This is a genomic window from Exiguobacterium sp. BMC-KP (genome assembly GCF_001275385.1).
In the GTDB taxonomy this organism is placed as follows: domain Bacteria; phylum Bacillota; class Bacilli; order Exiguobacteriales; family Exiguobacteriaceae; genus Exiguobacterium_A.
Genome location: NZ_LGIW01000015.1, coordinates 114,169 through 171,839 on the forward strand (window position 1 = coordinate 114,169; position 57,671 = coordinate 171,839).

Genomic DNA, 57,671 nt, shown 5'->3' on the forward strand with positions numbered 1-57,671 from the left:
AATGACAAAAGAAAAACGACTGGATGCCGTTCTTATCTTACTGCCGATTTATGGATGGTTGACGGAGTGGAGTCCTCCGGTCACGCGAGCCGTTCTTGTTGCGATGATTCTGCTACTCGGCCGTCGCTTCCACAAACCGTTAGATCCGGTGGAGGTCATTGCGAGAGTCGCGGCTTTTCAATTAGCGATTCAACCGACTGTGATCTATGATATCGGGTTTCAATTGACAGTTGGATTGACGCTGTTTCTTGTGCTATCGAGACGACTAATGGGTTCGGTTCGTCGTCCTTGGAACTGGTTACTTATCAGTGCTTGGGCACAGTTTGGGACACTATTATTTTTACAGGGCATCGAGCAAACGACGGTTTCAATCTGGTCCCCGTTGTTGAACTTGTTGATTGGTGGCTGGATTGAATGGGTGATTCTACCGGGATCGTTCATTCTTGCGATGATTCCGTTTTTACCAATTAGCTCGACGTTTCAAACAGTGCATCAACATGCGATTCAGTGGATGGATCAAGCGTTACGACTGGCTGAACACTTACCGTTGGCGGTAGTTGCAGTTCCGGCACTTTCTCCTATCATCTTGACGTGTATCGTTGCTGGAACTGGTCTTGCTTGGTTCATCGCTGAGCGAAGATGGTGGGGACATGTCATTCCGCTCACCCTTTTGCTGTCGGCATGGGGCTATACAGAATGGCGCGCCCCTGAACAAATTACGTTTTTAGATGTCGGTCAAGGTGACAGTGTCGTACTTGAAAAAGCAGGAGAGACGTTCGTAGTGGATACTGGTGGTGTTTATCAGCAGACGACACATCCGCTGCTTCGTCCGTTCGATCCAGGTAGTCATATCGTCGCTCCGTTTTTGTTCACACGAGGCGAAGCCGAAATCGATGGACTCGTCGTGACGCATGCTGATCATGATCATGTGGGTGGACTACTAGGTTTACTTCGTCAAGTTCGTGTAAAAACAGTGTATTTAGGTGCATATGATAATACGGATGACAAACGGCGTACGTTAATTCACTCAATCGAAGCGACAGGAACAAACGTCCAATTCATCAAAAGTGGGGACATGATTCGCCCTTGGTTACAAGTACTTGCACCGACTGGGCGAGAGGAAGAAGAAAACGACCGCTCCGTCGTGTTATTGGCGAAGATTGCAGAGCAACGTGTCTTATTGACAGGTGATGCCGGAGTGGCACTAGAGGACGAGTTGAGAGTTGGTCCAATCGATATTCTAAAAGCGGGTCATCATGGTTCAAACACGTCAACCGGCGAAGAACTCTTGCGAAAGTCGAATCCGAAGACCGTCATTTTGTCGGTCGGACGAAAAAATCGGTATGGTCATCCACATCCGGACGTACTCGAGCGCATCGGAACAGAACGAATCGTCTTTCGGACGGATCAAGACGGGAGTATAACTTGTTCTTCAGCGGGCTGTGAACCTATGATAAAATAAAAAAACAGCAACCCCCCAAGGTTGCTGTTTTACTGATTATAGACTTAAGAACTTGATTGCGACACCGATGATGAACAAGACTGCGAAGAAGCCGAATGATGCACCAAAACCAACGGCAGAGTCGAGCGCATCGTTGCGTTTTGATTGAATATCGTTCTCGAACGCGTTTTCACTTGGTGGGCGTACTGAATGTGCCATGCTGCATTCCCCCTTAATAGATTCCGCTTCTAGTATAGCGGAATAAAAGAGGATTATCTATGATGAAGTTAAGAACAAACTGTGAAATGTGGTGGGAATGATGAAAACTCCTTGGCTCGTCAACGGAAAATTAGCGAATTTATACTTATTATATGGAACCGAACGACATTTGTTAGAAGAATGGGAACGTGAAATCGTAAAAGCGGCTCTACCGGACGGAGAGCGGTTTGACTATATGAAAATTGATTTGAACGACCAACCGCTCGATGCAGTACTTGATGAAGCGGAGACCGTGCCATTTTTGAGTGACTACCGTGTCGTCGTTGCAAAACCAGCAACGTTTCTGACCGGTGCAAAAGATAAAAAGCAACATAATCTCGAACGCCTAGCGGACTATGTCATGCAACCAGCAGATTATGCGGTCGTTGTCTTGATCGTCGAAGCAGAAAAGCTCGATGAACGAAAAACCGTCGTTAAACGATTGAAGGAGCGCGCGACGGTGCTTGAGGCGAAAAAGCCGACGACCGAAGAGCTGTTCCGCTTTGTCCTAGATGCGGTCAATGATAAAGGGTACCGGATGGAACGTCCGGCGATTGAGCGGCTCATTTTCCTGACTGCTGAGATGTGGGGTACATTAGCGCATGAACTGGAGAAGTTAATGTTATTTGCGGGGGATCGACCAACGATTGAAATCGAGGATGTCGATTTGCTTGTTCCACGGACGTTAGAGGACAATGTCTTTCAATTAACGGACTACTTGATGAAGCGTCAACTCGAACCGGCAATCCGTTTGATTCGTGACCTTGAAAAACAAGGACAGGAAGTGTTGGCACTTCTTGGGCTGATGGCACGTCAATACCGTATGATGCTGTTGTCGAAACGATTAGCGGAACAAGGGTACGGGGAACGGCAAATCGCATCGAAAGTCGGTGCTCATCCGTATGCGATCAAATTGGCATTGCAGTCTGCAAAGCGGTTTACATTTGCACAGCTCGAGCAAGCCCTCGTTGCCATTACGACGACGGATGAAGGCATGAAAACAGGACGCGGTGATAAGAAGATTTTATTTGATGCGTTGATTGTTCGTTTAGCGACGTTATAAGAGGAGGAAATCGATCATGAAAGTTCAAATCATTACGGCGAAAGAGGTCATCCCTCTACGGCATGAAGTGTTGCGTCCCCATCAACCGCGTGAAGCGTGTATTTACCCAGACGATACGCTTGCCTCAACATTTCATCTTGGTGGAATAAAAGAGCATCAAGTTGTCGCGATTGGTAGCTTTTCTGAACAATCACATGAGCAAGCACCAGGAGCGACGTATCAACTCCGTGGAATGGCGTCGAGTGAACAAGTGCGTGGTGAAGGGTACGGGCGGGCATTGATTGAAGAAGCCCGTCGGGTATTACAGGAGAGACGAGTCACTGCGTGGTGGTGCAACGCTCGTGTCACAGCACTTCCTTTTTATGAGCGTCTTGGACTTGTGCGCGTTGGTGAACCTTTCATGATCGAAGGGATTGGTCTTCATTATGTAATGATTGATCGCCTGAATGACAACTAATATGACAAATGGCGGAAGAGAGAATCGTATCGAACGATTCCTTCTTCCGCCATTTCAGATCATATAAAAAATCGCCACCGGAGATACCTCCTAGTGGCGATCCATCACCGTATTCTTCGGAAAGAATTAAAGTGCGTTTACGAGTTTAGCGAGACGTGATTTGTCACGACCAGCTTTGTTGCTGTGGATGAGACCTTTAGCAGCAGCTTTGTCGATTTTTTTAGAAGCTGTAGCGAAAGCAAGGACCGCTTGGTCTTTGTTACCTTCAGCTGCGAAAGTTTCGACTGCTTTAATCGCTGAACGCATTGCCGATTTACGTTGTACGTTAGCGACGCGGCGTTTTTCAGCTGTTTTAACGCGTTTGATTGCTGATTTAATGTTAGCCATGGATGATTCACCTCCAATAAAACTCATTCGAGATTTATATTCGCATATCTGCAGTTATCGTTCAACAGAACAAACACAATTGTAGCAAACGTTTTTCTTAAAAGCAATACGACGTCTAGGGAATCTTCACATTTTGTTTTTCGGGTAAAACAAAACGAGATAGTACAGTGAAGCGCTTTTTGTTATAATGAACCGTATGTACGTTTGAAAATAAGGTAAGGTGACTCTAAACATGACGAATGAAGACCGTTTAAAGCGGCAGAAGAGTATTCGTAACTTCTCGATCATTGCCCATATCGATCACGGGAAGTCGACACTCGCTGACCGAATTTTAGAAAAAACTGGCGCGTTGACTTCGCGCGAAATGAAAGACCAGACACTTGATGCCATGGATCTCGAACGTGAGCGTGGAATCACGATTAAACTGAATGCTGTTCAATTGAAGTATACAGCAAAAGATGGGGAAGACTACATTCTTCATCTCATTGATACACCGGGACACGTCGACTTCACATACGAAGTTTCGCGTTCACTTGCAGCTTGTGAAGGGGCTGTCCTCGTCGTCGATGCGGCGCAAGGGATCGAAGCGCAGACGCTTGCGAACGTTTACTTAGCACTCGACAACGATCTCGAAATCCTTCCAATCATCAACAAAATCGATTTGCCTTCTGCAGACGTTGAACGCGTCCGTCAAGAAATCGAAGATGTCATCGGGCTCGATGCGTCTGAAGCCGTTCCGACATCCGCGAAAGCCGGAATCGGAATCGAAGAAATTTTGGAACAAATTGTTGAGAAAGTGCCAGCTCCGACGGGTGATCCGTCTGCACCGCTTGAAGCATTGATCTTCGACTCTTACTACGATGCTTACCGTGGTGTCGTTGCCTCGATTCGAGTCGTCAACGGAACAGTTAAGGTTGGCGATAAGATCCGGATGATGTCGACAGGTAAGGATTTTGAAGTCCTTGAACTCGCTGTCGCAACACCAAAACCGTTACGTCAGAAAGAATTGACGGTCGGTGATGTTGGAACGTTGTCGGCTTCGATCAAAACGGTTGGCGATGTACGTGTCGGGGATACGATCACGCTTGCGAAACAGCCGGCTACTGAAGCATTGCCGGGTTACCGGAAAATGAATCCGATGGTGTACTGTGGACTCTACCCAATCGATGCTGCGAAGTACAACGATTTACGAGAAGCGCTTGAAAAACTACAACTCAGTGACGCTGCGCTTGAATTCGAACCAGAGACATCACAAGCACTCGGATTCGGATTCCGTTGTGGATTCCTCGGGATGCTCCACATGGAGATTATCCAAGAACGGATCGAACGTGAGTTCAACATCGATATGATCACGACGGCACCGTCTGTTATCTATCACGTGACAACGACAGCAGGTGAAGTCTTGCACGTCGATAACCCATCGAAGATGCCGGATCAGCAAAAAGTTGAATTCATCGAAGAGCCGTTCGTTAAGGCTGCTGTCATGACACCGAATGATTACGTTGGTGCGATCATGGAGTTGTGCCAGAAGAAACGCGGAACATTCGTCGATATGCAATACATCGATACGACGCGTGTCAAAATCACGTATGAGTTACCGTTATCTGAGATCGTCTACGACTTCTTCGATCAGTTGAAATCGAGTACGAAAGGGTATGCGTCACTTGACTATGAATTGATTGGCTATCAACAGTCGCGTCTCGTCAAGATGGACATCCTCCTCAACAACGAGAACGTCGATGCGCTCAGCTTCATCGTTCACCGTGACTTTGCATACGAACGTGGGAAAGTCATCGTTGATAAGTTGAAGGAATTAATTCCACGAATGCAGTTCGAAGTGCCGATCCAAGCAGCGGTCGGAACGAAAATCGTCGCGCGTTCGACGATTAAAGCATTACGGAAGAACGTTCTTGCGAAATGTTACGGGGGAGATATCTCTCGGAAACGTAAGTTGCTCGAGAAGCAAAAAGAAGGTAAGAAACGCATGAAGATGGTAGGCTCAGTAGAGGTACCGCAAGAAGCCTTCATGTCCGTTCTATCCATGGACGAAGATTAAACAGGTGGGGGGCGCTTGCGTCCCCTTTTTGGTTTTTATAGAGAAAGGATGAGGCGAAATGGGAATACGCGCCGCATATGTCCACATCCCTTTTTGTGAACATATTTGTTATTACTGTGATTTCAATAAAGTCTTTTTAAAGAATCAGCCCGTCGATGAATACCTCGATGCACTCGAACGCGAAATCGAACTGACGCTGAAACAATATCCGACAAATCATCTCGAGACGATTTTCATCGGTGGCGGCACACCGACCGCTTTGAATGAACCGCAGATGCAACGGCTGATGGAAATCATCCAGAAGCATTTGTTGCCCCTAACAGGTGATGATTTAGAGTACACGGTCGAGTCGAATCCGGATGGTGTATCAGAAGAGAAACTCGATATCATGAAGGCGGGTGGTGTCAACCGCGTCAGTTTTGGTGTCCAGTCGTTTGATGACGGGTTGCTCGAACGCATCGGTCGGACGCACCGGGAAGCAAAAGTCGCGCAGACGCTCGACGCAGCAGCGAAACGGTTTGATAACATCTCCGTCGACTTGATGTTCGGGTTACCGAATCAGACGCTCGATCAGGTCCGCTACGACGTCACGCGGGCACTTCAATTGCCGATTACGCATATCTCATCGTATTCATTGATCTTAGAACCGCATACGGTCTTTGCGATTCAAGAGCGAAAAGGAAAATTACCACTGCCGACGCAAGATCTCGAGGCGGAGATGTATCAAGTGATGATTGAAACGATCGAAGCAGGCGGATATGCGCAGTATGAGATCTCGAACTTCGCGGAAGTTGGAAAAGAAAGTCGCCATAATCGCGTCTACTGGGAAAACGATGAGTACTATGGATTTGGTGCAGGCTCACACAGCTATATTAACCAGACGCGTCGTGCGAACATCGCGCCGATTCCGCACTATATCAAAGCGGAAGGTTTACCTGTTCGAAAAGAGACGCCGTTGACGAACGTCGAGCGGATGGAAGAAGAGATGTTCCTCGGTCTTCGAATGAAGGACGGCGTATCGCTCGAACGTTTCCAGGAGAAGTATGGAGTAGCGTTTAAAGATGTTTTTGGTGACGTCATGAAACGGTTGTTGCCAAACGGTCTTGTTGAACAAACGGAGACACATATCCGTTTGACGCCTGCTGGCATTCCGTTAGCGAACGAGGTCTTTGCGGAGTTTATTGGTGAAGCGCAAGTACAATGATTTAAAAATATCTGAAATCAACGAAAATGAGAGAAGCGGTGTTTCCCAAATGTGGAACACCGCTTTTCTCATTTTTTCGACTTCCTTAAAAAATAAGCAGTCGTTCCGATGACCGCGATGAACAGCCAGACAAAGACTCCTGCCATTGCCAATAATTCAATCATCCGATTCATCCTTTCTGTTCTTTGTTTCACTGTATCGTAGAATGGGAAACTGTTCAAAGGGTCATGCAATTCGGTTGACATCGGACGGACAATTCCTTATAGTAAAAGATGTAATTAGCACTCGTTAAAAGTGAGTGCTAACAAAATAAGGTGGTGAAGAAGGTGCTGACGGATCGTCAATTGTTGATTTTACGTGCAATCGTCGATGATTACATCAAGACTGCTCAACCCGTCGGCTCACGGACGCTCTCGAAACGAGACGACGTGACGTTCAGTTCCGCGACCATTCGTAACGAGATGGCGGACCTCGAAGAGATGGGTCTGATTGAAAAGCCACACACTTCCGCAGGTCGGATTCCTTCCGAACTCGGATACCGTTTTTATGTCGACCATCTGATTCGTCCGGAAAGCATCACACCAAAAGAAGCGCAGGCATTGAAATCACTCTTTGCCCATTCCGTGAATGAGAATGATCGGTTGATTCGGCACACAGCAGACCTGTTGAGCGATTTAACCCATTACACGACGCTTGTACTTGGTCCAAAAGAAGAAGGGCAACGTCTGCATCATCTGGAATTGATTCCTCTTGCAGAAGGTCGTGTCGTCATCGTTCTCGTCACCGAGACGGGACATGTCGAGCACAAGACGTTGCAATTGAATCAAGCATTGTCTCAAGAAGCAGCGAGCCGGTTGATGGAACGTCTGAATCAGACGTTACGCGGTACGCCGCTCTCAGCCTTACGTAGTCGATTGCTTGAGGAAATCCGCCGATTCCGTTCAGAGCACTCTGAACAGACGGTCTTGCTCTCAAAAGCACTTGATCTCGTCTTGACGGATCAAGAGGAGCGACCGTTCATCTATCTCGGTGGAAAAGCCAACATGTTCGATCAGCCCGAATTTCAGGACGTTGCAAAACTACGACCGGTGCTCGAGTTGATCGAACAGCAAGAAGCCGTTCTCGATTTCCTACGACCAAATCTTGATAATCAAATCTTGATTACAATCGGTAGCGAGAACAACGTCGATGCATTAAAAGATTGTAGCGTCATCCGAGCTCACTATTCGGTTGATGGTGTCTCAATCGGAACACTTGCATTGATTGGACCAAAACGGATGGATTACAATCGGGGAATCAACTCGATTATCCATTTACTCCAAGCATTCCAAGCCGAATTGCATAAGAACAATTTGGATTGAATATAGAAAGGGGCTCGATTCAGAGTGGAAGAAAAAGAACAGAATCAAAACCTCCAACAAGATGAAAACGTGACAGAGCCGACTGACACAGTCGAAGTCACAGAAGAAGAAGTCATTCAGGCGGATCTCGTCGAAGACGAGAAGCCAAACTTCGAAGCACAACTCGCAGAAGCAAAAGCTTCAGAGTTACGCCTCCGTGCAGATTTTGAGAACTTCAAACGTCGCAACCGCGTCGAAGCGGAGAACCGTGCGAAGTATTCCTCACAAGCGATCGTCGAAAAGCTATTGCCGCTCGTCGATAACTTAGACCGCGCACTTCAAATCGAGACAGAAAACGATGAGACGAAATCCGTCTTAGCTGGCGTTGAAATGGTAAAACGTCAACTCGTTGAAACACTTCAAAACGAAGGTGTCGTTGAGATTCCTGCCGTCGGAGAAGCGTTTGATCCGAACCTGCACCAAGCAGTCGTTCAAGAAGCAAGTGAAGAACACGAATCAGGTATCGTCACTGCTGAATTCCAAAAAGGGTACAAATTGCACGATCGTGTAATTCGTCCAAGTATGGTTAAAGTAGCTGAGTAATCAGCAAGTATGCACTTAAATATTCCAATCATTGAAAGCGAGGAAATAAATCATGGCAAAAATCATTGGTATTGACTTAGGTACAACGAACTCATGTGTTGCAGTAATGGAAGGTGGCGAACCTGTCGTCATCGCTAACGCAGAAGGAAACCGTACGACACCATCTGTCGTCGCGTTCAAAAATGGCGAGCGTCAAGTAGGGGAAGTTGCAAAACGTCAAGCAATCACAAACCCGAACACGATCATGTCGATCAAACGTCATATGGGTACAGACTATAAAGTAGAAGTCGAAGGCAAAGACTACACGCCACAAGAAGTCTCTGCGATCATCCTTCAAAAATTAAAAGCACAAGCGGAAGACTACCTCGGTGAAAAAGTCACAGAAGCTGTCATCACAGTACCAGCTTACTTCAACGATGCAGAACGCCAAGCGACTAAAGACGCTGGTACGATTGCTGGTCTTGATGTAAAACGGATCATCAACGAGCCTACAGCGGCAGCACTTGCATACGGTCTCGAAAAAGGCGAAGATCACACAATCCTCATCTATGACCTTGGTGGCGGTACGTTCGACGTATCGATCCTCGAACTTGGTGACGGAGTCTTTGAAGTTGTTTCAACTGCTGGTGACAGCCGTCTTGGTGGAGATGATTTCGACCAAAAAATCATCGATCATCTCGTTGCAGAATTCAAAAAAGAAAACGGCATCGATCTTGCTCAAGACAAAATGGCGCTTCAACGTTTGAAAGATGCAGCTGAAAAAGCGAAAAAAGACCTTTCAGGTGTTTCTTCAACACAAATCAGCCTTCCGTTCATCACAGCTGGTGCATCAGGTCCACTTCACTTGGAAATGACACTTTCACGTGCGAAATTCGATGATCTCACAGCAGATCTCGTTGAACGTACGATGGAACCAACACGCCGTGCTATGAACGATGCAGGTCTGACACCAGACAAAATCGATAAAATCATCCTCGTTGGTGGTTCAACTCGTATTCCTGCAGTTCAAAAAGCAATCCAAGACTTCACTGGCAAAGAATCGTTCAAAGGGGTTAACCCGGATGAAGTCGTTGCCCTCGGTGCAGCGGTTCAAGGTGGCGTATTGACAGGGGATGTTAAAGACGTCGTTCTTCTCGACGTAACTCCACTTTCACTCGGTATCGAGACAATGGGTGGCGTGATGACGAAATTGATCGACCGTAACACGACGATCCCAACTTCAAAATCACAAGTCTTCTCAACTGCAGCAGACAGCCAACCAGCTGTTGATATCCACGTCCTCCAAGGGGAACGTCCGATGGCAGCAGATAACAAAACGCTCGGTCGCTTCCAATTGACGGACATTCCACCAGCACCACGTGGCGTGCCACAAATCGAAGTTAAATTCGACATCGATGCGAACGGTATCGTTAACGTTTCTGCAAAAGATCTCGGAACAAACAAAGAACAGTCAATCACGATCCAATCATCAAGCGGTTTGACTGAAGCGGACATCGAGCAAATGGTCAAAGATGCAGAAGCTAACGCAGATGCAGACAACAAGCGTAAAGAAGAAGTTGAATTACGCAACGAAGCAGACCAACTCGTCTTCGCAACAGACAAAGCGATCAAAGATCTTGGTGAGCAAGTCGCTGATGCTGATAAAGAAAAAGCAGAAGCAGCAAAAGAAAAAGTAACAAAAGCTCTCGAAGGAACAGACATCGAAGCAATCCGTGCTGCAAAAGACGAATTGTCGACAGTCGTTCAAGAGTTGACACAAAAAGTCTACGAGAACATGGCACAGCAACAAGCTGGCGCTGAAGGCGCACAAGCTGGTGGACAAGACGACAACGTCATGGACGCAGAGTTCGAAGAAGTCGACGAAAAAGACAACAAGTAATTCATCCGACCGATTTTTCGGGCGCTAGAGAGAGCCAAAGCGTATCCGCGCTTTGGCTCTTTCCATGTCGCACGAAGTTCGGTAAAATCAAACAGTATGAAATGAATCGGAATAGAGAGAGGAAGACTGCACGTGGAAAAACGCGATTATTATGAAGTACTAGGCGTCGCGCGCGATGCCTCATCAGCGGAAATCAAACGCGCGTACCGTAAGCTTGCTCGGACGTACCACCCGGACGTCAATAAGGAAGCAGATGCGGATGCGAAATTTAAGGAACTATCGGAAGCGTATGAAGTGTTATCCGATGACAATAAACGAGCACGTTACGACCAATTCGGTCACCAAGATCCATCACAAGGTGGCGGTGGATTCAGTGGAGCTGAAGGATTCGGAGACATCTTCGACATGTTCTTCGGTGGCGGACGTCGTCAAGATCCAAATGCCCCACGTAAAGGGCAGGATTTACAATATGTCGAAGAAATCGACTTCATGGAATCGGTCACAGGTGTCGAGAAGACAATCACGATCCCAGTCGAAGAAGATTGCGGCACATGTCACGGTTCGGGTGCTAAACCAGGAACACATCCGGAAACATGTAAACGATGCGGTGGTTCGGGGCATATCAACGTCGAACAAAACACAATGTTCGGTCGTGTTGTCAACCAAACAACGTGTTCGACATGTCATGGCCGTGGACAAATCGTCAAGGAGCCATGTGAAACATGTCGTGGAGCCGGTCGCGTCCGTAAAAACAAAGATGTCCGTGTCAAAATTCCAGCAGGGATCGACAATGGGCAACAAATCCGCTTAGCAGGTAAAGGGGAAGCCGGCGTCAACGGTGGACCAGCAGGTGACCTGTATGTCGTCGTCCGTGTCGCAGCACACGAACTGTTCGAACGCGTCGACGATCATATCGTCATGGATATGCCACTTACATTCGCGCAAGCAACACTCGGTGATGAGATTGAAGTGCCGACCGTTCACGGTAAGGTCAGCTTGAAGATTCCAGCCGGAACACAGACAGGTTCACGATTCCGTCTCCGCGGAAAAGGGATGCCGAATGTCCGGTCCGGTCATCATGGCGATCAATACGTCAACGTCGTTGTCATCACGCCGAAGAACCTGACGGAACGTCAAAAAGAACTACTACGCGAATTCAATGAAATTAGCGATGAAAAAGGTGTCGAAGAGCAACACGAAGGTGTCTTCAGCCGAATCAAGACATTCTTCACAGGGTGATCACTACAGAGGAGCGTGACAAGAAATGAAATGGTCAGAGATCTGTGTCCATACGACACAAGAAGCCATCGAAGCAGTTTCGAACATCTTACATGAAGCGGGAGCAAGCGGAGTCGTCATCGAGGACGTCGAAGATTTCGAGATGATGTCCCACCGCGAGGATAACTTCGGTGAAATTTGGGATGAGACGAAACGAGACGAGTATCCGACACAAGGTGTACTCGTGAAGGCGTATCTTGCAGAAAGCAGCGATTTGACGGACACAATCAAAGGCATCGAACATGATATCCAACAGTTGACGAACTTCGGTCTGTCGATTGGCACGGGTGCTGTCACGCTGACTCAAGTAGATGAAGAAGACTGGGCACACTCGTGGAAACAATTTTATAAGCCAGTCAAGATCAGCCGCCATTTGACGGTCGTTCCGATGTGGGAAGACTACACACCACAACCGGATGAAAAGATCATCGAACTCGATCCAGGCATGGCGTTCGGAACAGGAACACACCCGACGACGGTGCTCTGTATTCAAGCGATTGAAAACTACTTGCAAGAGCAAGACCGTGTCGTCGATGTCGGAACGGGATCAGGTGTCTTAGCAATCGCTGCAGCGAAGCTAGGCGCAAAAGATGTCTTTGCACTCGATTTAGACGAAGTCGCTGTCAAATCAGCGACGGAAAACGTCGCCTTGAATAAAGTCAGTGAGCAAATCACGGTCCGTCAAGGAGACTTGATGAAGGAATTGAGTGAACCCGTCGAGTTGATCGTCGCAAACATCTTAGCGGAAGTCATTCTCCTCTTCGTTAAGGATGCCTATACATTGACGTTACCAGGTGGACATTTCATCGCTTCCGGTATCATCAGTCAGAAGAAAGATATGGTCGTCCAAGCAATGCAAGAAGCAGGCTTTACGATCGTCGAGACGACGAAGCTTGAAGACTGGGTCGCGATCATCGCAAAACGGGAGGCGTAAACGCATGCAACGGTATTTCGTCGAGCCCTCGGTGCGTCAGGGAGATGTCTTTCATCTCCCAAAAGACGACGCACATCATATGAAAAACGTCATGCGGATGGAAGTCGGCGGAGAGATTCTCGTGCTTGATGGAACAGGTCTTTACCGGTGCCGCCTTGAAGCACTCGATAAACAGGCGGCTTCTGCCCGGATCGAAGAGACTCTACCGATCGAGACGGAGCTACCGATTCGTGTGACGATTGCCCATGGATTACCAAAAGGCGATAAAATCGAACTCGTTGCGCAAAAAGCAACGGAACTCGGAATCCATCATTTGCGGATTTTCGAAGCTGATCGTTCCGTCTCGAAATGGGATCAGAAGAAGGTTCCGAAAAAGATTGAACGACTCGAAAAAATCGTCAAGGAAGCAGCGGAACAATCGTACCGTGCCCACTTGCCGACGGTCGACTTCGTGACGTATGATGAAGTCTTACAGGATGCATCGAACTACACGGCTTGTCTGGTTGCCTATGAAGAATCAGCGAAACAAGGGGAGGCTTCTGTTCTCGCTACGACGCTTGCTAGGCTACAAGAAGGAGATTCTCTTCTTGTTGTCATCGGACCTGAAGGTGGGTTCGCGGAAGCAGAAATCGCACGTTTAGCGGAAGCTGGTTTTAAACAAGCCGCTCTAGGGCGCCGCATCTTACGGACGGAAACGGCACCATTTTATGTCCTTTCCGCCGTCTCGTATCATTTTGAATTGAAAGGGTGAACGAAATGGCAACTGTTGCCTTTCAAACGCTTGGCTGTAAAGTCAACCACTACGAAACAGAAGCTGTCTGGCAACTGTTCAAGGACGCTGGCTACGCACGCGTTGATTTTGCTGATCATGCGGACGTTTATGTCGTCAATACATGTACGGTTACGAATACCGGAGATAAGAAAAGTCGTCAAGTCATCCGACGGGCGATTCGCCAAAATCCGGATAGTGTCATCTGCGTAACGGGCTGTTATGCCCAAACATCTCCTGCTGAAATCATGGCGATTCCTGGCGTCGATGTCGTCGTCGGAACTCAAGATCGGCATAAAATGATTGGATACATCGAACAATTCCGTGAAGAACGCATGCCAATCAATGCGGTCGGAAACATCATGAAAGCAAAAGTCTATGAAGAATTGGATGTACCGGCCTTTACGGACCGGACACGAGCTTCTCTGAAAATTCAAGAAGGTTGTAACAATTTCTGTACATTCTGTATCATTCCATGGGCGCGTGGTCTCATGCGCTCTCGTCAACCAGAAGATGTCTTGAAGCAAGCACAACAGCTCGTTGATGCGGGTTATAAAGAAATCGTCTTAACGGGAATCCATACAGGTGGATACGGAGAGGACTTGAAAGACTACAACTTAGCGAAATTACTGAAAGCACTTGAATCTGTCAATGGACTCGAACGTTTGCGGATTTCGTCGATCGAAGCGAGTCAAATCACGGATGAGGTCCTCGATGTCTTGAAGGATTCACCGATTGTCGTTCGTCACTTGCACGTTCCGATTCAGTCCGCATCTGATACGGTCCTGCGCCGGATGCGCCGGAAGTATACGATGGCGGAGTTCGGAGAACGGATTACGCGTCTGAAAGAAGTCCTACCTGACTGTGCGATCACGTCAGATGTCATCGTCGGTTTCCCAGGTGAAACGGAAGAAGAGTTCATGGAAACGTTCAACTTCATCAACGATCATAAGTTCAGTGAGTTGCATGTTTTCCCGTACTCGAAACGAACAGGGACACCAGCTGCGATGATGGACGATCAAGTCGAGGAATCAATCAAGGAAGAGCGCGTCGCGCGTTTGATTGCCTTATCGGATCAACTCGCGAAGGAATATGCCTCGAAATACGAAGGGGAACTGCTTGAAATCATTCCGGAAGAATTTTCGGAAGAAGCAGGCGGTCGTCTTGTCGGTTACACAGATAACTATCTGCGTGTCGCAATCGAAGGCGATGAGTCGATGATTGGGCAACTCGTTCGTGTTAAAATCACGAAAGCGGGCTATCCGATGAACGATGGTCAATTCGTTCGAATCATGCAGACATTAAAAGACGCTGCAGTCTAATCGAAAGGGCAAAGGGAACCTCTGGTTTTCTTTGCCACTTTTTTTGTTTTCATTTCAGGAATGCGCTACACTGAATACAGTTCAATTAAGGAAAGAGGATATCATTCATGCGAATCAACAAATTCATTAGCGAGACAGGCTTTTGCTCAAGGCGTGCTGCCGATAAACTGGTCGATGCAGGTCGTGTGACGATCAACGGTCTGACAGCAGAACTCGGCTCGCAAGCTGAAGAAACGGACGTCGTTGAAATTGATGGTCAGCCGCTCCAGACAAAACCAAAGCCCGTCTACATCGTCTTAAATAAACCAGTCGGCATCACGTGTACGACGGAGCTTGATATTGAAGGAAATATCATCGATTTCGTCAATCATCCGAAGCGGATTTTCCCGATTGGTCGTCTCGATAAAGATTCAGACGGCTTGATTCTTTTGACGAACGATGGTGATGTCGTTAACCGGATCTTACGAGCAGAAAACAATCACGATAAAGAATATATCGTAACCGTCGATGCACCGATTACGGATACGTTCATTCAAGGCATGGCGAGTGGTGTTGACATTCTCGGTACGACAACGAAGGAGTGTATTGTTGAGCCGCTAGAAACACGGACGTTCCGGATCATCTTGACGCAAGGATTGAATCGTCAGATTCGCCGTATGTGTAAAGAGTTCGGCTACCGGGTCAAGCGTCTCCAACGCGTCCGGATCATGAACATCGAGCTTGGCGATTTACCGATCGGTTCTTGGCGTGATTTGACGGAAGAGGAACTACGCGAATTGTTTACGACGCTTGACGGGCAATAAGGTTCAATGAAAGTCGCCACTCGGCGGCTTTCTTCTTACATAAGGGGGATGACCGTGGATAAACGGGGAATGAGTGCGACATTCGTCGCCTACGTGATTGGTGGACTGTTGCCGATCTACAAAGTATTTGCTGCTGGTATTCCAGCATGGACGGTCGTTTCAATCCGGATTTTAAGTGCGTTCATTTTCGTGACGCTGTTACTACGACTGACGAAGAAGTTTCGATTTGTTCGTCAACTGTGGCAAAACAAACGCCAACGTTATACCGTGCTTGCGGCAGGACTTGTATTAGGTGGGAACTGGTCGCTCTATTTATATGCCATCGGGGAAGGCTATATCGTTGAGTCGTCACTTGGGTATTATATCAATCCGCTCGTCAGTGTCTTGTTCGGCTTGATCTTTTTTAAGGAGCGTCTGACGCGTCCGCAAATCATCGCGATTTTATCAGCGGTAATCGGTGTGATGATTTTAACGCTCGGTTACGGACAATTTCCGATCATCGCCTTTTCGCTCGCCATTTCGTTTGCGTTTTACGGTGTACTGAAAAAAAAGGCGGCAGCGGAACCATTATCTGGACTATTTTTAGAGACGCTCGTCACGCTACCATTCGCTCTCTTGACGCTTGGTGTGACAGATAGTCAACCGCTAACGATTCCAACGAGTGCGTTACTTGCGATCATCATGCTCGGAATCGCAACAGCAGTCCAATTAATGTTATTCGGATACGGGATGCCGAAAATCCCGTTCGTCTATGTCGGAATTCTACAGTACATTGCACCGACGTTAACGCTACTCCTTGGAATTTATCTATTTAATGACGTCTTCACGACGATTCACTTCATCGCCTTCCTGTTCATCTGGATTGCTGTTGCTTTATTTACAATCAGCGGTTTATCGGCAGGGAAGATGCGGATGAAGAAAGTGTCATAACGAAAGAAGGGATTACGTGAATCTACCGGGATTTTTTGCGACACTTGTCGCGTATATCATTTGGGGACTCTTACCGCTCTACTGGAAGATGCTCGCTAACGTACCGAGTGAAGAGATACTGGCACACCGGATTATCTGGTCATTTTTATTTTTGCTCATCTTATTATCATTTCAAAAAGCGCTTGGAAAGTGGAAGACGGCACTGCGCGATCCGTTCACGCGTCGACTCTTTTTCTTAAACGGACTGATCATCAGTCTGAATTGGTTCATTTACATTTGGGCCGTCAATCATCAATTCATTGTCGAAGCATCACTTGGCTACTATATCAATCCACTTGTTAGTATCGTTTTTGGTGTCTTCTTCTTTCATGAAAAACTCTCGCGGATTGAATGGCTATCGATTGTCCTTGCGACAATTGGTGTTCTAATTTTAACGATTGGCTACGGCGAATTTCCATGGATCTCAATTGCGCTTGCCTTAAGCTTCGGTTTTTACGGCGTCGTCAAAAAGCGTCGTCCGCTCGAATCAACGGTCAGTTTGACGCTTGAGACGATGGCGCCGCTTCCGCTTGCCTTGATTTTCCTTAGTTATTGGCAAGTACAGGGAACGTCCTCGATGACCGAATCGATCGGAACGACGACTGGACTGATTTTGACCGGTATCGTAACGGCGGTGCCGTTGCTTTTATTCGGATTTGGGGCACAGCGGATTCCATTCACATGGGTTGGATTCCTACAATTCGTCGCACCGACTTTATCGCTTGGGCTCGGCGTATTGCTTTATCACGAACCCTTTACTAAAACACACATGGTGGCGTTTACATGTATTTGGACAGCTGCGATTGTCTTTACGCTCAATGGTGTCTGGATTCGGAAAAAACAGCTTCGAAAAGTCGCGTAAAAAGATAGAAGTCTGACCTCTTGCGTGATAGAATAAAAATAGAGTCTAAGGGGATACCCTTAAGGAGGACAACAAACATGAATTTAGCAGGAATGATCGACCACACGGCACTAAAGCCAGAAACATCACGTGCTCAGATCGAAACACTCTGTAAAGAAGCATTAGAATACAAATTTGCAAGCGTCTGTGTTAACCCAACATACGTCGCGTTAGCAGCAGAACTCTTAAAATCAGATGATGATGTCAAAGTATGTACAGTCATCGGATTCCCGCTTGGCGCAAACACGCCAGAAGTGAAAGCATTCGAAACAAAGGATGCGATTCAAAACGGTGCAACAGAAATCGATATGGTTTTGAATATCGGCGCATTAAAAGATGGCGATCTTGAGTTAGTTGAGCGTGACATTCGTGCGGTTGTCGAAGCGGCAAACGGTACACTCGTTAAAGTCATCTTCGAAAACTGCCTTCTTACAAAAGAAGAAATCAAAACAGCTGCTGAACTTTCAGTTAAAGCAGGTGCTAACTTCGTGAAGACATCGACTGGTTTCTCAACTGGTGGTGCAACAGTTGAAGACATCCGTCTCATGCGTGAGACAGTCGGTCCTGACATCGGCGTTAAAGCATCTGGTGGTGTTCGCGACTTCGAAGGTGCAAAAGCAATGATCGATGCAGGTGCATCACGCATTGGTGCATCAGCAGGAATCGCAATCGTTACAGGCGGTACGTCTGATAGCGACTACTAAGAATATCTGACATGTCCCTCTTTTTTAGAGGGGCATGTTTTTTTATGGGATTATTCTGAATTTAAATTTTGTATTAAGAAGTCAGACATCGCTTCCGATAATCAGATGTAGAATGTCGGAAGGGTGTGGAATAGATGAAACGATGGAGTGGAATCATATTGGCATCGACACTTAGCCTTGCAGGGTGTGGCAGTGTCATTGATGAGCCAGAACGGGCAGTCAAGGAACGAAAGGAAATGGCGGTTGTCTTGTCTGACGTTGGTCTTGGGGATCAATCGTTCAGTGATGCGGCAATGAGTGGTATGGCGTTATTACGCGAGAAGGAAGGTTGGTCGATCGATTATCGAGAATTGAATGAAACGAAGACCTATAAAGCAGCATTTGAAGCGTTAGCAAAGAAGAAGCCGACCGTGATCGTCGGGCTTGGATTCATGGGACAAACGGATCTTGAAACGGTTGCAAAAAAATATCCGAAGCAACAATTTGCCTTGATTGATGCTGTTTCAACGTTACCGAACGTCCTTTCGGTAACGTTCAAAGAAGATGAAGGAAGTTATTTAGCCGGTGCTGCTGCAGGGATTCAAACGAAGACGAATACGATTGGTTTCGTCGGTGGAATGAAGTCACCTCTAATCGAAAAATTCGAAAAAGGATACATAGCTGGCGCTAAAGCCGTCAATCCGAAAACAAAAGTACTCGTCGAATATGCAGAAGACTTTGCAGCACCTGAAAAGGGACGGACGATTGCGAATGAGATGATGCAGAAAAAGGCAGATGTATTGTTCGCTGCAGCGGGGTTGACAGGCAGCGGAGTTCTTGAGGCAGCACAAACAAAAGGGAAAAAAGCGATTGGTGTTGACAGCGATCAGACACCGATTGCGCCTGACGCTGTCATGACATCGATGCTAAAACAAGTTGATCTTGCTATTACGAAAATTGGACAAGATGTGGCTTCGAAAGGGCTACAAGCAGGACAAGTCGTCCTTGGCGTCAAAGAAGGAGCGATTCAATTAGCTCCGATTCGAAACACGAACTTTACGGACGAAGAACTAAAAAAATTAGAGCAGCTGCAGCAAGATGTGCTCGAAGGTAAGGTGACGATCCAATGACGTTACGGAAACGATTTTTACTTTCAACGTTAGTGACGATTTTGAGTGTCGTCATCTTGATGGGATGGACGTTATTCCAACTCCGTCAAATTCAGTCTTACAACGAAGACTACGGGAAACAGCTCGTTGAGATCTCAGAGCTTGAAACGAAGCTCTTATACGAACAGGCAGCATGGAATCGATTAGCCAGCCAACCGTCTGAGAGTCAATCGGAGCAGGTACAGGCACTGAGTAAAAAGAACGAACAGGCATTAAACGAGTTACAGAAGACGTATTTGATTCCGGCATTCCAAGAAGAGTTGAACCGAGCAGATATGAAATATAAGACGCTTGCGGCGAAACGAACGGAACTGACGGATGCGATGAATCCGATTGAGATTCGCTCGCACGCTGCACAGATTGAAGGGGTTCTCAGTGATCTATATACATTACACACGAAAAACGGAGAATTTTACGATGTCTTACAACGTGAAGCAAAAGACGAAACATTGAATCTAACAAGAACCGTCCTCATTGCGACATTCGTCTTATTGGTTGGTCTCGCGCTGTATAACTGGTACTTCGCACGCAGTATCACGCGACCGATCAGCCGTGTCGTTCGAACTGCTGAGCAAATTTCAGACGGAGACTTGTCGCAAGAACTAGTTGTTTCTGGTCGAAAAGATGAGATTGGTCGACTTGAGACAGCTGTTGCACAAATGCAAGGAACGTTACACGAAGTCATCGGAACGATCAGTCGTTCGTCGAATACGATTCGTCAGATGAGTACGGAAGCGACGACAGAGAACGCGAATATCGTTGAAGTATCGGGTAACATGACACATGCAATCAACGAGATGGCAAGTGGGACACAAACAGTGTCGGATGACATCCAGACGACGGTCAGTACGATGTCTGATATGCAACAGCTCTTTGAAGAGAGTGAACAACGTGCTCAAACCGCTTATGCAGAAGGACAGGCAGCCGATCAAGTAATGGTTCAAAGTAGTTCCGTTATGGAACAACAGGCTGCATCATTACGGGCGTCTACTGAACAAAATCGCGAACTCGGTCAGAAACTGGAAGGTTTCTTAGAGCAGACGCAACAAATTGAGCAGATGGCGCAACTCGTCGCTGGAGTCTCCGCGCAGACGAATTTATTGTCACTTAATGCGGCGATCGAAGCGGCACGGGCTGGGGAAGCTGGTCGTGGATTTGCTGTCGTTGCGAGTGAAGTTAAAAAGTTAGCAGATGAGACACATGAAGCGACGCGTTCAATCTTCTCGCTTGTCCGTTCGATTCGCCAGGATGGTGCAATTTTACAAGAAGCACTCGTTCAAGCAGAGCGAGAACAGACGAATCAGGTTGAGAATTTTACGCACGTCCAGCAAGCTTTTGGTGAAACGCGTCAAAAAGTAGCGAGTGTGACGGAAACACTCGATTATGTAACAAAGCAACTTGTGCACTCGAAACAACAGGCGCGTCATGTCGTTGGTCAAGTCAGTACAGTTAGTGGTGTCATGGAAGAACTCGCAGCTGGAAATGAAGAGGTTGCAGCTTCGATGCGTGATCAACAAGCATCTTTTGAGCAGATTCATCAATTGATGCAAGAACTTGAGTCGACGACGGCGTCGCTTGACGGTCAAACGCATCAATTCAAAATTTAATGAACACACAAAAAGTGCACTCCTTCTCGGGAAGAGAAGAAGTGCACTTTTTCTTGAATCGATTTAGAAGAAACTTTCTGGATCGAGCTCATTCGTCCGTCCGTTTGCATCATACTGATACCCACCATCATGGATTTCGAAATGCAAGTGCGGACCTGTCGAGTTACCGGTACTTCCAAGCACACCAATTTGTTGTCCTTGTTTGACTTGTTGTCCTTGTTTCACGTTCAAGGCATTCATATGTGCATACACAGTCGTATACGTTTTTCCGTCGATGTTATGAGAGATATAGACGTGGTTGCCGTAAGGTCCACCTGAACTTGCTAAAATAACTGTCCCGCTCGCTGAAGCAACGATTGGCGAATTGAGTGGTCCAGCAAAGTCCGTTCCGTTATGATACGCGTAACCATTACTTCCGCTTGCTGCACCCATTCCTTGAGAGACGGAGCCTTGAGCAGGTTTGATGAACTTACCTTTTGCTTTTGAGATGACTTTTGTACTGGCTTTACTAACAGATGCTGGCGCTGCCGATTGTTTGGCAGCTTTTGCGGCTGCTGCCTTTTCTGCTGCTGCGGCACGTGCTGCAGCTTTTTCTGCTTCTTCCTGTGCCTTCAGTTGGGCCGATGCCTCTTTCAGGCTGAGGATGTTAGATTCGATTTTTTTCTTTTGCGATGTCAGACGTTTCAATAGCGCTGTTCGTTTTTGTTTTTCTTCTTTGAGTTCACGTTGTTTCTTTTTTAAAACATTACGATCTTCAATCAAGTCTTGACGTGTCTGTTTCAATTCTTCTTTCGCAGCTGCCAGTTCTTTTTTGTTTGATTCGTAATCTTTTAATAAAGAAGCATCGCTTTCCGCAATCGTATTGAAGGCATTGAAGCGGCTGATCATATCACCAACATCTTTTGCTCCGAACACGGCTTCGAGTAGGGGAGCGTTATCGGCTTTAGACTGACGAACGGCCAGACGATCACCGAGCATTTTTTCTTGTTTCTTGATTTTCTTTTGTAACTTCTCGATTTTATCTTCGAGACGAGCGATTTGTTTTGTGTTTTCGTCGATCTTCTTTTGATTCTCCACGACTTGTAATGTCAGTCCATTGATTTGTTGATCGAGTGCATACACTTGTTGCTGTGCTTTAGATAATTGATTATTTTTTTGAGACAACGCGTCACGTTGTTTCGATTGTTGTTGTTGGTTTTGTTGTTGCTTCTCTTTATATGAACTTGCCGCATTGACATTAGTTGTCGTCATGAGCGGACTGGCAAGTAAAGTAAGTGTCATGAGTGATAGCCCAAGTGACTTTCCGAAAGGTCGTTTCATAAAGTAAGCGTCATTCCTTTCCCTTGTGAAGTGTTACCTTTCCCACTCTAACAAGAAAACCGGAAATTCAACTTTACAATTCTTTTAAAAAAATGCAAGAGAAGCTAGCGGAAAGTATGAAGAATTTATGAAAATAATAATGAGAAAATAAAATCACATTTAAAAACCGTTGGTACATAAGGAAATTTAGAAGTAGAATTTATTAATTTCTGAATGATGTCAGGAGATATATTTTTGTAACATCATATAAAGAGAGTGTTTATAAATGTTTAAAAAAGGTATTAGAAAAGTTTTGTGAATGAAAATAATAATAGAGTGCCTAAATCAGGCACTCTTCATGTATCATTCTTCGTAAATCATCTTTCGTGTCATACCGCCGTCTAGGACGAGTGTTTCTCCCGTCAAGAAGTCGTTATCTGGATGCGTCAAATAAAGAGCGGCACGCGCGACATCACTTGGTTTTCCGACGCGACCGGCTGGATGTTGACTATGGTCTTCAGGTGACAGCTCTTGATAGTCACCGGTTTCGATCCATCCAGGTGCGATTGCGTTGACAAGAATACCATCTTCTCCGAGTGAGACAGCGAGTGCATGCGTCAATGCAAAAATGCCGCCTTTCGTCGAGGCGTAGGATTCCGTGTGGGGTTCTGACATGAAGGCACGGGTCGAAGCAAGGTTGACAATCCGACCACCAGTTTTACTTTGTTTCAAATAGGGGGTTGCTGCTTTCGTCGTCAGGAAAATACTGCGCAGATTCGTATGATGAACCCGATCCCATTCTTCAAGCGATAGTTCGAGTAATGGTTTTCGAATCATGATGCCGGCATTGTTGATGACGATATCAATGCGACCAGTATGTTCAATCGCTTTTTCAATCAACAGTTGCACGTCTTTTTCGTGTTGGATATCGAGGTGATAGAAGTAGGCGGTGCCTCCATCTTCTTCAATTTGTTGAACTAGTTCGTCTCCGGTCATCTGATCGATATCGGCGAGAACGACGTTTGCGCCTTGAGCGGCATAGGTTCGTGCGAGTTCCGCACCAATCCCATTCGCAGCTCCGGTAATGATAACGGTTTGATTGACATGGTTCATAAAAATCATCCTTTCTGTAGCACTTCTCTCCCTTTTTTACCGTTCTGTCTTGTCCTGAAACCTGACAGGATTATCATCCGTAGGATCAGGGAAAGATAAAAGCGTTGAAGTTATTTTAGAATGGGGGATAATAAGCCATGAAATTTTCGAATCAACAATTAGAAAAACAAGAACATCAGTATGCTGAAGAAGCAAAGGATTATATCGATCGTCCGAAAAAGACGAATTCGTTGTTACAACGAGCAACTGCGAAGGTGAACGGTAACTCTCGTTTGTCCGTTGTCTTCTCTCCACTCACATTATTCGTCGATATGATTCGCGCGTATCAATCAGGTGAATACCGTAATATTCGTCGTACGACGATCTTAAAGGTGATTGGTGCGCTCATTTATCTCGTATCACCGATTGACCTTGTACCTGATTTCGTACTCGGATTCGGATTTGCGGACGATATTGCTGTCATTCTTTTCGTCACAAAGACAGTTTTTGAAGAATTGACTCGTTTCAGCGACTGGCAAGATGAGCAACAAAAGCGTCGCACGCAACCATTACAAAGTGAAGATGCGTATTAATTTCGCATTTAAATAACAGTTAGAGCGGCTTCTAATATGAAGTCGCTCTTTTGTATGTAAAAAGAGCCGTTTCCTGTACGCCCTCTTGAAATTTCGATACACTAGAAATAGTTGGTAAAGAGAGAGGAGGGCGAAAGTGGGACATCACTGGATGGAATCATACGGATATATTGGGATCATGATGACACTCATGTTTCCTTTTATACCGAGCGAAGTACCACTGGCGTATGCAGGGTATCTTGTGCATACCGCACAAGCGAATCTCTTATTCATGTTGTTCCTCGCTGTGCTTAGCTTCGTTATTAGCCAAAACCTCTTCTTTACGATTGGTCAGTTCGGGAGTGAACGGTTATTGAATCGTTTGTTCAAATGGTTTCGGATTTCAGAAACAAAAATGCTTCAGTTTCAAACACAAATGGAGACGAAGGGACGCTATATTTTACTTCTGTCTCCGATGTGGCGGATCGGTTTTGCGATTGGAGCAGGTCTGACGGGTGTCTCGCGCTGGACCTTTACAGTCGTGACGACGATTTCCTTCTTTCTTTGGTCGGCGATCTTCATTTGGGGTGGGAAAGCCGTTGGTCATGAATGGCGAAAACTGCATCACCTCAATCATCCTGTATTCTGGATTGGACTAGGGGTGCTCATTACTGTAATCTACTTGATCCAGAAAAAAAGAAAAGCAAAAAAAGAGATGTAAAAGGAGTGGCAGCATGGCAATTATCTTATTCGATATTGACGGTACATTGATTGACTCAACGGAACAAATGACAGAAGCGATTCATCGGGCGATGGATGATATGCCGCATCTTCCAAAACCTTCGCAAGCAAGTGTACAAGCAAGCTATGGTCTTGCAGGAAGTGCCTTTTGGCGCAAAGCGATTCCAGAAGCTTCAGAAGAAGATATTCGTTTAATTCGAAAAAAGAGACATGGACATTTAGAAGAAACGATGGCTGAACAGAATGTCTTATTTGACGGAATTCGATCATTATTGCAAGCTCTTGTTTCAGCGGGACATACAGTCTCGACCGCAAGTAATTGTGGTAACCACTATCTAAACCTTGTACTTGATAGTCAGGAAATTCGCTCGTTCTTCACGAGTCCGAAATGTTTGGAGTCGGTCAATGGAAAAGAAAAAGCGGATATCTTACGCGCTCACCTGGAGGAGTTTGGAGAAGGATCTTACTGGATGATTGGGGATCGGTCTTCTGATGTTGAAGCGGCTCGTAAGGAGGATATGCCGGTCGTCTTGTGTCAATATGGTTTTGGTACGCAAGCCGAATGGGATTCGGCAGATTATGTCATTGAGACACCGCTCGAATTGTTATCGGTGATCGAAAAATAAATAAGTAAAAAGCCAAGCTAGACACGTTGTTTCTTCAGACGGTCGGCTTGGCTTTTTAGTAGTTAAAATTAATCAAGATGCACTTACTCGAAATCGAGTCGGTATGGTTCTGGACTCATCCATGGACGGAACTTTCGGAAGAGTAAGTGGAACAATAAACAGAGAATGACAGGCAAGACGATAAAAAGACCTAGCACAAATGTCATATTAAACATGGTCCAGCCGCCTGACATCAGGTGTAACGCATTGATTGGGCCGATTAAACCGGACATTCCGAATCCGGCACTAAACGGTGTACCTTGAACACCGAGCATACCTGCTAGTGCACCGAGGATTGCAGCGCTACACATGACAGGAAGGATCATCAATGGGTTTCGGATGAAGTTCGCCATCTGGATTTTAGGAGAACCGAGAAAGTGAGCGATTGATGTTCCGCGTGAATTCGCTTGCCAACCGGCAATCGCAAGACCGAACCCGGCGGCACAGACACCTAGATTCGCAGCTCCGGCAGCAACTCCGGATAAACTGATCGCCGTTGCAATACCGACCGTCGAAAGTGGAGAGACGATGAGAACAGAAAAGGCGACGGCAATCAGAATGCCCATCAAGACGGGTTGAAGTGCCGTAAAGTCTGAGATGACATGTCCGATCGCTGCCGTGATCCGTGTAACGAACGGATACGTCAGGACACCGATTCCACCGGCACCGACAATCAAAATCGTTGGCATGACAAGGACCGTATACGTCTTGAAACGTTCACCAATCAATAAGACGATTGCTGTAGCAACAGCTGCCGTCAGTCCGGCATTAATGACGTCACCTGTACCGACGAAAACGAAGGTCGCATCTGCACGAGTCGCAACGCCTGATCCGACGACAGTCGCAAGGCCGATCGACGTGGTGGCAATCGGTGTCATTTTAAATTGCATCGCTACGGCAACGCCAATCACCATCGGTAAAAGTCGCATCGCGAGTGTTGTGGCATCTAAAACGTGTTGGGCACCGGAAATGTATGGCAACAATGCCTTAGCAAGCTCACCAAGTAATGCTCCTGGAATAAGGGCGACGAGAATTCCGATACTGAGTCCGTTTAAAACATGGACTGCAAATTGACGTGGATGACGCAAAATAGATGATTCCATACAAGTCCTCTCCTCATGTAATGCTTTTGTGCATAACAGTATAAAAGTTATGAATTGTGTTTTATCTTACGGTAAGAACAGAAGGACGTCAAGAAAAAGTTAGAAAATTCCAAACAAGCAAAGGATTCGTCTTTCAGAAACGGAATTGTTACAGTGAAGAAGTACATTGAATGAGGAGGTCATGAATCATGTCAGAACAACGTATCGTATTAGCGGCACGACCAAACGGAAAGCCAACAGGGGAAACATTCCGTTATGAATCATTTGAGTTAGCAGAGTTACAAGAAGGGCAAGTCGCACTAGAGTCACTCTATATCTCGGTGGATCCATATATGCGGGGGCGTATGAACGATGCACGCTCTTATTCACAACCGTTTGAGATTGATGAGCCGATTCACGGAGGAGTCGTAGCACGTGTCATCGCGTCTAAAAGTGAAGCGCTCAAGTCAGGTGATGTCGTCGTCGGGATGCTCGATTGGGCAACGAAGATGATCGTCGATGCGAAAACCGTTCGTAAAATCGATGAACAGATCGCACCAATCTCGACGGCGCTCGGTGTTCTCGGAATGACAGGAATGACAGCATATTTCGGATTACTTGATATCGGGAATCCACAACCAGGGGAAACGGTCGTCGTATCGGCAGCAGCAGGGGCTGTCGGCTCGATCGTCGGTCAAATCGCGAAAATTAAAGGGGCACGAGTCGTCGGGATTGCAGGAAGTGATGAAAAGTTACAGCACTTAAAAGCAGACCTGGGCTTTGATGAAGTCATTAACTATAAAACGGAAGACATCCGGGAAGCGTTAGACCGGACATGTCCAGACGGCATCGATGTCTATTTTGAAAATGTCGGTGGTGAGATCGGTGATGCGGTTCTGGATCGACTCAATCCATTCGCGCGTGTACCAGTCTGTGGTGCCATTTCAGGCTATAATGCACAAGAGGACATCGGTCCACGCGTTCAATCGAAATTAATCATTGCGCGTGCACGCATGCAAGGCTTCTTAGTCGGTGACTACGGTAAACGATTCAAAGAAGCTGCTGAACAACTGGGGCAATGGGTCAGTGAAGGTAAATTACAATACGAAGAGACAATTTTTGAAGGTTTCGATCGTGTACCAGATGCTTTCCTCGGACTGTTTGATGGATCAAATACAGGAAAACTCTTAGTAAAAGTCAAATAAGCATAGAAAAAGAGGTTGCGGAATCATTCCGCAACCTCTTTTTCTATGGCGTGATATTCATGAATCTTTTCGATCGCGTTCAAGTTCATCCGGATCAGGATCCGGATGCTGTGTTTCCGCAGGTTTGATCCCTGGATCCGATGTCTCGGCTGGATCAGGATCTGGGTGAAGACCGACGTCTGCTTTTTCATCAGGTAAATCATGGTTTTTTTCATGTAACATGTCCTGTCATCTCCTTTTGTCAGTACGTAGTAACATTTCCCCGTTTTTTAATTCCGAAACAATGAGAGTGTACAGCATTCGTTTTTGGAAAAACGTAAATGAGTTCCACGAACAAGAAAGCGAAACTGGTCGATTTCCTAGGAAATACAGGTTGACTGAAATGGAATGTAAGGAAAATCCAAAAAAGCTTCACTAAGTCTTTACAAAAACCTTGTAAGTCCTTCAAGTAGCCTTTGAACTGCTTCCGTAAACTAAGAAAGAGTTGAAAAGAGGAAGGGTGTTTACGTGTGAGTGATCAAAAATGGAAACGACAAGTCATGCAACAACTAAGCTGGGTCCGCGAAGAGAAGAAGCGACTCGGGAGCGAGACGACTGCAAGTTCAGAAGCACTCGAACGACTTCATGGGTTGGACGTTCTTCGTATTCCAACTGTTCGAACTTCTAAAAATACGGCGACACGTTATCAACAAAATAGCCAAAGATCATTACTTGATCAGTTAGATGTCTCGCGTATTCCGATACGAACGACGACACGATATTATGAAAAACGACCAATCGAGATGGCCATTGTTTGTTCTGAATTCATGTATGCCTACTATGAAGATGCTGTTCATCTCCATTACGTTAATTCAGATACATTCGATGATGTCTTCAAACGACCAATTGATCTATTTTTAGTGGTTTCTTCTTGGAAAGGACTTCGGAACGACGATTGGAAAGGAATTGCGACACCACAATCCAAAAAGCGACAACGTTTACTTTCGATGATGCAAGAAGTCAAAGCGAAAGGAGTCCCGGTTGTCTTTCAATCAACCGAAGATCCAAGCAATTATGAACGCTTTCAAGATGTAGCGCAAGCTGCAGATTACGTATTAACTTCAGACGAAGCAATGATTCCTGAGTATCGTGTCTTATGCGGGCATGATCGAATCATGGCGATGCCGTTCGGAATCAACCCACTGATTCATAATCCGATTGGAGCGACACGCAGTCGGAAGAAAGGGGTTCTGTTTGCTGGGAGTTGGATGGCAAAATATCCCGAGCGGGTCAAAGATACGGAGATGCTGTTTGATGGTGTGATGCAATCGTCACACAAACTCGATATCGTGGATCGGAATTATCATCTCGACTTACTGGCGTATCAATTTCCAGAACGTTATCAATCACGGGTTGCACCAGCGATTCCTTATGATGCTTTACAACAAGTCAGTAAATGTTATGACTGGGTCTTGAATCTGAACAGTATCAAATACAGTAAAACGATGTGTGCTCGTCGCGTCTATGAATCGCAAGCACTTGGAAATTTGATCCTGTCGAATTATAGCATCGCAGTCAATAATGAGTTTCCGAACATCTTTACGGTCCACGATGCACAGGAAGCAACAGCAATTTTAGAAAGAACATCACAAGAAGACATCGAACGGTTAAGGGCAGAAGGACTTCGCGCTGTCATGACCAATCACACGGTCTTTGAACGGATGGATCAGATTTTAGCCTTGATTGGACAAGTACCTGAGATACAGAAACGTCGTTTGCTTGTTGTCATTGCTAGAGACGGAGAAGGAATTCGCCAGACGATTGAAGGTCAAAGTATTACACCAGACGAAATCATCTCAGCGGATGCGTTGACGGATCAACTTTACAATCAAGCCGATCTTGTCGCTTGGATGGATGAACAGGAATCATACGGGGAGTATTATTTGGAGGATCTCGTCAATGGCTTTAAATATAGCGATGCGAGCATCGTCCGAAAAGGGAGTCAACATCCATATCAACTATACGAAGAAAGCGGAAGTCGAAACGGTACGATCGTCTGGCGGGCAGATATTGCGTTTGATATGTTCCAAGCAGACGAACTAAGTGGGAAGACGCTACTACTCGATACGCTTGAATGGAATGAGCAAGCGGTAGTTCCGACTGATCAATCGCCACAATTGTCAGTCGTCGTACCGATCTACAATAACGGTAAACACCTCACGTATAAATGTTTTGCAAGTTTGAAACGAATGGATCGATTTATAGAATCTGAGATTCTACTCGTAGATGATGGATCAACGGATCTAGCGACGCGACAAGCCGTGGAACGTCTTGCCCGACGACATGAGAACGTCAGAACCTATTTTTTTGAGATTGGAGGAAGCGGAAGCGCTTCACGTCCGCGTAATAAAGGGGTGGAAATGGCACGAGCTGAATATGTGACGTTCCTTGATCCAGATAACGAGGTGCTTAGTGATCGTTATGCCTTGTTGCTTCAAGAACTAGAAGAAGATCCAACACTCGATTTTGCTGTCGGACATATGAAAAAACTCGCTGAGAAGACGAGTATCATCGCTCTTCCAACGATCCGCAAACAAGGGCGCGTGACGTGTGAAGATCCGAAAGCTTTCTTGATGAAACATCGCTTTGCTGTCCAGAGCATTCAAGCACTCGTCGTACGTCGTACGTTTCTCCTTGAACATCAATTGGAGCAAGTCGTCGGTGCGGTCGGTCAGGACTCGCTATTCTTCCAAGAGTTGATGTTACGTGCAAAGCGTGTCTTACTCGTCAATCGAGTCATTCATTATTATTATGCGGCAGTGGCGGGTTCGACAGTCAATGCATTGACGGTGAAATTCTTCGAACGAAGTGTCGTCCGGGAACGGGCACGTGCGGAAAAATTCGCTCGATACGGTGTACTGGAAGAATACAAGGACACACGATTCGAGCACTTCTTTGAGTATTGGTATCTCGTCAAGTTGCGCTACTGCAGTGATAAGGATTTTGCACCGAGTGTTGCCTTGTTGCGCACGATCATCGGCTTCTATGAACCGATTACGATAACGAATCCGTTGATTCGCCAATTCATGGACCTTGCGGATCAACAAAAGACGGATCGTCTTCAACATTTATTACTCGAGGAGGTGCAGAAATGATGGCATCAATCAAAACAGCACGACCAAAAGACGAAATCCGAGCTGCCTATTATGATCAGTTAGGTGGCGCTTTTGGTAAAAGAGTACGTGCACGTGTGCACTGGGTTGTTCGCCAAGCTAAGGGGGAGAACATTTTAGATATTGGTTGTTCAGGAGGAATCGTTCCGATTTTACTTGGACGAGAAGGAAAACATGTCGTTGGAATCGATGTGTTACCGGAGGCAATTATTGAAGCAAAGCAAGCGTTACTCGAGGAACCAGCGTCCGTACAAGAAAAGATCGAGTTTAACGAAGCAAATATCATGGCTTTTGCATCTGATATTCAATTTGATACGGTTTTGATGACAGAAGTACTGGAACATATTGGAGAACCGGAACGCTTCATTGCACGCGCCGTCTCCTTTATCGCACCAGAAGGACGACTTGTCATTACAGTTCCGTTTGGAGTTAATGACTATGCCGACCATAAACGAACTTATTATTTAAATCGTTTACTTGAGCAATTGACGCCGTTTGGCAAAGTCGAGACGGTAGAGAGAATCGATAAATGGCTCGGCATTACGATTCAAGTCTATAGAGAGCAAAAGTCCGGTCGATCGATTCAACCATCGGAAGTCGACTGGTTGGAGAAGGCGTTTGAAGAAGTGGAACGACTACATCTTGCAACTATCATTGACTTAAAACGTAAGCAACAGCATCAGGAGCAGAAAGTTCGCAGTCTAGAGGAGCAGACAAATCAACTCGAAGACGTGCAAGCAGAACTCCTCCTACGTGAACAGCAACTCCAGAATCAACTGGAGCAGTATAAAGTACTCGAAGAACAATATACGGTATTGCTCGATCGGTTCGAAGGGTCACTAGTATCAAATCTAGAATTGCTGGAGGCGAATGCATCATGGAAATTAAAATACCGGTCTCTCGCGCGGTCAAAACTCGGAAAACTCGTCGTTCGCTACTGGAAGTTCAGGGGCCAACTCAAACAACGCCGGAGTCGTCGATGAATGTTCTTATGATTTGTCAAAATTTCTATCCGGAAATCGGCAGTGCTGCGAACCGGATGAAAAACATCTTTAAACGGATCGAGCAGGCAGGTAGTGATGTCCACGTTCTGACATCAGAACCACTTTATCCAACGGCAGAACTTTACACAGACTCGATGTTTTGGGATGAACCGAGTCTTGATACAGCACACGTGACACGAATCCAGCCGCGAGATGTTCGAGCGACGACGAACCTCTGGCGACGTCTACGTTTATTCGTTGAACAGTTCGTACTCGCTGTCCAAGAAGTACGTCATGATTCGAATACGTACGCTTATATCTATGCGACGACTCCGTCGATCTTCATGGGACTCGTTGGTGTTGTCGCAAAACACGTCAAACGGGCTCCCTTGATTCTAGATGTACGTGATTTATGGCCGGAGTCACTGATTGGTGTTGGAATCACGAAATCGCGTTTATTACTCACGCCACTCTACTGGCTTGAAAAGTGGATGTATCGGCAAGCTGATCAATTGGTCATCAATAGTGAAGGATTTCGATCATATATCGAAGGACGGGGCATTGCTCCTGAAAAAATTCATTACATCCCGAACTCGATCGAGGAGAATGAATGGTTGATCAAACGTCGTAAAGTATCAGACCAAGTCCGCGTCGTCTATACAGGGAACATCGGTCTCGCTCAAGATGTCTTCTTGTTGCTTGACGTTGCAGAATCACTTCAAAAGGAACAAAATATCTGTTTTCAAGTCGTTGGTTACGGTTACCACAAGCAGACGTTTGAGAAGCTGGTCAAGGAGCGTGGATTGACAAATATCGAATTCCTTGATGCGATGCCGCGCTGGGATGCATTAAAACAACTTGCAAAGAGTGACATTGCGTTTGCGACACTTGTTGAGAGTACAGCATTCGATACGGTCACACCTGGAAAGATCATTGATTATATGGCAATGGGATGTGCGATCGTTGGAGCGGTATCGGGACATGCTGCGTATGTTATCGAGGAGGCTGGAGCTGGTTACGTCTCAGTAAAGCGTAAAAAACAGGAGATCGTCGATCATATTCTCGAGTTGTCGCGAAATCCAGAAAAACGCGCAGCGATGGGAAAAGCCGGAGTGGCTTACGTTCAAGAACACTTTGACTGGGAACGAAATGAACAGCGTCTCTTTGCGGCAATCCGACAAACACGAGCACAAGTGGAGGTGGCAGAATGAAACGAATCGGAATGTTCGTCTGGAACACGTTTACGAACGATGCGCGGGTATTGCGAGAATGTACGGCTCTCGTCGAAGTAGGACATCGTGTTGATCTATATTGCTTAAATGACGGAACGTTACCCGGAATCGAGTATCTGGTATCTGGATTTCGCGTCATTCGAATCGATCGGACGCCACCGTTTGCGAAGTGGCTTCCATTCTTTCGAAAACAAAAGAAGCTGACGCTTGCTGTCGGATTGCTCGGCGCACTTCTCGCACCTTGGTTGATTCCAATCGGACTCGTACTCTTTTTGTTGATGCGAAGTCGTTTTGTCCGTTACGCCTTGTACAATAGTTTCGGGATTCTACGCATGACGCGTGCTGCGCGGAAGCATGAGTATGATGTCATGCATGCGAACGATGTCAATACGTTACCACAAGCGATTGGAGCGGCGCGTGGTGCACAAATCGTCTATGACTCGCATGAAGTCCAGACCGATCGGACAGGCTATGGTAGCATGCAAGGGAAATTAGAACGCTGGTTGCTTCGATTCGTCGATCAGACCATCGTTGAAAATGATACGCGTGCAGATTATCATCAAAAATTATATGGAACCCGACCATCCGTCTTGCACAATTATCCATTTTACGAACCGATTGTTCCGCAACCGCGACCGTTACACGAAGAGTTAGCGCTCGCACCAGACGAGCCGATTTTGTTGTATCAAGGCGGGATCCAAGAAGGACGTGGACTGGAGCGACTCATTGAAGCAATGCCGTTCATCGATCGAGGAACACTTATTTTCGTTGGAGATGGAAAGTTAAAAGGAAAGCTGATGCAACTGGCTACGCAATCATCGGAAAAATCTCGCATCCGCTTCATTGATAAGGTTCCACTTGCCGAATTACCAAGTTATACGGCAGCAGCGACGGTCGGCTTTCAAGTCCTTCAGAACATCTGCTTCAATCATTATTCCGCTTCTTCGAATAAACTATTCGAATACATGGCGGCGTTGATTCCTGTCATCGCAGCTGATTTACCGGAAATCCGTCATGTCGTCGAAACTGAAGGGATTGGATTAATCGTTGATGTTGAATCTCCACAGAGCATTGCTGCAGCGGTCAATCGTCTCGTGAAGGATGAGAACTTGCGACGGGCGATGCAAGAGCGAGCAAGCGTAGCAAGGAGACAATACAACTGGGAGCAAGAAAAGGGACGACTTCTAGCAGTATATGACTCGATTTTAATGGGATCTAGGGCAAATTAAGAAAAATAGTCAACGACTCGAAGGGAAATCCACGTGCAATAAAGGTGGATTCCTGACGAGTCGTTTTGTTTTAGCGAAATAGACATGAAGGATTCGTGAAAGCTTCATAAGATTTACAAAAACAATAGAAAACACTGGAAATGTAAGCTCTGTGAAGAATGGTTTAAGAGATGGTTAGAACCATTGGAATGCAAAGGAAATGTCGTTATGGTCTAGATACAGCCAAGCCACAGACTGTTCGTTGGCTAGTATGACTAACTCGATGGAGGAATGACAAAATGAAACTTTGTACAATCGGACTAGGATATATTGGATTACCTTCTTCTGCGATGTTCGCGGATCACGGCACGGAAGTCGTAGGTGTCGACATCGATCCTCAAATCGTCAATCTTCTCAACACAGGAACGATTCACATTGAAGAACCAGGACTCGAGGATGTCATCAAACGAGTCGTCGCAAGCGGAAAATTCCGGGCGACACTCACGCCGGAACGAGCAGATGTCTTCTTAATCGCCGTTCCAACACCAAATTTAAACGATACGTATAAATCATGCGATTTGAAATATGTCATTTCTGCCGTTAACAATATGTTGCCATTCCTTGAAAAAGGAAATGTCGTCATCGTTGAATCGACGATTGCCCCTCGGACAATGGATGATCATGTTCGTCCCTTGATTGAAGCAGCAGGATTTACGATTGGTGAGGACATTTATGTTGTCCATTGCCCTGAACGTGTCTTGCCAGGACAAATCTTACATGAACTTATTCATAACAACCGGATCGTTGGTGGATTAACGCCAGCGTGTGCAGAGGCAGGTGCTGCCGTCTACGAAACGTTTGTTCAAGGTGAAATCGTGCGGACAGACGCAAAAACAGCCGAAATGTCGAAGTTGATGGAAAATACGTTCCGTGATGTCAACATCGCATTAGCGAATGAATTAACGCAAGTGTGTCATCAGCTTGAAATCAATGTCCTAGATGTCATTGAGATGGCGAACATGCACCCACGAGTGAACTTGCATCATCCGGGACCAGGTGTGGGGGGGCACTGTCTCGCAGTTGATCCCTACTTCATCGTCGCAAAAGCACCATCTCTTGCACGCATCATTCATACAGCACGTCAAACGAACGTGCAGATGCCGCAGTTCGTTGCTGAACAAGCAGCACGTCTCGTCGGTTCGCGTGTCCGTCCGAAAATCGCCGTCTTCGGTGTGACGTATAAAGGAAACGTCGACGACATGCGCGAGAGTCCAGCTGTTGAAGTCATCGAACAGTTGCTCGATCGCGGACTCGACGTCGCTGTCTGCGACCCACACGTCGAACGATCAATTTCAACACGCTTTGAACTCGTCGATGAAATCGAAGCGATCCAAGGCGCCGATTTAGCGCTCGTCTTAGTCGATCATGATGAGTTCAAACAGTTCGATTCTCGTCGTCTCGCGAATTATATGCGCACACCGTTATTATTCGATACAAAAGGAATTGTCGGTAAACTAGATGCGGTCAAGGTCCTCAACTTTGGTAACTTGCATACACACCGCGTGACGGAAGTGGATGCGAAAGCGATATGAACGCGTTACGAACGATTGGAGGAGAGTTGAAAGATCATCTGTATCTGATCTTTCGGCTCTCGCTTTATGAAACAAAGAGCCAATACAGCATGCAATACCTTGGTTGGTTTTGGGAAATCATGACGCCACTTCTCCAAATCGGTGTTTACTGGGTCGTATTTGGCTTCGGAATTCGTGGTGGACATCCGGTTGACGGGATTCCGTTCGTCTTTTGGCTCGTCAGTGGATTGATTGCTTGGTTCTTTATCGGAAGTACGATTCCAAGTGGCTCTCGGTCGATCTATGGTCGGGTCGCGCTCGTCTCGAAGATGCATTTTCCGCTGAGTACGATTCCGGCATATGTCATTTTGGCGCAATTTTACCGACACCTTGCGATGATTGTCCTAACGATCGTTTTAGGAAGTGCTTTCGGATACTTCCCGGGTTGGCATACGCTCGAGTTGTTTTACATCGTTCCAGCCGGCGTCATCTTTCTCTATGCCGTCTCGTTATTATTATCGGCTCTTGCCACGATGATTCGAGACGTCCAGAACATGGTGACATCGGCAATTCGGATGCTGATGTATTTAACGCCAATCATGTGGATTCCACCAGAACATTCACTGTTCAAGATGCTATTGATGTTGAATCCACTCGTCTATTTGATTGAGGGATACCGCTCTGCCTTGATCGGAACCGGTTACTTGATGGATCACATCTGGTATGGTGCTTATTTTTGGAGTGTGACACTTGGTATCCTGCTCGTCGGAGCAGCGGTCCATATTCGTTTCCGACGCTACTTCATTGATTATGTATAGGAGGAAAAACGATGAGTCACGTCGTGTTTGAGAACGTATCAAAACGGTACATGCTCTATGAGCGTCCAATCGATAAATTAAAGGAAGTGCTGTTTGGAAAAGTGAACGGGAAATCCTTTTATGCGCTCAAAAACGTCTCTTTTTCTGTTGAAGAGGGTGAAATCGTTGGTGTTGTAGGGATCAACGGTAGTGGGAAATCAACGTTATCCCATTTACTCGCTAACGTTACACCGCCAACATATGGACGTGTCACCCTAGGAGGGAAATCAGCACTGATTGCTATCTCGAGTGGATTGAACAGTCAACTGACGGGTCGCGACAACATCGAACTCAAAGGGTTGATGATGGGACTGACTAAACGGCAAATCGAGGAGATCACACCGGAAATTCTAGAGTTCGCGGATATCGGAGAGTTCATCGATCAGCCAGTCAAAACCTATTCGAGTGGGATGCGGGCACGTCTCGGCTTTGCCATCTCGATCAATATTAATCCGGATATTCTGATCATCGATGAAGCCTTATCTGTCGGCGATCAAACGTTCACTGAGAAGTGTCTCGATAAGATGCGCGAATTCCGGGATCAAGGAAAAACGATTTTTTTTGTCAGCCATTCCTTGAATCAAGTCAAAAGCTTTTGTACGAAGATTCTTTGGCTGGAGTACGGTGAAGTGCGCTTATTTGGTCCAACGAACGAAACGCTCGCAGAATACAATAAATATTTATATTGGTATAAACAGTTATCCAAAAAGCAAGCCACTCACTATGTTGCGAAAAAGCGAACCGGTCGAATCGGTGACATCGAGCAGCAGATGAGAGGCGAGACGATTGAACGATCATCATGAAATGAGATAGGGGATGAAGTAGATGAAACGTGTCATGCTCGTATTCGGAACACGACCTGAAGCCATTAAGATGGCACCTGTCGTAAAAGCACTTGAAAACCGTCCAGATGTCGAACCAATCGTCGTCGTAACGGCGCAACACCGGGAAATGCTCGATCAAGTACTCGAGTTGTTCCAAATCACTCCGGACCATGACTTGGATTTGATGCGTCCGCGTCAAACGTTAGAAGAGATGACAGCGCGTATCCTAAACGCAATGCGCCGTGTCCTCGAAAAGGAAAAGCCGGATCTCGTCCTTGTCCATGGGGATACGACGACGACGTTCGCTGCCTCCTTAGCGGCGTTCTATCAACAAATTCCAGTCGGTCATGTCGAAGCCGGATTGCGGACATATGAAAAATATGCACCGTTTCCGGAAGAGATGAACCGTCAATTGACAGGTGTGTTGGCGGATTATCATTTTGCACCAACCGAACAGGCGGCGATGAACTTACGTGCTGAGAACAAACAGGCACCAATCATCGTAACCGGCAATACGGTCATTGATGCACTCAAGACAACCGTTTCTGCAAGCTACACGCATCCTGTGCTGACGCGACTTGAGAAGTCCGGGCGAAAACTCGTTTTACTGACGGTTCACCGCCGTGAGAATCATTTACAACTGGCAACGATTTTTGATGCGATTGAACGGTTAGCAAATGATCATCCGGAAATTGAAATCGTTTATCCGGTCCATCCGAATCCGGTCGTGCTAGAAGCGGCAGCTCGCTTGGAACATCATCCGCGGATTCAGTTGATTGAACCGCTCGATGTCTTTGATTTCCATAACCTTGCAGCGCGCGCTTCCTTCATCCTGACAGATTCAGGTGGGATTCAAGAAGAAGCACCTTCACTCGGCGTTCCCGTTCTTGTCTTACGGGAGACGACGGAACGACCTGAAGGTGTCGAAGCAGGAACCTTGAAACTAGTCGGTACGAATCCAGAGCGCATCTATGCGATGAGCCATCAATTATTGACGGACGAAGTCTTCTATCAATCGATGGCGAAAGCCGCGAACCCGTATGGAGATGGACAGGCAGCGGAACGAATCGTCGATGCGATTATGAGTGAGGTACCGGTATGAATAAGGAGCTGACCGTCGCGAGCTATCAGTTTTTTCCGTTCGGTACTCAGGAAAAGATTTTGCTCGAAGATGCAGCGCTGGGTGTGTGCTTTGATTTTCAAGATGCGATAGCGACTGACAAACTGTATCTACAGTTGTTCGATCAAGGATTTCAACATCCGCCTTCAAAACTGTATCGAAAAGATGCTGAGCTGACAGGTGACATCATTCAAGTGACATGCCGTTTTGAGGTGGCAGAACCATGTGTCGTTCAAGTATTCAAGATGCAGTATGGGCAGAAGAAGCGGATGGTTTCTGAGACTGAGCAACTGACGTTGACGAATGAGACGGTCGTACAGCTCGAGATGGAGCGTGTGCCAGGAGCAGCTTATTTCAAAATTGCCTGGAAGTTCTTAAACGAAGGGAACTTCCGGGTCCATCTCCGAGAACTCGCGATTGCGCAATACGTCAAGGCAGAGGAGGAAGCAACCTATGCTGTTTAGTTCGACGATTTTTTTATTTTTGTTCTTGCCGGCAGTACTGCTCGTGTACTACGTGTTACCTCGGACATTTCGTAACGGCTGGCTGTTAGTTGCCAGCCTGTTCTTTTATGCGTTCGGGGAGCCGCGCTTCGCCTTATTGATGCTACTCAGCGTCGTAATCAATTACTTCTTTGCCCTATTCGTTGATTTTTACCGGCAACGTGTCGGAGTGAAGTGGATCATGTTCAGCATGATCGCCGTCAATCTCGGATTGCTCGGCTGGTTTAAGTACAGCGGATTTTTCGTCCGCTCCATTAATGAATCATTTGGACTGAGTTGGTTCGTTCCGGAAGTCGTCTTACCGCTCGGGATTTCCTTTTATACATTTCATGCGATGAGTTACGTCATCGATATTTATAAAGGGAAGGAAGCGGTGCAAAAGAATCCGCTCGACCTTGCCCTTTATATAGCGTTTTTCCCGCAACTTGTCGCAGGTCCGATCGTCCGCTACAACACGATTGCAAGTCAGATCGAATCGCGTCAAGAGACGGTATCGGATTTTGCGCGGGGTGTTCGTCGCTTTACGATCGGACTATCGAAAAAATTGATTCTTGCGAACGGATGTGGTCAAGTCGCAGACGCTGTCTTTAATATGAAAGACCTTTCGATGGGACTAGCATGGATTGGAATCATTGCTTATGCCTTACAAATCTATTTTGATTTCTCTGGATATAGCGATATGGCGATCGGATTAGCACTGATGTTCGGATTCCATTTCCTAGAGAACTTCAACTACCCGTATATTTCAAAATCCGTGTCAGAATTTTGGCGTCGTTGGCATATCTCACTCGGCTCTTGGTTCCGCGACTATGTCTATATTCCGCTAGGAGGGAATCGCGTTTCGCCGTGGCGGCAATATCGAAATTTGGCGATCGTCTGGATGTTGACAGGCCTTTGGCATGGTGCGAGTTGGACATTCGTCGCCTGGGGTGCATATTACGGAATTTGGATCATGCTTGAGAAAGCATTTCTCGGGAAATGGCTGGAGCGCATGCCAGTCGTCTCGACAATCTGGACGCTAGTCCTCGTGCTCGTCGGTTGGGTATTCTTCCGTTCAGAGACGTTCCCGGAAGCCGTTACGTATATTCAAGCGATGTTTGTACCCGATGTGCTATGGGATGATCGGGCGAGTTACCAACTCGTTCAAAATGGTGTCCTGTTGTTTGTCGCGTGTATCGCGGCGACGCCGATTCCGAAATATCTCGGAGAACGTGTCGTCGTCTCTCTCGGGAAAGTCGGAACGACGATGCAGTATGGGTACGCCATGTTGATGTTGTTCCTTGCGACATCGGCACTCGTTGCGAGTACGTTTAATCCGTTCATCTATTTCCGGTTCTAAAAAGGAGGTCTATCCATGGAACAGCCATTGATGAAAACGCAACAGCATACGAATAAAAAACCTTCTTTCGAACGAATCATGATGTGGATGACGATTATCAGTTTCATTGTTGTGTTACTGGCGATCGGACTCGGAACGATTGTCCGGGAAGACCGTGTCCGGTCCCAGCTTGAGAACCGGACACTTGCCCAATCTGTCGATCCGACCGTCGAAGGAATTGCCACAGGGAAAGATATGCTCAAGATGGAGACCTATTTCACGGATCAGTTACTGTTGCGAGGAACGTTCGTCGAGATACAGGCACTTTTATCAAAAGATGTTTTTCGACAGCCGTTTCGCAATGGCATTTATACGGCAAAAAACGATTATATGATTGAACCGAGTGCATCAGGAAACGTAAAAATTCCGCTAGCCTTCAAACAATTCGTTGAAGAAGTCGATCGTCCGGTCTATATGGCATTAGCACCGTCTAAAACCGTCATCGCGGAACGGGACAAACTAATTCCGTCTTATGTCGCTTCCAATGCGAGTGTACGTTATGAAGGAATGGTACGAGACTTTAAAGCAGCGGGGATGACCAATCTTTCTTTGCAGGAACTGAAGTTAAATGACTACTTCAAGACGGATCATCACTGGAACATCGATGGTGCAACAGAAGCCTACCGAGTCATCACAAAAGGGATAGGGCTGTCAACAGCGTTACCTGAGACGAAGTGGCGGAAAGAGGATCAACATGCCTACTACGGATCTTTAGCTCGAAAAACGACGCTCTCCTATGCGGCGTCAGGTGATCGTCTGGATTACTATGATCCTGCGTTCTTCAACGGCATTGATGTTTGTTATGAAGGGAAATGTGGACGTCCTGTCATCGATGAATCATTCGTCAAACAAGAAGGTGATTACGTCGATCGGTACGAGGTATTCCTTCGTGGAAATCACGGTATCATGTCAATGAAATCAGCGGCGAATCAAAATCGTCCGACGATCTTGGTCTTAAAGGATTCGTTTGCGAATCCTGTGTTACCGTTGCTTGCGAAAAGTGCCAACTTAGAAGTCGTGGACATCCGATACGTTCCAAAATCATTTGACGTTTCCCGATTCGCCAAACAAAAGCAAATCGATTCGGTGCTGTTTCTGCACAACTCGAACATTGCTGGTTTGATGAAGACGTACGAGGACAAATTGTGAAGGAGAACAGAGTATGAAATCACGCATCGATAAACGAAGACCTCCGATCATCTGGCGCGTCATCAGTGCGCTTCTGCTCGTGGTCGTCCTGGTTGCTAGCGCTTCGACGGGACTGGCATTTTTAAAAATCCAACAAACGGCACATTCCTTTTTACAGCCGTTGGATGGAAAACAAGCAAAGCCGCTCGCATCGATGAAGCCAGTCAATGTCCTATTGATCGGTGTGGATGAGCGTAAGAATGATAAGGGACGGGCAGATGCGATCATGCTACTCTCGTTTAATCCGAAAACGAAGCAAGCGACTTCGTTGTCCATTCCACGCGACATGCAAGTCACAATACCGACGGGTGAAAAGACGAAGATCAATCATACGTATGCCTATGGTGGAGTGAAGGAGACGGTCGAAACGGTGGAACAGACGTTTGATGTCGATATTCCATATTACGCTAAGATTAATATGGATGGTTTGATTGAATTGGTTGATGCTGTTGGCGGTGTCACAGTGGATAATCCATCCGCCTTCAGCTGGAACGACCGCCGTCTACAAAAGGAGTATGAGAAAGGCAAAATTCATTTGACCGGTCTAGAAGCGAGTGGTTACGCACGTATGCGAAAACAGGATCCACTCGGCGATATGGGCAGACAGATTCGACAACGTCAAGTTTTAGAAGCCGTCGGTGCTAAACTGGCGGGACCTCGTTTACTGACCAAAATGGAAGAAATCACGAATGTCATGAAGCATAATTTCGCGACGAACATCGGTTTTGAAGTGGCGGCACAACTTGCTCAAGAAAATCAGCCGGGATTCAAACAGCTGAAACCATTAAAGTTAGACGGAGAAGGCTACATCGCAAACGATGGGGTATGGTACTTCTTTGCATCGGATGAATCCATGCGACAAATGAAAGCTACACTTCACGCCATCCTCGCGTCTTCTTAAAATCGACAAAAAAGAACTGTCTACCACACGGATAGTTCTTTTTTGTCGTGTTCCATCCAACCGAATCACTTTGGTTCAAAAGTCTTATTTTCCTTTTGAATCATCAAATAGGCTTTGACAGGACTTGTAAACGGATGCAGAATGAAAACGATTACATAACAAAGGAGATGGCTATCGTATGAAACGCATAAGACTCGTTTGTATCGTTGCGCTAACGTTTGCACTAATATTTAGTGGACTGTCTTTATCCGGTCAAGCACTGGAAAAAGGAAAGTCTACATTGGTCATCATTCACTACAAGGAAGACTCGAATGCCACGAAGGATTGGAACCTGTGGTTATGGGCAAATGGCCCGGATTATTTTCCGAATAAAGCACATGCCTTTAATGGCGAGGATGCTTACGGCAAAGTCGCAGCTTATGAATTTCCAGTTGATCAGCCGGAAAAAGTCGGCTTCATCGTGCGAGATGATAACTGGAACAAGGATGGAGGATCTGAGAATGATCGCTTCATCACGAAAGACATGATTAAAAATGGTGTTGCCGAAATTTGGATCGAGTCGGGAAGTAAGGACATCTCAACGGTCAATCCAAGCAATGGAGCAGATGTTGAAAAAATCGACACGAACATCCACTATTATCGATATGACAATGATTATGACAAATACGGCGTCTGGTCTTGGCCGGAAGCGCAAGATGGCAAACGATTCGAATTCGATCAGCAGGATGAATTCGGTGCCGTTGCCAAGGTAACGCTTGATAACCCAACGAAAGCACGTCTTGCAGGCGTCATTCCTCATCTTGAGGGATGGTCGGAAAAAGATGGAGCCGATCGTTTCTTCTATGCAGGTGCGAAAGACATCTGGTTGATCGAAGGTGACCAGACAGTGTACTACAGTAAACCAGAAATCGATCGGACACCGAAAATTACGAGCTTTTTAGCAGATGATTTCCGGACGGTGACGTTAAAAACGAATACACCGATGACAGAAGAAGATTTAAAGGCATTTACCTTTGAAGGTCTAACGAATCCAGTCGTCACAACGATCGATGCCAAGACGGCGAAAGTCGAAGTCGCTTCTGATATTGATCTAGCAAAAGTCGTCCGCGTGACGCATCCTGCTTTTGGAGAAGCAGTTCTTGAAGCAGGGAAGGTACTGCGTTCGAAAGCGTTTGACCAAAAATATGCCTACGATGGCAAGCTTGGCGTCGATTATCAGAAATCGAAGACGACATTCAAGGTCTGGGCACCGACAGCGCAAGCTGTTGAACTTGAACTATATCGTTTACCAAAACAACAAGCAGCTACGACAAAAGATATTACTCGAGAAATTCAGATGAAACGGACGGATCGTGGTGTGTATCAAGTGACGGTCAAGGGCGACCTTGACGGTGTCGGTTACACATACGAAGTCAAACACGCAAAAGAATCGACACGTGCCGTTGATCCGTATGCGACTGCAGTTGCTGTTAACGGAGATCAAGGTGTCGTCGTCGACTTACGTGAGACGAATCCAAAACGTTGGACGAATGGAAAAATACCACTTCGTCATGCAACAGACGCGATCATCTATGAATCCCACGTCCGTGATTTATCAATGTTTGATGTGAAGAACTCCGGTTACGATTCCGGCATCAGACAAAAAGGGAAGTATCTTGGTGTCATTGAATCAGGTACTCGTTTGACGAAGGACGGCAAGAAAACGAAAACGAAGACAGGACTAGATCATTTAAAGGAACTTGGTATTACGCATGTTCAGTTTATCCCAGTCTACGACTTCAACACAGCGTCCGTCGATGAGACGAATCCACTTAAGAGCTACAACTGGGGTTACGATCCGAAGAACTATAACGCTCCAGAAGGATCGTACGCGACAAATCCATATGATCCGAAAGTCCGGATTACAGAAATGAAGCAGATGATTCAAGGACTCCATGACAATGGACTTCGTGCCGTCATGGACGTCGTCTACAACCACATGTTTGACGCCAAGGCATCAAATCTTGATAAAATCGTACCGGGTTATTATTACCGCTATACGGAAGGCGGCGATTTAGCGAACGGAACTGGTGTCGGAAACGATACAGCTTCTGAGCGTCAAATGATGCACAAACTGATCGTGGACTCCGTTTCATACTGGGCGAAAGAATACCACTGGGACGGCTTCCGCTTTGACTTGATGGGAATTCACGACGTCAAGACGATGAATGCCGTCAAACAAGCGACAAAACGCATTGATCCGTCGATTCTTGTATTCGGAGAAGGATGGAGCCTTGGTACGCCACTTCCGGAAACTGACAAGGCGAATCAGACGAACACGAAGCAAATGCCAGGAATCGGTCATTTCAACGACAACTTGCGCGATGCACTCAAAGGTAGTGTCTTCGTCGATTCAGATGCTGGTTTCATTAATGGAGCGAATGGTCTTGAAAAACGGATTAAACGCGGCATCGTTGGTGAGATTGCTTACGATAAAGACATCCAAGGATTTACGCAAGAACCGGATCAAGCCATCACTTACGTTGAAGCACACGACAACCATACGTTATGGGATAAGTTGAACCTGACGAATCCGCAGGATAATGATGCAACGAAGACGAAGATGCACCGTCTAGCTTCAAGTATTTTGCTGACGTCACAAGGGACGACGTTCATCCATGCAGGTCAGGACTTCATGCGGACAAAAGGCGGCGATCATAACTCATATAAATCACCGAACTCTGTCAACCAGCTCGATTGGAAACGGAAGATGGATCGTCAACAAGACGTCGATTATATGACGGGATTAATTGCATTACGTAAGAAGAATCCAGGGCTTCATTTAGCAACAGCGAAAGATATCCGTCGTTACTTGACGTTTGAAGCAGCGCCGGCACAAGTCGTTGCGTATCGACTAGATGACGACGCGCCACAACAGAAGAACGATTTATATGTCATTCACAATGCAAATCGAACAGTAGTTGACATGAAGCTACCGAAAGGAAAATGGAAGCTTCTCGTAGATGGTAAACAAGCAGGAACAAAAGCGATCCGCACTGTTTCAGGTACGGTTCGTGTTGAGGGACTCAGCTCGTTCGTCTTAGCGAAATAACTGAACGTATCGAAAAAAGGACGTTCTGCCGATTGGCGGAACGTCCTTTTCGTTAGGCGAGAAACGCGAATTAAGCGTAACGCTCATCCGTTTCCTCTTCTTCTTTAATATTACCTTCTTCTGATTTCGAGACGATGACGGCACATGCTGCATCACCTGTGATGTTGACTGCCGTCCGCATCATATCAAGAAGACGATCGACACCGATGATCAAAGCAATCCCTTCGACCGGTAGATTAACCGATTGAAGAACCATCGTCAGCATGACGAGTCCGACTCCTGGTACACCGGCAGTTCCGACTGATGCAAGAACGGCTGTCAGGACGACAGTTGCAAGTTGTCCTGGTGTTAAATCAACAGCATAGACTTGCGCGATGAAGACGGTCGCGACCCCTTGCATGATTGCTGTTCCATCCATATTGATCGTCGCACCGAGTGGCTGGACGAAACTTGACACGGAGCGTGGTACTTTCAACTCTTTTTGAGCCGTTTGCATCGCGACAGGGAGCGTTGCGTTCGACGAAGACGTCGAGAAAGCGAACAGCATGACGGGTGCAAACTTTTTAAAGAAGAAGAAGGGGTTCATCTTTCCGAGCAGTGAAACAGTCGAACCGTACGTCAATATGGAGTGAACGAACAGGGATAAGATAACGACACCCATGTAAAGTCCCATCGCTTTTAACGAATCAAATCCTTGTGAACCAACTGCTGAAGCAATCAAAGCAAATGCTCCAAGTGGTGCCATCTTCATGACGAGTGTAATGAGGTACGTCATCAATTCGTTTCCTTGTTCGACGAACGTCCGTAACGTCGAAACCTTTTTACCGAGGAACGTAATTCCAAAACCGATAAAGACACTGAAGACGATGATTTGCAACATATTGCCTTCTGCCATCGAAGTGATCGGGTTCGTCGGGAACATACCGACAATTGTATTGATCAAGCTTGTGTCAGGAAGGTTCCCGCTATCATATTCCAGATTGTTTGTAGCAAACGTTCCGAACGTACCCGGTTTAATCAGTAATGACAAACCGAGAGCAATGACAATCGCGACAGCCGTCGTCGTCATGAAGTAGCCGATTGCCTTTCCGCCGACACGACCGAGCTCTTTTGGATTACCAAGACCCATGACGCCAAGAGTGATCGAGAAGAAGACGATCGGTACGACGAGCATCTTAATCAAGTTTAGGAAAATCGTCCCGATGGGTTGTAAAGCATATTTATTCAATCCCTCATAGATCGACTTATCCGGTAAGGTTGCAAGAATGATTCCGAGGATCACCCCGAGAATCAATCCCCAGATGATGCGCTTTGCTTCTTTCATAAGTGATGTCACACTCCTTTTTTTGATAATTGTCTATATTTTGACACATCATCACCCATTTTGACAAAACATTTTAAAAAATAATGATAACGCTTACAAAGAAGTTTCTGAATTTTGATGCAGGAATGATTAGATTTTGTTGTCAAAAGGGTGCAACCATGAGAGGATAGAAAGGAACAAAAAGGAACAGCGTAGGGTACAGAAAAGTCGCTTGAATCAACTGTTGACCAAATTGTATATTCCTACTATAATGTTGTATGACGTGTCTGACACGTTTCCTTTAGTCGGTAATATCGGAGGGAGGGAAAACTAGTGGAAACTCGTGTACGTAAAAATGAATCACTTGAAGACGCACTTCGTCGCTTCAAACGTGGTGTTTCAAAAGATGGTACGCTTGCTGAAGTTCGTAAACGTAAACACTACGAAAAGCCAAGTGTAAAACGTAAGCTTAAATCGGAGGCTGCGCGTAAGCGTAAGAAGTTCTAACGTTAGAGAGGGTGTATCCTCATGAGTCTTCAGGAGCGTTTGACAGCGGATATGAAAGATGCCATGCGTCTTCGCGAAAAAGATCGTCTTACGACGATTCGCATGGTGAAATCATCGCTGCAAAATGAAACGATCAAACTCGGTAAGCAAGAATTGACGGACGAGGAAGAATTAACTATTCTTTCACGTGAAATGAAGCAGCGCAACGACTCCCTCCGAGAATTCGAAAGCGCTGGTCGTCACGATCTCGTCGAGAAAATTCAAGCAGAGATTGTCGTGCTCGAAGCTTATATGCCAAAACAGCTTTCCGAGGAAGAAGTACAGGAAATCGTCGACGCAGCTATTGCGCAGACGGGTGCCTCTGCTCCTTCGGATATGGGGAAAGTAATGGGTGTCGTCATGCCACAGCTTAAAGGCAAGGCAGACGGTGCTTTGATTAATCGACTCGTCAAACAACGTCTCGCTTAATACATGAAAAGGTGTCCCTTGGGGCACCTTTTTTTGTCGTTCCTGTCACACTTTTAAAGTTTCTTCATGAATTCAGAATAGTCATGAAACCTTTTTGTTTTGAAAGCGTATATAATTATAGTAACGAATCAAAGTGCAAAAGAAGTAGCTTCTGACACGAATGAAAAGGGGTGAACGTACGCATGACGTTTAGCTTAGGGATGATTTTGGCGGTCTTCATGATCGGGGTCCTCATGTTACTGGTCGAAATATTCGTCACGGGGTTCGGAATCTTTGGAGTCCTCGGAATCGGTTCTGTCCTTGCTAGTTTGATCATGGCAGGAGCGACCGTTGGACAAGTCGGTCTAGCGATCGGACTTGCTGTGTTTCTCTCACTTGCGGCCGGATTCTGGGCGTATCGTAGAATCAAATCAAATCAGTCACTACTGTGGAGAGGTTTGATTTTGACGGATTCGACATCGTCTGAGAAAGGGTATCTTTCTCATCAAGAAAAAGTACAACTGTTAGGGCAAGAAGGAGTCAGTTTGACGCCTCTGCGTCCATCAGGAACGATTGAAATCGATGGAAACCGAATCGATGCCGTAACGGAAGGGACCTTCATTCAAGCGGGGGAAACAATCGTCGTTAAAGAAGTGACGCATGGACGCGTTATTGTTAGAGTCCAACATACGAAGGAGGAGTCCCACACATGACACCTGAACTATTGACCGTATTACTCATATCTGGAGGAATTTTGATTTTCCTCGCCATCTTCTTCACGCTCGTTCCGATCCCACTATGGATTAGTTCGCTCGCAGCAGGCGTACGTGTATCGATTTTTACATTAGTCGGGATGCGACTACGTCGAGTTACACCATCTAAAATCGTCAATCCGTTGATTAAGGCAGTAAAAGCGGGACTGAACTTGAATACGAACCAGTTAGAAAGTCACTTCCTCGCCGGTGGTAACGTTGACCGCGTTGTCAATGCCTTGATTGCAGCACATCGTGCGAATATCGAACTGAGTTTTGAACGCGCAGCAGCGATTGATCTTGCTGGTCGTAATGTGCTTGAAGCTGTTCAGATGTCAGTTAACCCGAAAGTCATCGAAACACCATTCATTGCCGGTGTTGCGATGAACGGGATTGAAGTGAAGGCAAAAGCCCGGATTACGGTGCGTGCGAACATCGATCGTCTCGTCGGTGGTGCTGGGGAAGAAACCGTCATTGCGCGTGTTGGTGAGGGTGTCATCTCAACGATCGGTTCGTGTAATGACCAAAAAGAAGTGCTTGAAAACCCGGAGATGATCTCTCGGACGGTTCTTGCAAAAGGACTCGATTCGGGTACAGCGTTTGAGATTCTCTCGATTGATATTGCAGACATCGATATCGGTAAAAATATCGGTGCGGTTCTGCAAACGGACCAAGCAGAAGCAGATAAGAACATTGCTCAAGCGAAAGCGGAAGAACGTCGTGCGATGGCGATTGCAAGCGAACAAGAGATGAAATCACGTGTTGAAGAGATGCGTGCGAAAGTCGTCGCTGCTGAAGCTGAAGTACCGCTTGCGATTGCGGAAGCAATGCGTGATGGTAACTTTGGTGTCATGGATTATGCGAACTACTTGAACGTGACGGCAGATACGAAAATGCGCCAAGCGATCGGTGGACAATCATCATCAAATGACTCGCAGTAAAGGGTGAGACGGTATGGATATCATATGGGTCGGATTGATGATCGCATTCGGTGTCATCTCTGTCATCTCAAAAGCAGCAGATAAAAAACCGAAGCAGACGAATCGGACTCCTTCAAAGGAGTTTGGTGAATACGTGAAACAAATGGTCGAACAGGTGGATACAGTACGACAAGAAGCGACACCTCCGCCGGTCGTTCGAAAAAAAGCACCTGCGAAGAAGCAACCAGGAGTGACTCAGACGAAAGTTCGACCGGTTCATGAAAGAACAGATTTACAAAAGCAGCTCGATCAACGTCAAAAGAAACATTCGAAAAAAGGAATGCCCTCTTCGACGATTGGTGAAATCAAAGATAGCGTAGCAGATGGTGCCATTGGATCGTCTAGTCGTTCAGCGTCAGCAACGGCGATTTCCCAAGATGAAATGCGACGTGCCATCGTTTGGAGTGAAGTTCTTGGAGCACCTGTTTCCAAGCGCAAACGCTAATAATTGTACAGTGAGTCGATCCTAAAAACCAAGAGGATCGACTCTTTTTATTTCCTAAATGGTGGAAACGGGTTTTTCTTTCCATCTTTTCGACGGAAGTGCTAAAGTGGAAGAGATTAGATATGAAGCGATGACAACTTGTTATCCATGACTAGGAGGCCATTCACAACGTGATATTCAATGAAAGAATCCCATTTGCATTTTCGAATTCAGAACAGATTCAAGCATTTGTCGGTCCGAATGACGCAGTCTTACGTACGATGGAAGCAGAACTTGAAGTTCAGCTTACGCATCGTGGAGATGAGCTGTTGGCACAATCCGAACAGGAACAGTCTGTGATCTTAGCAGGACAAGTCGTTGGTGTCTTGAAACAACTTGTTAATCGTGGAGCTGTTTTAACAGAGCGTGACGCGACGAGTGCCATTCAACTCGCTCGTCAAGATCGGGTAGATGAACTTCTAGAACTTTACGACACGGTCATTCATACGAATCATAAAGGAAAACCACTTCGTGCAAAGACGCTTGGTCAAGCGCGCTATGTTCGAGGAATTGATCGCTGTGATTTAACATTCGGTATTGGACCGGCAGGAACCGGTAAAACGTACCTCGCAGTCGTGATGGCAGCAAAAGCACTGAAGGAAGGGCACGTTAAACGACTCGTCTTGACCCGGCCGGCCGTAGAAGCAGGAGAAAATCTTGGATTTCTTCCTGGGGATTTAAAAGAAAAAGTGGATCCCTACCTACGTCCTTTGTACGATGCGTTACATGACGTACTTGGTGTCGAGCACACGGCTCGCTTGCTCGAACGTGGTGTCATTGAAATTGCGCCACTCGCTTATATGCGGGGGCGGACGCTTGAACACGCCTTTGTCATTCTTGATGAAGCACAAAACACGACACGGGAACAAATGAAGATGTTCTTGACGCGTCTCGGATTCCATTCGAAGATGATCGTTACGGGCGATTTAACACAAGTTGATCTCCCGCGTGGAAAAACATCTGGTCTACAGGAAGCTTTGCATCTGCTTGGAAATGTCAAAGGGATTCATTTTGAACACTTTGGTTCAGCTGATGTCGTGCGTCACCCACTTGTCCGAAAAATCGTTGATGCTTACAGTCAAGATTTGACCTAAGCCGTTACGGAAATAGAGGGAAAAGGGGGAGATGATATGCGCAAGGTTGGGGTCTGGGTCGGTCTTTTGACAGTAGTATTCTATCTCGTCGTATCAACGATGATGTATGTCAGTGTTCGACCAGAAGCCTTGTCCGCAGAACCATTCTCAATTGCAGAAGAAGATATCCGGTCACCTTTAACGATAGAAGACCGGACCGCGACAAATCAAATCAAAGAAAATTCGATTGCTGCAATCGAGAGTCAGTATACGATTAAGCAAGAGTATGCAGCACAGCAAATTGATAAAGTGGAACAACTTTTTGCCAGTTTATCTGGTATAAAAAAAGCGGATGAGATTAGCAAAATCAAACAGCGTCTCCGCGGAACGGAGGCGGCAACTCTTTTAAAGGATGATGAGTTACGTTTGCTCGTGTCATCAACCACAGCACTCCGTGATACGACACGGGATGTCGTCATCACAGCGATTGAAGAAGCAATGCGTCAACGCATCTCGTCCGACGGTGGTGAAGTGGCTGAAGCACGTGAGAACGCTAGAACCGATATTGAACGTTCACCGTTGTCCTTTTCTTTAAAAGCGGTTGCCAAAGCGTTGACCGATCAACTGATCGTAACGAACTACGTTTATGATCCGGAAAAGACGGAGCAGCTTCGCAAACAGACGAGTGATAAAGTCGAACCAGTCATTATTTCTGAAGGAGAAGTGATCGTTAAACGGGGAGAGGTCATTTCACAAGATGCCTATCGTCAGCTCCAACTCGTTGGCTTGATTTCTGACCGTCAGTCGCTGAAGCCATTATTAGGAGCGATGCTTGTAAGTGCGTTGATGACTGCCTTTTTGTTTGGGTTCATTCATCGTTCGAAACTACGTTACGCTCAGATGGGACGGATTCGATTGTTCGGACTGGTCTATCTCGTCGTCAGTCTCCAATTACTCGTCATGTATGGTATTGCCTTTTTAGCGGACGACATCAATCCAGCTTTCTACTTACTCACGCCGACAGCTTTTGCTGCGCTTGTTTTACGAAATTTGTTGAATGAACGGATTGCATTATCGAGTTCGCTCTTTACTGCACTTGCTGGAACATTTTTCTATAGTACAAATCAAAACTTCAGCTTTAATATTGCAATTTATTTATTAGTCGGTGGTTTAGTCGCAACATTTTTCCTGCGGTCTAGTCTATCACGACGTCGTATTTTCATGAGTAGTATCTCGATTGCTGGAGCAAATATCGCGATTTTCTTAGCGTTCGTTCTGTTACGAAGTGGTACGTTTGAACTGCGAGAAACACTGGTTTTAATCGGCTTTGCGATTGCTAGTGGTATCTTGAGTGCCGTTCTTGCAATTGGGTTATTACCATTCCTTGAAATGACATTCGGTATTTTAGCACCAACACGATTACTTGAACTGCTCAATCCAACGCATCCACTGTTGAAAAAGCTATTGGTCGAAGCACCTGGAACATATCATCACAGTATGATGGTCGCAAATTTAGCGGAAACGGCTTGCGAAGCAATCGGGGCAGATGGATTGCTTGCACGAGTCGGAGCTTATTATCATGACTTAGGGAAAACGCGACGCCCGCTCTATTTCATTGAAAATCAGCATGGACGTAATCCGCATGATCGACTTCAGCCCGAAGAGTCAGCGCGAGTCATCTTGGCACATACGGAGGACGGTGTTGAACTGCTTGAAGACGCAAAACTTCCTGCAGCCATCATCGATATTTGTCGTCAGCATCACGGAACCTCTCTACTGCGGTACTTCTATGTCAAGGCAGCAGAACAAGGTGAGGTCGATGAAGAGACATTCCGTTATACAGGACCGAAACCACAAACGCGTGAAGCAGCAGTTATCATGATCGTTGACTCGATTGAAGCGGCCGTTCGTTCGATGAAAGCTCCTTCGGAAGAAGGAATTCGGGACTTGGTCGCGAAAATCATTCGTGAAAAGATGATGGATGATCAATTTGCGGAATGTGATATCACGACGCGTGAGATTTATCGTGTCGGTGAGAGTGCGTGCCATACCTTATCCGGTTTGTTCCATGAACGAATCGAGTATCCAGAATTAAAGAAAGAGGCAACGACATGAATATTTATATGACAGACGAAAACAATCGTCTAACGGAAGAACAACAACAACTTGTCGAATCGATTTTAATCTATACAGCAGAACAAGAAGAAGTCGATTCGAATAGTGAGTTGTCCGTAACCTTCGTTTCAAACGATGAGATTCAAGAAATCAACCGTGAATGGCGTGGGAAAGATCAGGCAACAGACGTCATCTCTTTTGCAATGGAAGAACTTGGAGAAGATGAAATTGACTTTGGATTACTTGAAGATGAACCAATCGTTCTTGGTGACTTGATCATCTCGGTTGAACGGTGTCGCGAACAAGCGGCAGAGTATGGAAATCATTTCGAGCGAGAACTCGGATTCCTTGCCGTTCATGGGTTCCTACATTTACTCGGTTACGATCATATTGAAAAAGCAGACGAAGAAGTTATGACGAAGCGACAGGAGGAAATCCTGCATCACTTCGAGTTATTCCGGGGCACATTGTGAATAGTTGGTGGCAACCGTTTCGACATGCAATGAACGGATTGCGCCAATCGATTCGAGAAGAACGACATATGAAAGTTCATGTCATCATTGGCGGTATCGTGTTACTAGTCGCCTTTTTGTTACCGTTGACGTCTGTCGAGAGGGCAATTCTATTCTTGACGGTCGGCATGGTCATTAGTGCTGAGATGTTCAATACAGCGTTTGAGCGTATCGTTGATCTCGTGACGCAGGAGTGGCATCCGCTCGCAAAAGCAGTCAAAGACATCGCAAGTGGAGCAGTTCTTGTGTTGGCGCTTACATCTGTTGCAATTGCACTATGCATCTTCATCCCATATTTGGTACAATAAGAATCCGGCCTTTTTGGCCAATACCGTTCCTAAAAAGGGGATATTCACATGAAAACAGAACAATTACTCGAACAAGCTAAACGTGCACGCGAAAAAGCGTATGTTCCATATTCGAAATTTCAAGTTGGTGCTGCTCTATTAACGAAGGACGGACAAGTTTTCCACGGCTGTAACATTGAAAACGCTGCATATGGTCTTTGTAACTGCGCAGAACGGACAGCCATCTTCTCTGCATGGGCACAAGATGCGCGCGAATATGCAGCTATGGCTGTCGTTGCAGACACAGAAGGACCGGTTGCACCATGCGGACAATGCCGTCAAGTGTTATCTGAAATGTGTGACGCTGATATGCCAATCTATTTGACGAACCTCAAAGGAGACGTCACTGAAACAACAGTGGGTGCCTTGTTACCAGGAGCATTCACGAAAGGGGATTTACATGTTTAAAGAAGGATTCAAATCGGGCTTTGTCTCGATCATCGGACGCCCGAACGTCGGAAAATCGACATTCCTCAATCGCGTCATTGGACAAAAGATTGCCATCATGTCTGATAAACCGCAAACGACGCGTAATAAGATTCAAGGTGTCTATACGACAGAAGATGTTCAAACGATCTTCATCGATACACCAGGGATTCACAAACCAAAACATAAACTCGGCGATTTCATGATGAAGGTCGCGACGAACGCTTTGCGTGAAGTCGATGCGATTTTATTCATGGTCAACGTGACGGAACCAAAAGGAAAAGGTGACGACTTCATCATTGAAAAATTGAAGGAACTCGATACACCAATCATTCTCGTCATGAATAAGGTCGACTTGATTCATCCGAATGATATTCCGCCAATCATCGAGTCATACAAAAATGAACTCGAGTTTGCGGCAGTCGTTCCGATCTCTGCGCTTCAAGGCAATAATGTTGAACCATTGCTTGAAGAAATCGCGAAGATTCTACCAGAAGGACCGATGTATTATCCTGCGGATCAAGTCACCGATCACCCGGAACGCTTCATCATCTCGGAAATGATCCGCGAGAAAGTCTTGCAAAAGACACGCGACGAAGTACCACACTCGATTGCAGTTGCGATTGATCAAATCAAGACGCGCGAGAACGGGAACATGGTTGATGTTCATGCGACGATCTTAATTGAGCGGGATTCTCAAAAAGGAATCATCATCGGAAAGCGTGGCGCACTTCTAAAAGAAATCGGTTCTGAAGCACGAACGGACATCGAGATGTTACTCGGGACGAAAGTCTACTTGAACTTGTGGGTCAAAGTCCAAAAGGATTGGCGGAACAAGGCAGGTCAATTGCGTGAACTTGGCTTCCGCGATGACGAGTATTAAGCGATGATTGATAAGGCGGAAGGGCTTGTATTACGAACGGTCGTATATGGTGAATCGAATAAGATCGTCACGCTACTGACACGTGAATTCGGCAAGCTCGCCGTCATGGCGCGAGGAGCGAAGAAACCTGGGAGTCGTTTTAACGCGGCGAGCCAACCTTTCGTCCGAGCCGTCTATATCTATCCACGGTCACGTGGTCTCGGTCAGTTGAAATCGGCAGATGTCATCACGAGCCATGCGCATATCCGGCAAGATGTTGTCTTGATGGCATATGCGATGTATTTGCTTGAGCTTGCGGATAAGGCGCTTGATGAACGGGTGCCACAACCGGCGCTGTATGATTTATTCGTTGAAGGACTTGAGGCGATGGATGACGGACTCGATCCAGACGTTGTCTCCTTCATCATCGAGTTACGTCTATTGCGCCACTTAGGGATTGCACCGCACTTGAATGGATGTACGATTTGCGGAAGTACAGAAGCACCATTTGCTTTTTCGCTGCACCATGGAGGTCTGTTATGTCGTCGTCATCGCCACGAGGATGAACATGCTGTCTTCATGACGGAAGCGGTCGCGAAGATGTTGTACGTATTTTCCGTTTACGATTTTTCACGGATCGGTACCGTGACGGTAAAGCCGGAAACGAAGCGTTTGTTGCGTCAAATCATGGATGCTTATATGGAACGCTACAGCGGGTTGCGTCTGCGGTCAAAACGCGTTCTCGACCAGTTGATTGATTTCGGCAACGATTGACAGCAACAAGCGGGTTCGGTAGAATGAATGCGGAAGAAGCAACTAAATGAACACGATGACGAAAAGGAGTACCGTCTTTTTCTCAATTAAGCGATTCCAGGGTGGTGTGAGCTGGAAGTGAGAGGGGCGCGAACGGCGTTTCGGAGTGTTCTTTGTCAAAAAGAGTGGCATGCGATGCATGCAAGTAGGGTGGAACCGCGGGCTTGTCTCGTCCCTATGTGCAACGATTGTTGTACATAGGGGCGTTTTTTGCGTTCCCTAATCATTTCGGAGGTGAAAGTCGTGAAGATGACAGTACAAGACATGATCTTGACATTACAAAAATTTTGGGCAGAACAAGGCTGCTTGACGATGCAAGCATACGACGTAGAAAAAGGAGCCGGTACGATGAATCCGATGACGTTCTTACGGAGTCTCGGACCAGAACCATGGAACGTCTGTTATACAGAACCATCACGTCGTCCAGCAGATGGTCGTTACGGAGAAAATCCAAACCGTCTATACCAACACCATCAGTTCCAAGTCATCATGAAACCATCGCCTGATAACATTCAGGAATTATACTTACAAAGTCTCGAATTACTCGGCATCAACCCACTCGAACACGATATTCGTTTCGTAGAAGATAACTGGGAGAACCCGACGTTTGGTGCTGCTGGTCTCGGTTGGGAAGTATGGCTGAACGGAATGGAAATCACGCAGTTCACGTACTTCCAACAAGTCGGAGGAATCGAGTGTAATCCGATCGCAGTAGAAATCACTTACGGAATCGAGCGTCTCGCTTCGTACATTCAAGATGTCGAAAGCGTGTTTGATCTCGTTTGGACAGATGGCTTCAAATACGGTGACATCTTCTATCAACCAGAATTTGAACACTCGAAGTATACGTTTGAAACATCAGATGTCGCATTGCTCTTTACGTTGTTCGATCAATACGAAAAAGAAGCAAATCGTGCTTTGGATGAGAACCTCGTTTTCCCGGCATATGATTACATCTTGAAGTGTTCACATACCTTTAACCTCCTCGATGCAAAAGGAGCGATCTCTGTCACGGAACGAACAGGATTCATTCATCGTGTTCGGAACATGTCGCGCCGTTGTGCGCAAAGTTTCATCGAAGAACGGGAACGTCTTGGCTTCCCATTGATCAAGTCGAAAGCAGGTGAGTCACATGCATGAATTATTACTTGAAATCGGTTTAGAAGAGATGCCGGCTCGATTCGTCCTTCAATCGGAAACACAACTTAAGGAGCGCGTGACGCGTTTCCTCGAAGAAGCACGGATTGAGTTTGCAAGCGTCGA

General features: G+C 46.3%; 55 protein-coding genes, 1 pseudogene and 1 other annotated feature (2 of these 57 only partly in view). Of the genes and pseudogenes, 49 read left to right on the plus strand and 7 right to left on the minus strand.

The window, feature by feature from the left end:
- A protein-coding gene (locus tag ADM98_RS06115; protein ID WP_053452704.1) for a DNA internalization-related competence protein ComEC/Rec2 crosses the window boundary here: on the plus strand, positions 1–1,462 show its 3' portion. It extends 701 nt beyond the left edge of the window; only the last 1,462 of its 2,163 coding nucleotides appear in the window; its start codon lies off the left edge, out of view; its stop codon occupies positions 1,460–1,462.
- Between the two features lie 36 nt (positions 1,463–1,498).
- On the opposite strand, the gene ADM98_RS17125 is transcribed toward ADM98_RS06115, so the two are convergent.
- Positions 1,499–1,660, minus strand: coding sequence for a YqzM family protein (locus tag ADM98_RS17125; protein ID WP_023467431.1), 162 nt, complete (start codon positions 1,658–1,660; stop codon positions 1,499–1,501).
- Between the two features lie 100 nt (positions 1,661–1,760).
- Here ADM98_RS17125 and holA point away from each other — a divergent pair, with 100 nt between their 5' ends.
- On the plus strand, positions 1,761–2,762 hold the full coding sequence (gene holA / locus ADM98_RS06120; protein WP_053452705.1) for a DNA polymerase III subunit delta: 1,002 nt from the start codon (positions 1,761–1,763) through the stop codon (positions 2,760–2,762).
- Positions 2,763–2,778: 16 nt separating this feature from the next.
- Positions 2,779–3,219 (plus strand): GNAT family N-acetyltransferase, encoded by a 441-nt coding sequence (locus ADM98_RS06125; RefSeq protein WP_053452706.1) that lies wholly within the window; start codon positions 2,779–2,781, stop codon positions 3,217–3,219.
- A gap of 126 nt (positions 3,220–3,345) precedes the next feature.
- Here ADM98_RS06125 and rpsT read toward each other — a convergent pair whose 3' ends face one another.
- A complete protein-coding gene (rpsT, locus tag ADM98_RS06130) occupies positions 3,346–3,606 on the minus strand; it encodes a 30S ribosomal protein S20 (RefSeq protein ID WP_023467434.1) in 261 nt (86 codons plus the stop codon).
- 232 nt (positions 3,607–3,838) lie between these two features.
- Here rpsT and lepA point away from each other — a divergent pair, with 232 nt between their 5' ends.
- From lepA to ADM98_RS06205, 15 genes are all read left to right on the plus strand, one after another.
- Entirely contained in the window at positions 3,839–5,662 is a 1,824-nt protein-coding gene (lepA, locus tag ADM98_RS06135; RefSeq protein ID WP_053452707.1) for a translation elongation factor 4, read from the plus strand.
- Between the two features lie 58 nt (positions 5,663–5,720).
- On the plus strand, positions 5,721–6,866 hold the full coding sequence (gene hemW / locus ADM98_RS06140) for a radical SAM family heme chaperone HemW (RefSeq protein ID WP_053452708.1): 1,146 nt from the start codon (positions 5,721–5,723) through the stop codon (positions 6,864–6,866).
- A 326-nt stretch (positions 6,867–7,192) separates the two neighbouring features.
- The gene (hrcA, locus tag ADM98_RS06145) at positions 7,193–8,227 is read left to right on the plus strand and encodes a heat-inducible transcriptional repressor HrcA (protein WP_053452709.1); all 1,035 of its coding nucleotides are present in this window, start codon (positions 7,193–7,195) and stop codon (positions 8,225–8,227) included.
- A 24-nt stretch (positions 8,228–8,251) separates the two neighbouring features.
- Positions 8,252–8,809, plus strand: coding sequence for a nucleotide exchange factor GrpE (gene grpE, locus ADM98_RS06150; RefSeq protein WP_053452710.1), 558 nt, complete (start codon positions 8,252–8,254; stop codon positions 8,807–8,809).
- 52 nt (positions 8,810–8,861) lie between these two features.
- On the plus strand, positions 8,862–10,688 hold the full coding sequence (dnaK, locus tag ADM98_RS06155; protein WP_053452711.1) for a molecular chaperone DnaK: 1,827 nt from the start codon (positions 8,862–8,864) through the stop codon (positions 10,686–10,688).
- A gap of 132 nt (positions 10,689–10,820) precedes the next feature.
- A complete protein-coding gene (gene dnaJ / locus ADM98_RS06160) occupies positions 10,821–11,927 on the plus strand; it encodes a molecular chaperone DnaJ (RefSeq protein ID WP_023467442.1) in 1,107 nt (368 codons plus the stop codon).
- A gap of 25 nt (positions 11,928–11,952) precedes the next feature.
- The gene (gene prmA / locus ADM98_RS06165; protein WP_053452712.1) at positions 11,953–12,900 is read left to right on the plus strand and encodes a 50S ribosomal protein L11 methyltransferase; all 948 of its coding nucleotides are present in this window, start codon (positions 11,953–11,955) and stop codon (positions 12,898–12,900) included.
- A 4-nt stretch (positions 12,901–12,904) separates the two neighbouring features.
- Positions 12,905–13,651 (plus strand): 16S rRNA (uracil(1498)-N(3))-methyltransferase, encoded by a 747-nt coding sequence (locus tag ADM98_RS06170; RefSeq protein ID WP_053452713.1) that lies wholly within the window; start codon positions 12,905–12,907, stop codon positions 13,649–13,651.
- Positions 13,652–13,656: 5 nt separating this feature from the next.
- Positions 13,657–14,991, plus strand: a complete 1,335-nt coding sequence (gene mtaB, locus ADM98_RS06175) for a tRNA (N(6)-L-threonylcarbamoyladenosine(37)-C(2))-methylthiotransferase MtaB (protein WP_023467445.1) — start codon at positions 13,657–13,659, stop codon at positions 14,989–14,991.
- A 107-nt stretch (positions 14,992–15,098) separates the two neighbouring features.
- The gene (gene rluF, locus ADM98_RS06180; RefSeq protein WP_053452714.1) at positions 15,099–15,794 is read left to right on the plus strand and encodes a 23S rRNA pseudouridine(2604) synthase RluF; all 696 of its coding nucleotides are present in this window, start codon (positions 15,099–15,101) and stop codon (positions 15,792–15,794) included.
- A 48-nt stretch (positions 15,795–15,842) separates the two neighbouring features.
- Positions 15,843–16,724 (plus strand): EamA family transporter RarD, encoded by an 882-nt coding sequence (gene rarD / locus ADM98_RS06185; protein WP_235504837.1) that lies wholly within the window; start codon positions 15,843–15,845, stop codon positions 16,722–16,724.
- A 16-nt stretch (positions 16,725–16,740) separates the two neighbouring features.
- The gene (gene rarD / locus ADM98_RS06190; RefSeq protein ID WP_053452716.1) at positions 16,741–17,625 is read left to right on the plus strand and encodes an EamA family transporter RarD; all 885 of its coding nucleotides are present in this window, start codon (positions 16,741–16,743) and stop codon (positions 17,623–17,625) included.
- A gap of 77 nt (positions 17,626–17,702) precedes the next feature.
- A complete protein-coding gene (deoC, locus tag ADM98_RS06195; RefSeq protein WP_023467449.1) occupies positions 17,703–18,368 on the plus strand; it encodes a deoxyribose-phosphate aldolase in 666 nt (221 codons plus the stop codon).
- 134 nt (positions 18,369–18,502) lie between these two features.
- Positions 18,503–19,477, plus strand: coding sequence for a BMP family lipoprotein (locus tag ADM98_RS06200; RefSeq protein WP_053452717.1), 975 nt, complete (start codon positions 18,503–18,505; stop codon positions 19,475–19,477).
- Positions 19,474–21,123, plus strand: a complete 1,650-nt coding sequence (locus ADM98_RS06205) for a methyl-accepting chemotaxis protein (protein WP_053452718.1) — start codon at positions 19,474–19,476, stop codon at positions 21,121–21,123. The genes ADM98_RS06200 and ADM98_RS06205 overlap by 4 nt, the downstream gene beginning before the upstream one ends.
- Positions 21,124–21,186: 63 nt before the next feature.
- Here ADM98_RS06205 and ADM98_RS06210 read toward each other — a convergent pair whose 3' ends face one another.
- Positions 21,187–22,443, minus strand: a complete 1,257-nt coding sequence (locus ADM98_RS06210) for a murein hydrolase activator EnvC family protein (protein ID WP_053452719.1) — start codon at positions 22,441–22,443, stop codon at positions 21,187–21,189.
- Positions 22,444–22,785: 342 nt separating this feature from the next.
- Positions 22,786–23,535, minus strand: coding sequence for an SDR family NAD(P)-dependent oxidoreductase (locus ADM98_RS06215; RefSeq protein WP_053452720.1), 750 nt, complete (start codon positions 23,533–23,535; stop codon positions 22,786–22,788).
- 137 nt (positions 23,536–23,672) lie between these two features.
- Here ADM98_RS06215 and ADM98_RS06220 point away from each other — a divergent pair, with 137 nt between their 5' ends.
- From ADM98_RS06220 to ADM98_RS06230, 3 genes are all read left to right on the plus strand, one after another.
- On the plus strand, positions 23,673–24,107 hold the full coding sequence (locus ADM98_RS06220; protein ID WP_053452721.1) for a YkvA family protein: 435 nt from the start codon (positions 23,673–23,675) through the stop codon (positions 24,105–24,107).
- Between the two features lie 136 nt (positions 24,108–24,243).
- On the plus strand, positions 24,244–24,807 hold the full coding sequence (locus ADM98_RS06225; protein WP_235504838.1) for a DedA family protein: 564 nt from the start codon (positions 24,244–24,246) through the stop codon (positions 24,805–24,807).
- Positions 24,808–24,820: 13 nt separating this feature from the next.
- Positions 24,821–25,453, plus strand: a complete 633-nt coding sequence (locus tag ADM98_RS06230; RefSeq protein ID WP_053452722.1) for an HAD family hydrolase — start codon at positions 24,821–24,823, stop codon at positions 25,451–25,453.
- A gap of 83 nt (positions 25,454–25,536) precedes the next feature.
- Here ADM98_RS06230 and ADM98_RS06235 read toward each other — a convergent pair whose 3' ends face one another.
- A complete protein-coding gene (locus ADM98_RS06235) occupies positions 25,537–26,595 on the minus strand; it encodes a PTS transporter subunit IIC (protein ID WP_053452723.1) in 1,059 nt (352 codons plus the stop codon).
- A gap of 188 nt (positions 26,596–26,783) precedes the next feature.
- On the opposite strand from ADM98_RS06235, the gene ADM98_RS06240 reads away from it, so the two are divergent.
- On the plus strand, positions 26,784–27,779 hold the full coding sequence (locus tag ADM98_RS06240) for an NADP-dependent oxidoreductase (protein WP_053452724.1): 996 nt from the start codon (positions 26,784–26,786) through the stop codon (positions 27,777–27,779).
- A 57-nt stretch (positions 27,780–27,836) separates the two neighbouring features.
- Here the strand turns inward: ADM98_RS06240 and ADM98_RS17460 are convergent, their stop codons facing one another.
- A complete protein-coding gene (locus ADM98_RS17460) occupies positions 27,837–28,001 on the minus strand; it encodes a hypothetical protein (protein ID WP_200904890.1) in 165 nt (54 codons plus the stop codon).
- 287 nt (positions 28,002–28,288) lie between these two features.
- Here ADM98_RS17460 and ADM98_RS06245 point away from each other — a divergent pair, with 287 nt between their 5' ends.
- From ADM98_RS06245 to pulA, 13 genes and pseudogenes are all read left to right on the plus strand, one after another.
- A complete protein-coding gene (locus tag ADM98_RS06245) occupies positions 28,289–30,913 on the plus strand; it encodes a glycosyltransferase (RefSeq protein WP_053452725.1) in 2,625 nt (874 codons plus the stop codon).
- Positions 30,910–31,914, plus strand: a complete 1,005-nt coding sequence (locus tag ADM98_RS06250) for a class I SAM-dependent methyltransferase (protein WP_053452726.1) — start codon at positions 30,910–30,912, stop codon at positions 31,912–31,914. The genes ADM98_RS06245 and ADM98_RS06250 overlap by 4 nt, the downstream gene beginning before the upstream one ends.
- Positions 31,915–31,922: 8 nt before the next feature.
- Positions 31,923–33,125, plus strand: a complete 1,203-nt coding sequence (locus tag ADM98_RS06255; protein ID WP_235504839.1) for a glycosyltransferase family 4 protein — start codon at positions 31,923–31,925, stop codon at positions 33,123–33,125.
- Positions 33,122–34,375 (plus strand): glycosyltransferase, encoded by a 1,254-nt coding sequence (locus ADM98_RS06260; RefSeq protein ID WP_053452728.1) that lies wholly within the window; start codon positions 33,122–33,124, stop codon positions 34,373–34,375. The genes ADM98_RS06255 and ADM98_RS06260 overlap by 4 nt, the downstream gene beginning before the upstream one ends.
- Positions 34,376–34,653: 278 nt before the next feature.
- Positions 34,654–35,946, plus strand: a complete 1,293-nt coding sequence (locus ADM98_RS06265; protein ID WP_053452729.1) for a nucleotide sugar dehydrogenase — start codon at positions 34,654–34,656, stop codon at positions 35,944–35,946.
- The gene (locus tag ADM98_RS06270; RefSeq protein WP_053452730.1) at positions 35,943–36,743 is read left to right on the plus strand and encodes an ABC transporter permease; all 801 of its coding nucleotides are present in this window, start codon (positions 35,943–35,945) and stop codon (positions 36,741–36,743) included. Before ADM98_RS06265 ends, ADM98_RS06270 begins: the two co-directional genes overlap by 4 nt.
- A gap of 11 nt (positions 36,744–36,754) precedes the next feature.
- Positions 36,755–37,459, plus strand: a pseudogene (locus ADM98_RS06275) (ABC transporter ATP-binding protein); the annotation flags it as partial.
- 148 nt (positions 37,460–37,607) lie between these two features.
- Positions 37,608–38,708, plus strand: a complete 1,101-nt coding sequence (gene wecB, locus ADM98_RS06280; RefSeq protein WP_053452732.1) for a non-hydrolyzing UDP-N-acetylglucosamine 2-epimerase — start codon at positions 37,608–37,610, stop codon at positions 38,706–38,708.
- Positions 38,705–39,190, plus strand: a complete 486-nt coding sequence (locus ADM98_RS06285; RefSeq protein WP_053452733.1) for a hypothetical protein — start codon at positions 38,705–38,707, stop codon at positions 39,188–39,190. Before wecB ends, ADM98_RS06285 begins: the two co-directional genes overlap by 4 nt.
- Positions 39,180–40,568 (plus strand): MBOAT family O-acyltransferase, encoded by a 1,389-nt coding sequence (locus ADM98_RS06290; RefSeq protein WP_053452734.1) that lies wholly within the window; start codon positions 39,180–39,182, stop codon positions 40,566–40,568. The genes ADM98_RS06285 and ADM98_RS06290 overlap by 11 nt, the downstream gene beginning before the upstream one ends.
- Positions 40,569–40,583: 15 nt before the next feature.
- Positions 40,584–41,756, plus strand: a complete 1,173-nt coding sequence (locus ADM98_RS06295; protein ID WP_053452735.1) for a DHHW family protein — start codon at positions 40,584–40,586, stop codon at positions 41,754–41,756.
- A gap of 13 nt (positions 41,757–41,769) precedes the next feature.
- Entirely contained in the window at positions 41,770–42,696 is a 927-nt protein-coding gene (locus tag ADM98_RS06300) for an LCP family protein (RefSeq protein ID WP_053452736.1), read from the plus strand.
- 178 nt (positions 42,697–42,874) lie between these two features.
- A complete protein-coding gene (gene pulA, locus ADM98_RS06305; RefSeq protein WP_053452737.1) occupies positions 42,875–45,787 on the plus strand; it encodes a type I pullulanase in 2,913 nt (970 codons plus the stop codon).
- 70 nt (positions 45,788–45,857) lie between these two features.
- Here pulA and ADM98_RS06310 read toward each other — a convergent pair whose 3' ends face one another.
- Complete coding sequence (locus ADM98_RS06310; protein WP_053452738.1) at positions 45,858–47,111, minus strand: dicarboxylate/amino acid:cation symporter; 1,254 nt, start codon at positions 47,109–47,111, stop codon at positions 45,858–45,860.
- 312 nt (positions 47,112–47,423) lie between these two features.
- Here ADM98_RS06310 and rpsU point away from each other — a divergent pair, with 312 nt between their 5' ends.
- The 14 genes from rpsU to glyS form a co-directional block, all read left to right on the plus strand.
- Complete coding sequence (gene rpsU / locus ADM98_RS06315; RefSeq protein WP_012369719.1) at positions 47,424–47,597, plus strand: 30S ribosomal protein S21; 174 nt, start codon at positions 47,424–47,426, stop codon at positions 47,595–47,597.
- A gap of 21 nt (positions 47,598–47,618) precedes the next feature.
- Complete coding sequence (locus ADM98_RS06320) at positions 47,619–48,065, plus strand: GatB/YqeY domain-containing protein (protein WP_035409225.1); 447 nt, start codon at positions 47,619–47,621, stop codon at positions 48,063–48,065.
- A gap of 182 nt (positions 48,066–48,247) precedes the next feature.
- Positions 48,248–48,757, plus strand: a complete 510-nt coding sequence (locus tag ADM98_RS06325; protein ID WP_053452739.1) for an NfeD family protein — start codon at positions 48,248–48,250, stop codon at positions 48,755–48,757.
- Positions 48,754–49,737: a flotillin-like protein FloA gene (gene floA / locus ADM98_RS06330; RefSeq protein WP_053452740.1), complete on the plus strand. Its 984-nt coding sequence runs from the start codon at positions 48,754–48,756 to the stop codon at positions 49,735–49,737. Before ADM98_RS06325 ends, floA begins: the two co-directional genes overlap by 4 nt.
- A 13-nt stretch (positions 49,738–49,750) precedes the next feature.
- The gene (locus tag ADM98_RS06335; RefSeq protein ID WP_053452741.1) at positions 49,751–50,221 is read left to right on the plus strand and encodes a hypothetical protein; all 471 of its coding nucleotides are present in this window, start codon (positions 49,751–49,753) and stop codon (positions 50,219–50,221) included.
- A gap of 170 nt (positions 50,222–50,391) precedes the next feature.
- Entirely contained in the window at positions 50,392–51,354 is a 963-nt protein-coding gene (locus tag ADM98_RS06340) for a PhoH family protein (RefSeq protein ID WP_053452742.1), read from the plus strand.
- Positions 51,355–51,390: 36 nt separating this feature from the next.
- Positions 51,391–53,448: an HD family phosphohydrolase gene (locus tag ADM98_RS06345; protein ID WP_053452743.1), complete on the plus strand. Its 2,058-nt coding sequence runs from the start codon at positions 51,391–51,393 to the stop codon at positions 53,446–53,448.
- A complete protein-coding gene (gene ybeY / locus ADM98_RS06350; RefSeq protein ID WP_053452744.1) occupies positions 53,445–53,921 on the plus strand; it encodes an rRNA maturation RNase YbeY in 477 nt (158 codons plus the stop codon). Before ADM98_RS06345 ends, ybeY begins: the two co-directional genes overlap by 4 nt.
- The gene (locus tag ADM98_RS06355) at positions 53,918–54,268 is read left to right on the plus strand and encodes a diacylglycerol kinase family protein (protein WP_053452745.1); all 351 of its coding nucleotides are present in this window, start codon (positions 53,918–53,920) and stop codon (positions 54,266–54,268) included. The genes ybeY and ADM98_RS06355 overlap by 4 nt, the downstream gene beginning before the upstream one ends.
- A gap of 48 nt (positions 54,269–54,316) precedes the next feature.
- Entirely contained in the window at positions 54,317–54,715 is a 399-nt protein-coding gene (locus tag ADM98_RS06360) for a cytidine deaminase (RefSeq protein WP_023467498.1), read from the plus strand.
- A complete protein-coding gene (era, locus tag ADM98_RS06365) occupies positions 54,708–55,616 on the plus strand; it encodes a GTPase Era (protein WP_053452746.1) in 909 nt (302 codons plus the stop codon). Before ADM98_RS06360 ends, era begins: the two co-directional genes overlap by 8 nt.
- Before the next feature lie 3 nt (positions 55,617–55,619).
- Positions 55,620–56,369, plus strand: a complete 750-nt coding sequence (recO, locus tag ADM98_RS06370) for a DNA repair protein RecO (RefSeq protein WP_053452747.1) — start codon at positions 55,620–55,622, stop codon at positions 56,367–56,369.
- A gap of 46 nt (positions 56,370–56,415) precedes the next feature.
- Positions 56,416–56,588 (plus strand) — a binding site (T-box leader).
- 69 nt (positions 56,589–56,657) lie between these two features.
- On the plus strand, positions 56,658–57,548 hold the full coding sequence (gene glyQ, locus ADM98_RS06375) for a glycine--tRNA ligase subunit alpha (protein ID WP_029341034.1): 891 nt from the start codon (positions 56,658–56,660) through the stop codon (positions 57,546–57,548).
- Positions 57,541–57,671, plus strand: partial view of a glycine--tRNA ligase subunit beta gene (gene glyS / locus ADM98_RS06380; RefSeq protein ID WP_053452748.1) — the start only. Its footprint extends 1,930 nt past the window's final position; only the first 131 of its 2,061 coding nucleotides appear in the window; it begins with the start codon at positions 57,541–57,543; its stop codon lies beyond the right edge, outside the window. Before glyQ ends, glyS begins: the two co-directional genes overlap by 8 nt.

What these genes read in the sequence shown, in the direction of transcription:
- prmA (WP_053452712.1), top strand. Translation starts at nt 11,953, where the DNA reads ATGAAATGGTCAGAGATCTGTGTCCATACGACACAAGAAGCCATCGAA.
- pulA (WP_053452737.1), top strand. Translation starts at nt 42,875, where the DNA reads ATGAAACGCATAAGACTCGTTTGTATCGTTGCGCTAACGTTTGCACTA.
- floA (WP_053452740.1), top strand. Translation starts at nt 48,754, where the DNA reads ATGACACCTGAACTATTGACCGTATTACTCATATCTGGAGGAATTTTG.
- mtaB (WP_023467445.1), top strand. Translation starts at nt 13,657, where the DNA reads ATGGCAACTGTTGCCTTTCAAACGCTTGGCTGTAAAGTCAACCACTAC.
- ADM98_RS06200 (WP_053452717.1), top strand. Translation starts at nt 18,503, where the DNA reads ATGAAACGATGGAGTGGAATCATATTGGCATCGACACTTAGCCTTGCA.
- glyQ (WP_029341034.1), top strand. Translation starts at nt 56,658, where the DNA reads ATGACAGTACAAGACATGATCTTGACATTACAAAAATTTTGGGCAGAA.
- ybeY (WP_053452744.1), top strand. Translation starts at nt 53,445, where the DNA reads ATGAATATTTATATGACAGACGAAAACAATCGTCTAACGGAAGAACAA.
- ADM98_RS06265 (WP_053452729.1), top strand. Translation starts at nt 34,654, where the DNA reads ATGAAACTTTGTACAATCGGACTAGGATATATTGGATTACCTTCTTCT.
- ADM98_RS06255 (WP_235504839.1), top strand. Translation starts at nt 31,923, where the DNA reads ATGATTTGTCAAAATTTCTATCCGGAAATCGGCAGTGCTGCGAACCGG.
- ADM98_RS06210 (WP_053452719.1), bottom strand. Translation starts at nt 22,443, where the DNA reads ATGAAACGACCTTTCGGAAAGTCACTTGGGCTATCACTCATGACACTT.
- ADM98_RS06360 (WP_023467498.1), top strand. Translation starts at nt 54,317, where the DNA reads ATGAAAACAGAACAATTACTCGAACAAGCTAAACGTGCACGCGAAAAA.
- ADM98_RS06220 (WP_053452721.1), top strand. Translation starts at nt 23,673, where the DNA reads ATGAAATTTTCGAATCAACAATTAGAAAAACAAGAACATCAGTATGCT.
- ADM98_RS06320 (WP_035409225.1), top strand. Translation starts at nt 47,619, where the DNA reads ATGAGTCTTCAGGAGCGTTTGACAGCGGATATGAAAGATGCCATGCGT.
- ADM98_RS06345 (WP_053452743.1), top strand. Translation starts at nt 51,391, where the DNA reads ATGCGCAAGGTTGGGGTCTGGGTCGGTCTTTTGACAGTAGTATTCTAT.
- rpsT (WP_023467434.1), bottom strand. Translation starts at nt 3,606, where the DNA reads ATGGCTAACATTAAATCAGCAATCAAACGCGTTAAAACAGCTGAAAAA.
- ADM98_RS17460 (WP_200904890.1), bottom strand. Translation starts at nt 28,001, where the DNA reads ATGTTACATGAAAAAAACCATGATTTACCTGATGAAAAAGCAGACGTC.
- rluF (WP_053452714.1), top strand. Translation starts at nt 15,099, where the DNA reads ATGCGAATCAACAAATTCATTAGCGAGACAGGCTTTTGCTCAAGGCGT.
- ADM98_RS06205 (WP_053452718.1), top strand. Translation starts at nt 19,474, where the DNA reads ATGACGTTACGGAAACGATTTTTACTTTCAACGTTAGTGACGATTTTG.
- dnaK (WP_053452711.1), top strand. Translation starts at nt 8,862, where the DNA reads ATGGCAAAAATCATTGGTATTGACTTAGGTACAACGAACTCATGTGTT.
- ADM98_RS06230 (WP_053452722.1), top strand. Translation starts at nt 24,821, where the DNA reads ATGGCAATTATCTTATTCGATATTGACGGTACATTGATTGACTCAACG.
- ADM98_RS06270 (WP_053452730.1), top strand. Translation starts at nt 35,943, where the DNA reads ATGAACGCGTTACGAACGATTGGAGGAGAGTTGAAAGATCATCTGTAT.
- hemW (WP_053452708.1), top strand. Translation starts at nt 5,721, where the DNA reads ATGGGAATACGCGCCGCATATGTCCACATCCCTTTTTGTGAACATATT.
- ADM98_RS06250 (WP_053452726.1), top strand. Translation starts at nt 30,910, where the DNA reads ATGATGGCATCAATCAAAACAGCACGACCAAAAGACGAAATCCGAGCT.
- ADM98_RS06215 (WP_053452720.1), bottom strand. Translation starts at nt 23,535, where the DNA reads ATGAACCATGTCAATCAAACCGTTATCATTACCGGAGCTGCGAATGGG.
- ADM98_RS06170 (WP_053452713.1), top strand. Translation starts at nt 12,905, where the DNA reads ATGCAACGGTATTTCGTCGAGCCCTCGGTGCGTCAGGGAGATGTCTTT.
- holA (WP_053452705.1), top strand. Translation starts at nt 1,761, where the DNA reads ATGAAAACTCCTTGGCTCGTCAACGGAAAATTAGCGAATTTATACTTA.
- ADM98_RS06125 (WP_053452706.1), top strand. Translation starts at nt 2,779, where the DNA reads ATGAAAGTTCAAATCATTACGGCGAAAGAGGTCATCCCTCTACGGCAT.
- recO (WP_053452747.1), top strand. Translation starts at nt 55,620, where the DNA reads ATGATTGATAAGGCGGAAGGGCTTGTATTACGAACGGTCGTATATGGT.
- ADM98_RS06260 (WP_053452728.1), top strand. Translation starts at nt 33,122, where the DNA reads ATGAAACGAATCGGAATGTTCGTCTGGAACACGTTTACGAACGATGCG.
- ADM98_RS17125 (WP_023467431.1), bottom strand. Translation starts at nt 1,660, where the DNA reads ATGGCACATTCAGTACGCCCACCAAGTGAAAACGCGTTCGAGAACGAT.
- ADM98_RS06290 (WP_053452734.1), top strand. Translation starts at nt 39,180, where the DNA reads ATGCTGTTTAGTTCGACGATTTTTTTATTTTTGTTCTTGCCGGCAGTA.
- ADM98_RS06300 (WP_053452736.1), top strand. Translation starts at nt 41,770, where the DNA reads ATGAAATCACGCATCGATAAACGAAGACCTCCGATCATCTGGCGCGTC.
- ADM98_RS06240 (WP_053452724.1), top strand. Translation starts at nt 26,784, where the DNA reads ATGTCAGAACAACGTATCGTATTAGCGGCACGACCAAACGGAAAGCCA.
- ADM98_RS06235 (WP_053452723.1), bottom strand. Translation starts at nt 26,595, where the DNA reads ATGGAATCATCTATTTTGCGTCATCCACGTCAATTTGCAGTCCATGTT.
- lepA (WP_053452707.1), top strand. Translation starts at nt 3,839, where the DNA reads ATGACGAATGAAGACCGTTTAAAGCGGCAGAAGAGTATTCGTAACTTC.
- ADM98_RS06325 (WP_053452739.1), top strand. Translation starts at nt 48,248, where the DNA reads ATGACGTTTAGCTTAGGGATGATTTTGGCGGTCTTCATGATCGGGGTC.
- era (WP_053452746.1), top strand. Translation starts at nt 54,708, where the DNA reads ATGTTTAAAGAAGGATTCAAATCGGGCTTTGTCTCGATCATCGGACGC.
- wecB (WP_053452732.1), top strand. Translation starts at nt 37,608, where the DNA reads ATGAAACGTGTCATGCTCGTATTCGGAACACGACCTGAAGCCATTAAG.
- ADM98_RS06295 (WP_053452735.1), top strand. Translation starts at nt 40,584, where the DNA reads ATGGAACAGCCATTGATGAAAACGCAACAGCATACGAATAAAAAACCT.
- ADM98_RS06285 (WP_053452733.1), top strand. Translation starts at nt 38,705, where the DNA reads ATGAATAAGGAGCTGACCGTCGCGAGCTATCAGTTTTTTCCGTTCGGT.
- deoC (WP_023467449.1), top strand. Translation starts at nt 17,703, where the DNA reads ATGAATTTAGCAGGAATGATCGACCACACGGCACTAAAGCCAGAAACA.
- ADM98_RS06335 (WP_053452741.1), top strand. Translation starts at nt 49,751, where the DNA reads ATGGATATCATATGGGTCGGATTGATGATCGCATTCGGTGTCATCTCT.
- rarD (WP_235504837.1), top strand. Translation starts at nt 15,843, where the DNA reads ATGACCGTGGATAAACGGGGAATGAGTGCGACATTCGTCGCCTACGTG.
- ADM98_RS06310 (WP_053452738.1), bottom strand. Translation starts at nt 47,111, where the DNA reads ATGAAAGAAGCAAAGCGCATCATCTGGGGATTGATTCTCGGGGTGATC.